This is a genomic window from Streptomyces diversicolor (assembly GCF_057537855.1).
Genome location: NZ_BAAJXA010000018.1, coordinates 1 through 55,727, shown reverse-complemented (window position 1 = coordinate 55,727; position 55,727 = coordinate 1). Strand labels below are relative to the sequence as shown.

The 55,727-nt window shown below is 69.8% G+C and carries 52 protein-coding genes and 7 pseudogenes (1 of these 59 running past the window's edge); 30 read left to right on the top strand and 29 right to left on the bottom strand.

Features of this window, described 5'->3' with window-relative positions; genetic code table 11:
* Nucleotides 1-271, bottom strand: partial view of an SMP-30/gluconolactonase/LRE family protein gene (locus AC27LF_RS22205; protein ID WP_479662968.1) — the 5' portion only. Its footprint begins 743 nt before the window's first position; 271 of the gene's 1,014 nt are visible here — the first part of the coding sequence; it begins with the start codon at nt 269-271; its stop codon lies beyond the left edge, outside the window.
* A gap of 173 nt (nt 272-444) precedes the next feature.
* On the opposite strand from AC27LF_RS22205, the gene AC27LF_RS22200 reads away from it, so the two are divergent.
* From AC27LF_RS22200 to AC27LF_RS22190, 3 genes are all read left to right on the top strand, one after another.
* Nucleotides 445-2,274, top strand: a complete 1,830-nt coding sequence (locus AC27LF_RS22200; protein WP_479662849.1) for a flavin-containing monooxygenase — start codon at nt 445-447, stop codon at nt 2,272-2,274.
* Nucleotides 2,275-2,796: 522 nt separating this feature from the next.
* Entirely contained in the window at nt 2,797-4,083 is a 1,287-nt protein-coding gene (locus AC27LF_RS22195) for an aromatic ring-hydroxylating oxygenase subunit alpha (RefSeq protein ID WP_479662848.1), read from the top strand.
* Nucleotides 4,084-4,102: 19 nt separating this feature from the next.
* The gene (locus AC27LF_RS22190) at nt 4,103-4,432 is read left to right on the top strand and encodes a hypothetical protein (RefSeq protein WP_479662847.1); all 330 of its coding nucleotides are present in this window, start codon (nt 4,103-4,105) and stop codon (nt 4,430-4,432) included.
* Nucleotides 4,433-4,508: 76 nt separating this feature from the next.
* On the opposite strand, the pseudogene AC27LF_RS22185 reads toward AC27LF_RS22190, so the two are convergent.
* The 3 genes and pseudogenes from AC27LF_RS22185 to AC27LF_RS22175 form a co-directional block, all read right to left on the bottom strand.
* Nucleotides 4,509-4,735, bottom strand: a pseudogene (locus AC27LF_RS22185) (TSUP family transporter); the annotation flags it as partial.
* A gap of 113 nt (nt 4,736-4,848) precedes the next feature.
* The gene (locus tag AC27LF_RS22180; RefSeq protein WP_479662846.1) at nt 4,849-6,135 is read right to left on the bottom strand and encodes a metal-dependent hydrolase family protein; all 1,287 of its coding nucleotides are present in this window, start codon (nt 6,133-6,135) and stop codon (nt 4,849-4,851) included.
* A gap of 31 nt (nt 6,136-6,166) precedes the next feature.
* Nucleotides 6,167-7,828, bottom strand: coding sequence for a bifunctional fumarylacetoacetate hydrolase/alpha/beta hydrolase family protein (locus AC27LF_RS22175; protein WP_479662845.1), 1,662 nt, complete (start codon nt 7,826-7,828; stop codon nt 6,167-6,169).
* Nucleotides 7,829-7,980: 152 nt separating this feature from the next.
* Between AC27LF_RS22175 and AC27LF_RS22170 the strand changes: the two genes are divergently transcribed.
* Nucleotides 7,981-8,652, top strand: a complete 672-nt coding sequence (locus tag AC27LF_RS22170) for a FadR/GntR family transcriptional regulator (protein ID WP_479662844.1) — start codon at nt 7,981-7,983, stop codon at nt 8,650-8,652.
* Nucleotides 8,653-8,710: 58 nt separating this feature from the next.
* Here AC27LF_RS22170 and AC27LF_RS22165 read toward each other — a convergent pair.
* Nucleotides 8,711-8,908 (bottom strand): annotated as a pseudogene (locus AC27LF_RS22165) (ATP-binding protein); the annotation flags it as partial.
* A gap of 292 nt (nt 8,909-9,200) precedes the next feature.
* On the opposite strand from AC27LF_RS22165, the gene AC27LF_RS22160 reads away from it, so the two are divergent.
* On the top strand, nt 9,201-10,004 hold the full coding sequence (locus AC27LF_RS22160) for an ArsR/SmtB family transcription factor (protein WP_479662843.1): 804 nt from the start codon (nt 9,201-9,203) through the stop codon (nt 10,002-10,004).
* Between the two features lie 149 nt (nt 10,005-10,153).
* Nucleotides 10,154-10,603, top strand: coding sequence for a thiamine pyrophosphate-dependent enzyme (locus AC27LF_RS22155; RefSeq protein WP_479662967.1), 450 nt, complete (start codon nt 10,154-10,156; stop codon nt 10,601-10,603).
* 189 nt (nt 10,604-10,792) lie between these two features.
* Here AC27LF_RS22155 and AC27LF_RS22150 read toward each other — a convergent pair whose 3' ends face one another.
* Nucleotides 10,793-12,043 carry an acyl-CoA dehydrogenase family protein gene (locus AC27LF_RS22150; RefSeq protein ID WP_479662842.1) on the bottom strand — a complete coding sequence of 417 codons (1,251 nt, stop codon included), beginning with the start codon at nt 12,041-12,043 and terminating at the stop codon, nt 10,793-10,795.
* A 232-nt stretch (nt 12,044-12,275) separates the two neighbouring features.
* Between AC27LF_RS22150 and AC27LF_RS22145 the strand changes: the two genes are divergently transcribed.
* Nucleotides 12,276-12,758 carry a VOC family protein gene (locus tag AC27LF_RS22145; RefSeq protein WP_479662841.1) on the top strand — a complete coding sequence of 161 codons (483 nt, stop codon included), beginning with the start codon at nt 12,276-12,278 and terminating at the stop codon, nt 12,756-12,758.
* Between the two features lie 140 nt (nt 12,759-12,898).
* Entirely contained in the window at nt 12,899-14,194 is a 1,296-nt protein-coding gene (locus AC27LF_RS22140; protein ID WP_479662840.1) for a PucR family transcriptional regulator, read from the top strand.
* A gap of 106 nt (nt 14,195-14,300) precedes the next feature.
* Here the strand turns inward: AC27LF_RS22140 and AC27LF_RS22135 are convergent, their stop codons facing one another.
* Complete coding sequence (locus tag AC27LF_RS22135; RefSeq protein ID WP_479662839.1) at nt 14,301-15,332, bottom strand: AraC family transcriptional regulator; 1,032 nt, start codon at nt 15,330-15,332, stop codon at nt 14,301-14,303.
* A 268-nt stretch (nt 15,333-15,600) separates the two neighbouring features.
* Here AC27LF_RS22135 and AC27LF_RS22130 point away from each other — a divergent pair, with 268 nt between their 5' ends.
* The 6 genes and pseudogenes from AC27LF_RS22130 to AC27LF_RS22105 all read left to right on the top strand — a co-directional run bounded on the left by AC27LF_RS22130 (nt 15,601) and on the right by AC27LF_RS22105 (nt 20,051).
* A complete protein-coding gene (locus tag AC27LF_RS22130) occupies nt 15,601-16,482 on the top strand; it encodes a dioxygenase family protein (protein WP_479662838.1) in 882 nt (293 codons plus the stop codon).
* Nucleotides 16,479-17,552: a maleylacetate reductase gene (locus AC27LF_RS22125; RefSeq protein WP_479662837.1), complete on the top strand. Its 1,074-nt coding sequence runs from the start codon at nt 16,479-16,481 to the stop codon at nt 17,550-17,552. The genes AC27LF_RS22130 and AC27LF_RS22125 overlap by 4 nt, the downstream gene beginning before the upstream one ends.
* A 74-nt stretch (nt 17,553-17,626) precedes the next feature.
* Nucleotides 17,627-17,751: pseudogene (locus AC27LF_RS22120) on the top strand (3-oxoadipyl-CoA thiolase); the annotation flags it as partial.
* 354 nt (nt 17,752-18,105) lie between these two features.
* Complete coding sequence (locus AC27LF_RS22115) at nt 18,106-18,705, top strand: flavin reductase family protein (protein ID WP_479662836.1); 600 nt, start codon at nt 18,106-18,108, stop codon at nt 18,703-18,705.
* Nucleotides 18,706-18,774: 69 nt separating this feature from the next.
* Nucleotides 18,775-19,422, top strand: coding sequence for an acyl-CoA dehydrogenase family protein (locus tag AC27LF_RS22110; protein ID WP_479662835.1), 648 nt, complete (start codon nt 18,775-18,777; stop codon nt 19,420-19,422).
* Between the two features lie 50 nt (nt 19,423-19,472).
* Nucleotides 19,473-20,051: an NADPH-dependent FMN reductase gene (locus AC27LF_RS22105; protein WP_479662834.1), complete on the top strand. Its 579-nt coding sequence runs from the start codon at nt 19,473-19,475 to the stop codon at nt 20,049-20,051.
* Here AC27LF_RS22105 and AC27LF_RS22100 read toward each other — a convergent pair whose 3' ends face one another.
* Both AC27LF_RS22100 and AC27LF_RS22095 read right to left on the bottom strand, forming a co-directional pair.
* Nucleotides 20,052-20,204 carry a hypothetical protein gene (locus AC27LF_RS22100; protein WP_479662833.1) on the bottom strand — a complete coding sequence of 51 codons (153 nt, stop codon included), beginning with the start codon at nt 20,202-20,204 and terminating at the stop codon, nt 20,052-20,054.
* A gap of 56 nt (nt 20,205-20,260) precedes the next feature.
* Nucleotides 20,261-21,142, bottom strand: coding sequence for a LysR substrate-binding domain-containing protein (locus AC27LF_RS22095; protein ID WP_479662832.1), 882 nt, complete (start codon nt 21,140-21,142; stop codon nt 20,261-20,263).
* A gap of 71 nt (nt 21,143-21,213) precedes the next feature.
* Here AC27LF_RS22095 and AC27LF_RS22090 point away from each other — a divergent pair, with 71 nt between their 5' ends.
* From AC27LF_RS22090 to AC27LF_RS22080, 3 genes are read left to right on the top strand one after another with little or no spacing between them, the layout of a single operon-like run.
* Complete coding sequence (locus AC27LF_RS22090) at nt 21,214-22,419, top strand: thiolase family protein (RefSeq protein WP_479662831.1); 1,206 nt, start codon at nt 21,214-21,216, stop codon at nt 22,417-22,419.
* Complete coding sequence (locus AC27LF_RS22085; protein ID WP_479662830.1) at nt 22,416-23,111, top strand: 3-oxoacid CoA-transferase subunit A; 696 nt, start codon at nt 22,416-22,418, stop codon at nt 23,109-23,111. The genes AC27LF_RS22090 and AC27LF_RS22085 overlap by 4 nt, the downstream gene beginning before the upstream one ends.
* The gene (locus AC27LF_RS22080) at nt 23,108-23,785 is read left to right on the top strand and encodes a 3-oxoacid CoA-transferase subunit B (protein ID WP_479662829.1); all 678 of its coding nucleotides are present in this window, start codon (nt 23,108-23,110) and stop codon (nt 23,783-23,785) included. The genes AC27LF_RS22085 and AC27LF_RS22080 overlap by 4 nt, the downstream gene beginning before the upstream one ends.
* A gap of 338 nt (nt 23,786-24,123) precedes the next feature.
* Here the strand turns inward: AC27LF_RS22080 and AC27LF_RS22075 are convergent, their stop codons facing one another.
* Together AC27LF_RS22075 and AC27LF_RS22070 are read right to left on the bottom strand one after the other, a co-directional pair.
* Nucleotides 24,124-25,476 (bottom strand): FAD-binding oxidoreductase, encoded by a 1,353-nt coding sequence (locus tag AC27LF_RS22075; protein WP_479662828.1) that lies wholly within the window; start codon nt 25,474-25,476, stop codon nt 24,124-24,126.
* The gene (locus AC27LF_RS22070; RefSeq protein ID WP_479662827.1) at nt 25,473-26,375 is read right to left on the bottom strand and encodes an LLM class flavin-dependent oxidoreductase; all 903 of its coding nucleotides are present in this window, start codon (nt 26,373-26,375) and stop codon (nt 25,473-25,475) included. The genes AC27LF_RS22075 and AC27LF_RS22070 overlap by 4 nt, the downstream gene beginning before the upstream one ends.
* A 91-nt stretch (nt 26,376-26,466) precedes the next feature.
* Here AC27LF_RS22070 and AC27LF_RS22065 point away from each other — a divergent pair, with 91 nt between their 5' ends.
* Nucleotides 26,467-26,838 (top strand): winged helix-turn-helix transcriptional regulator, encoded by a 372-nt coding sequence (locus AC27LF_RS22065; protein ID WP_479662826.1) that lies wholly within the window; start codon nt 26,467-26,469, stop codon nt 26,836-26,838.
* A gap of 804 nt (nt 26,839-27,642) precedes the next feature.
* Nucleotides 27,643-28,296, top strand: coding sequence for an FMN-dependent NADH-azoreductase (locus AC27LF_RS22060; RefSeq protein ID WP_479662825.1), 654 nt, complete (start codon nt 27,643-27,645; stop codon nt 28,294-28,296).
* 84 nt (nt 28,297-28,380) lie between these two features.
* Here AC27LF_RS22060 and AC27LF_RS22055 read toward each other — a convergent pair.
* From AC27LF_RS22055 to AC27LF_RS22040, 4 genes and pseudogenes are all read right to left on the bottom strand, one after another.
* Nucleotides 28,381-28,824 (bottom strand): annotated as a pseudogene (locus tag AC27LF_RS22055) (IS5 family transposase); the annotation flags it as partial.
* A gap of 2 nt (nt 28,825-28,826) precedes the next feature.
* Nucleotides 28,827-29,089 (bottom strand): annotated as a pseudogene (locus AC27LF_RS22050) (ISL3 family transposase); the annotation flags it as partial.
* 35 nt (nt 29,090-29,124) lie between these two features.
* Nucleotides 29,125-29,601 (bottom strand): nitroreductase/quinone reductase family protein, encoded by a 477-nt coding sequence (locus AC27LF_RS22045; RefSeq protein WP_479662824.1) that lies wholly within the window; start codon nt 29,599-29,601, stop codon nt 29,125-29,127.
* Nucleotides 29,598-30,377, bottom strand: a complete 780-nt coding sequence (locus tag AC27LF_RS22040) for a glucose 1-dehydrogenase (protein ID WP_479662823.1) — start codon at nt 30,375-30,377, stop codon at nt 29,598-29,600. Before AC27LF_RS22040 ends, AC27LF_RS22045 begins: the two co-directional genes overlap by 4 nt.
* A 145-nt stretch (nt 30,378-30,522) precedes the next feature.
* Here AC27LF_RS22040 and AC27LF_RS22035 point away from each other — a divergent pair, with 145 nt between their 5' ends.
* The 5 genes from AC27LF_RS22035 (at nt 30,523) to AC27LF_RS22015 (ending at nt 35,964) form a co-directional block, all read left to right on the top strand.
* Nucleotides 30,523-31,167, top strand: a complete 645-nt coding sequence (locus AC27LF_RS22035; protein WP_479662822.1) for a TetR/AcrR family transcriptional regulator — start codon at nt 30,523-30,525, stop codon at nt 31,165-31,167.
* On the top strand, nt 31,062-31,412 hold the full coding sequence (locus tag AC27LF_RS22030; protein WP_479662966.1) for an HNH endonuclease: 351 nt from the start codon (nt 31,062-31,064) through the stop codon (nt 31,410-31,412). Before AC27LF_RS22035 ends, AC27LF_RS22030 begins: the two co-directional genes overlap by 106 nt.
* Before the next feature lie 397 nt (nt 31,413-31,809).
* Entirely contained in the window at nt 31,810-32,925 is a 1,116-nt protein-coding gene (locus tag AC27LF_RS22025) for an FAD-dependent monooxygenase (RefSeq protein WP_479662821.1), read from the top strand.
* Between the two features lie 10 nt (nt 32,926-32,935).
* Nucleotides 32,936-33,559, top strand: coding sequence for a TetR/AcrR family transcriptional regulator (locus AC27LF_RS22020; RefSeq protein WP_479662820.1), 624 nt, complete (start codon nt 32,936-32,938; stop codon nt 33,557-33,559).
* Between the two features lie 680 nt (nt 33,560-34,239).
* Entirely contained in the window at nt 34,240-35,964 is a 1,725-nt protein-coding gene (locus tag AC27LF_RS22015; protein WP_479662819.1) for a lamin tail domain-containing protein, read from the top strand.
* 922 nt (nt 35,965-36,886) lie between these two features.
* On the opposite strand, the gene AC27LF_RS22010 is transcribed toward AC27LF_RS22015, so the two are convergent.
* Both AC27LF_RS22010 and AC27LF_RS22005 read right to left on the bottom strand, forming a co-directional pair.
* Nucleotides 36,887-37,666 (bottom strand): SDR family NAD(P)-dependent oxidoreductase, encoded by a 780-nt coding sequence (locus AC27LF_RS22010; RefSeq protein ID WP_479662818.1) that lies wholly within the window; start codon nt 37,664-37,666, stop codon nt 36,887-36,889.
* 81 nt (nt 37,667-37,747) lie between these two features.
* On the bottom strand, nt 37,748-38,452 hold the full coding sequence (locus tag AC27LF_RS22005) for an NAD(P)-dependent oxidoreductase (RefSeq protein WP_479662817.1): 705 nt from the start codon (nt 38,450-38,452) through the stop codon (nt 37,748-37,750).
* A 317-nt stretch (nt 38,453-38,769) separates the two neighbouring features.
* On the opposite strand from AC27LF_RS22005, the gene AC27LF_RS22000 reads away from it, so the two are divergent.
* On the top strand, nt 38,770-39,600 hold the full coding sequence (locus AC27LF_RS22000) for a helix-turn-helix transcriptional regulator (protein WP_479662816.1): 831 nt from the start codon (nt 38,770-38,772) through the stop codon (nt 39,598-39,600).
* Between the two features lie 464 nt (nt 39,601-40,064).
* On the opposite strand, the gene AC27LF_RS21995 is transcribed toward AC27LF_RS22000, so the two are convergent.
* Genes AC27LF_RS21995 through AC27LF_RS21975 form a run of 5 tightly spaced genes read right to left on the bottom strand, consistent with a single transcriptional unit; the run spans nt 40,065 to nt 44,188 of the window.
* Complete coding sequence (locus AC27LF_RS21995) at nt 40,065-40,640, bottom strand: hypothetical protein (RefSeq protein WP_479662815.1); 576 nt, start codon at nt 40,638-40,640, stop codon at nt 40,065-40,067.
* The gene (locus AC27LF_RS21990) at nt 40,637-42,031 is read right to left on the bottom strand and encodes a hypothetical protein (protein ID WP_479662814.1); all 1,395 of its coding nucleotides are present in this window, start codon (nt 42,029-42,031) and stop codon (nt 40,637-40,639) included. Before AC27LF_RS21990 ends, AC27LF_RS21995 begins: the two co-directional genes overlap by 4 nt.
* Nucleotides 42,028-42,837, bottom strand: coding sequence for an ABC transporter ATP-binding protein (locus AC27LF_RS21985; RefSeq protein ID WP_479662813.1), 810 nt, complete (start codon nt 42,835-42,837; stop codon nt 42,028-42,030). Before AC27LF_RS21985 ends, AC27LF_RS21990 begins: the two co-directional genes overlap by 4 nt.
* A 32-nt stretch (nt 42,838-42,869) precedes the next feature.
* Nucleotides 42,870-43,688: a zf-HC2 domain-containing protein gene (locus tag AC27LF_RS21980; protein WP_479662812.1), complete on the bottom strand. Its 819-nt coding sequence runs from the start codon at nt 43,686-43,688 to the stop codon at nt 42,870-42,872.
* Nucleotides 43,685-44,188 (bottom strand): RNA polymerase sigma factor, encoded by a 504-nt coding sequence (locus AC27LF_RS21975; protein WP_479662965.1) that lies wholly within the window; start codon nt 44,186-44,188, stop codon nt 43,685-43,687. The genes AC27LF_RS21980 and AC27LF_RS21975 overlap by 4 nt, the downstream gene beginning before the upstream one ends.
* A gap of 164 nt (nt 44,189-44,352) precedes the next feature.
* Between AC27LF_RS21975 and AC27LF_RS21970 the strand changes: the two are divergent.
* A pseudogene (locus tag AC27LF_RS21970) lies at nt 44,353-45,321 on the top strand (IS1380 family transposase); the annotation flags it as partial.
* On the opposite strand, the gene AC27LF_RS21965 reads toward AC27LF_RS21970, so the two are convergent.
* The 4 genes from AC27LF_RS21965 to AC27LF_RS21950 all read right to left on the bottom strand — a co-directional run bounded on the left by AC27LF_RS21965 (nt 45,314) and on the right by AC27LF_RS21950 (nt 49,870).
* Nucleotides 45,314-45,634: a hypothetical protein gene (locus AC27LF_RS21965; protein WP_479662811.1), complete on the bottom strand. Its 321-nt coding sequence runs from the start codon at nt 45,632-45,634 to the stop codon at nt 45,314-45,316. The pseudogene AC27LF_RS21970 and the gene AC27LF_RS21965 overlap by 8 nt on opposite strands.
* Nucleotides 45,635-46,159: 525 nt before the next feature.
* A complete protein-coding gene (locus tag AC27LF_RS21960) occupies nt 46,160-47,275 on the bottom strand; it encodes a DUF418 domain-containing protein (protein WP_479662810.1) in 1,116 nt (371 codons plus the stop codon).
* A 157-nt stretch (nt 47,276-47,432) separates the two neighbouring features.
* Nucleotides 47,433-48,986 carry an ABC transporter permease gene (locus tag AC27LF_RS21955; RefSeq protein ID WP_479662809.1) on the bottom strand — a complete coding sequence of 518 codons (1,554 nt, stop codon included), beginning with the start codon at nt 48,984-48,986 and terminating at the stop codon, nt 47,433-47,435.
* The gene (locus tag AC27LF_RS21950) at nt 48,983-49,870 is read right to left on the bottom strand and encodes an ABC transporter ATP-binding protein (RefSeq protein WP_479662808.1); all 888 of its coding nucleotides are present in this window, start codon (nt 49,868-49,870) and stop codon (nt 48,983-48,985) included. The genes AC27LF_RS21955 and AC27LF_RS21950 overlap by 4 nt, the downstream gene beginning before the upstream one ends.
* 169 nt (nt 49,871-50,039) lie before the next feature.
* Here AC27LF_RS21950 and AC27LF_RS21945 point away from each other — a divergent pair, with 169 nt between their 5' ends.
* Together AC27LF_RS21945 and AC27LF_RS21940 are read left to right on the top strand one after the other, a co-directional pair.
* Nucleotides 50,040-51,374, top strand: a complete 1,335-nt coding sequence (locus AC27LF_RS21945; protein WP_479662807.1) for a sensor histidine kinase — start codon at nt 50,040-50,042, stop codon at nt 51,372-51,374.
* Entirely contained in the window at nt 51,359-52,042 is a 684-nt protein-coding gene (locus AC27LF_RS21940) for a response regulator transcription factor (RefSeq protein WP_479662806.1), read from the top strand. The genes AC27LF_RS21945 and AC27LF_RS21940 overlap by 16 nt, the downstream gene beginning before the upstream one ends.
* 136 nt (nt 52,043-52,178) lie before the next feature.
* On the opposite strand, the gene AC27LF_RS21935 is transcribed toward AC27LF_RS21940, so the two are convergent.
* From AC27LF_RS21935 to AC27LF_RS21925, 3 genes and pseudogenes are all read right to left on the bottom strand, one after another.
* The gene (locus AC27LF_RS21935) at nt 52,179-52,352 is read right to left on the bottom strand and encodes a hypothetical protein (protein ID WP_479662970.1); all 174 of its coding nucleotides are present in this window, start codon (nt 52,350-52,352) and stop codon (nt 52,179-52,181) included.
* 46 nt (nt 52,353-52,398) lie between these two features.
* Nucleotides 52,399-52,509 (bottom strand): annotated as a pseudogene (locus AC27LF_RS21930) (hypothetical protein); the annotation flags it as partial.
* Between the two features lie 251 nt (nt 52,510-52,760).
* Nucleotides 52,761-53,603 (bottom strand): oxidoreductase, encoded by an 843-nt coding sequence (locus tag AC27LF_RS21925; RefSeq protein WP_479662805.1) that lies wholly within the window; start codon nt 53,601-53,603, stop codon nt 52,761-52,763.
* A gap of 266 nt (nt 53,604-53,869) precedes the next feature.
* On the opposite strand from AC27LF_RS21925, the gene AC27LF_RS21920 reads away from it, so the two are divergent.
* Together AC27LF_RS21920 and AC27LF_RS21915 are read left to right on the top strand one after the other, a co-directional pair.
* Nucleotides 53,870-54,790, top strand: coding sequence for a helix-turn-helix transcriptional regulator (locus AC27LF_RS21920; RefSeq protein ID WP_479662804.1), 921 nt, complete (start codon nt 53,870-53,872; stop codon nt 54,788-54,790).
* Nucleotides 54,787-55,587: an SDR family NAD(P)-dependent oxidoreductase gene (locus AC27LF_RS21915; RefSeq protein WP_479662803.1), complete on the top strand. Its 801-nt coding sequence runs from the start codon at nt 54,787-54,789 to the stop codon at nt 55,585-55,587. The genes AC27LF_RS21920 and AC27LF_RS21915 overlap by 4 nt, the downstream gene beginning before the upstream one ends.
* The last annotated feature ends 140 nt before the right edge of the window (nt 55,588-55,727 follow it).

Here is a 55,727-nt window from a genome sequence, read left to right as displayed (position 1 = left end):
GGAGGTCCACGCGCAGCACCTTCGGTTCGCCGGCGGGCGCGGTGACGTCGACGACGAGCAGCTTGCCGTCCTTGTCGAAGGTCGGACCCTCCAGCAGGGTCATCCCGGTCTGCTCGTGCACTTCGGTCAGCTGCATCACCTTCTGCGCACGGAGCGCGGCGGCGCCGGCCGCCGTGTCCGCGGCGGGACCCGTCTGCGTACCGCACCCCGTGAGGGCCAGCACACCGGCCGCGGTGAGCCCGGCGAGGGGGCGGATCGTCAGTCGTCGCATGTCCATCACACTTCCTGTCGGAGCTATGCGGAAGCAATCTCCACACCAACCGGACAGCTCTGTCCGGTGCTTGTTACCGTAGTGCATGGCTGCTCAAGTCCTGTGCTTTCTCGCTCACTTCATGGGCGAGAAGGCTTCATCGCGGCGAACCGGAAGGAACGAGGACCCCCCACATGGCGAATTCACGAGAGATCACGACCAAGGCGCTCGCCGACCTGCGCGAGCGCTACCGGATCGAACGGGAGCGACGGGTACGGCCCGACGGCGCCCGGCAGTACCTCGGCGCCGACGCCGAGTTCGGTTACTACGCCACCGACCCGTACGCGGGGGAGGTGGCCGGGCGCGAGCCGGTGCGCGACACGGTGGACGTCGCCGTCGTCGGTGGCGGATTCGGCGGCATCCTCGCGGGAGCGCGGCTGCGCCAGCGGGGCGTCGGGCGCGTCCGCGTCATCGAGACGGGCGGGGACTTCGGGGGAACCTGGTACTGGAACCGGTATCCCGGCATCCACTGCGACGTCGAGTCGCACGTGTACCTGCCCCTGCTCGACGAGACCGGATACGTCCCGGAGTGGAAGTACGCGCCCGGCGAGGAGATCCGCCGGCACGCGGTGCGGATCGCGGAGAAGTTCGACCTCTACGCGGACGCCCTGTTCTCCACGTCCGTCACATCCCTGACGTGGGACGACACCTCAGAGGCATGGATCGTCACGACCGACCGGGGCGACAAGTTCCGGGCCACGTACGTCATCACGGCCACCGGCACCCTGTCCGAGCTGAAGCTCCCCGGCATCCCCGGCATCGCGGACTTCAAGGGGCACACCTTCCACACCTCACGCTGGGACTACGGCTACACGGGCGGCACCCCGGACGGCGGCCTCACGGGCCTCGCGGACAAGCGCGTGGGCGTGGTCGGCACCGGTGCCACCGGCATCCAGGTCGTCCCGAAGCTGGCCGAGGACGCGGGACACCTCTACGTCTTCCAGCGCACCCCCTCCACCGTGGACGTGCGCGCCAACCGCCGTACCACCGCGCAGGACGTCGGCGCCGAGCGTCCGGGCTGGGCGAGCGAACGGCGCGAGAACTTCCTGCGGATCGTCTCGGGCGAGAGGGCCGACGAGGACCTTGTGGCGGACCAGTGGACCGCGTCGGCGGGCCTGCTGGAGAAGCTCCTGCCGAGCTTTCGCCGCCAGGGCGACCGAGCGGCCTTCGAGGCGGCCTTCGAGGCGGCCTACGAGGCCGCGGACGCCGCCAAGATGAACGAGATCCGCGCCCGTGTCGACGAGATCGTCACGGACCCGGAAACCGCGGAAAAGCTCAAACCCTGGTACCGGTACGCCTGCAAGCGCCCGACCTTCTCCGACCTGTACCTCCAGGCGTTCAACCGCGACAACGTCACCCTGGTCGACACCGCGGACACCCACGGCATCGAGCGGATGACCGAACGCGGAGTCGTCGTCGGTGACACCGAGTACGCACTCGACTGCCTGATCTTCGCCACCGGCTTCTCCGTCGGCGTCTCCGGCGTCCACTCGGGCCGGCTGCCCGTCCGAGGCCGGCAGGGTGTCCATTTGCAGGACGCGTGGCGGGAGCAGGGACCGCGCACGCTGCACGGTTTCACCAGCAACGGCTTCCCGAACCTCATCCAGCTGGGCGTGACGCAAAGCGCCAGCAGCGTCAACTACACGCATGTGCTGGACGAGCACGCCGTGCACGCCGCGGCACTCGTCGCCGCCGCCGAGGCCGAGAACGCCCTGATCGAGCCCTCCCGCGAGGCCGAGGACGCGTGGATCGCCGTCCTGGCCGACGGCGCCCCCGACCACGAGTGGTTCCACGCCGAATGCACCCCCGGCTACTACAACGCCGAAGGCCGCGGCCGGCCGAACGGTCCGAACGCCTATCCGCACGGCGCGGTCGCCTTCCACGACCTGCTCAGGCGGTGGCGCAAGGAGTCCATGACCGAGGCACTCCGCGCCAGGACCGTTTTCCGCAGGCAGGGCATGTAGGCGGACACACCTTCATGGGAGGCGGGCCATTGCTCCGCCGTGCCCGGTCCACGCAGTCCGGAGCGGCCTGCTGAGGCGCCGGCCTTCGTCCCGCCGCTGATCAGCCGCCTCGTGAACCTGGAGGTCTGCTGGTCGGCCGTACTGCGCGAGCCCGCTCTTTGAGGCCCTGTGGCCGCCCCGGTCAACGAACTGCCCCGGACCCGGGCGCTGCCTCACCGCGTGCCCTCCCGTGCCGCGGCCCGCACGGGCGGCTCGCGCCGGGAGCGGGTTTCCCCTCATCGAGGCGAACATGCCGATGACGGTGCGATCGCCGTGCCACTCGCCCGCAACGACCACGGAGCGTGGATCGACACCCGAACGCGGGCACCGCGGCCATGTGCCCGCTCACAGAGCCCGGTGTCCGTGGTGCGCTTCAGATCGGCCGCCGCCCTTGACGGTTGCGCAAAAACGAGAATACCGTTCTCATCAATAGAGACCAGTGTTATCGAACGCGTGGTGTCGTCAACTGGAGGAACCGACCCCATGGCCCATTTCAAGAAACCCGAAGAGGGCAGCTGGACCGAGCACCTCAAGGTCGGCACGGAGCCGGTCTCCTACGCGGACTCCATCTCGCCCGAGCACTACGAGCTGGAGCGTGAGGCCATCTTCAAGCGCACGTGGCTCAACGTCGGCCGCGTCGAGCAGGTGCCGAGGAAGGGCAGCTACTTCACCATGGAGCTGGACGCCGCACGTACCTCCGTCATCGTGGTGCGCGGCACCGACGGTGAGGTGCGCGCCTTCCACAACGTGTGCCGACACCGCGGCAACAAGCTCGTGTGGAACGACTTCCCGCGCGAGGAGACCAGCGGCGTCTGCCGCCAGTTCACCTGCAAATACCACGCCTGGCGCTACGACCTGGACGGCAAGCTCTCCTTCGTCCAGCAGGAGGGCGAGTTCTTCCACCTCGACAAGTCGGACTACGGACTCAGGCAGGTCCAGGCCGAGGTCTGGGAGGGGTTCGTCTTCGTGAACCTCGACACCGAGAACGCCACGCCGCTGCGGGAGTACCTGGGCGAACTGGCCAAGGGCATCGAGGGCTACCCGTTCCACAAGCTGACCCAGGTCCACAAGTTCCGCGCGGAGATCGGCAGCAACTGGAAGCTGTTCATCGACGCGTTCGCCGAGTTCTACCACGCGCCGATCCTGCACTCCGGCCAGTACATGCCCGACCAGGCCCGCCGGATCGCCCAGTACGGGTACGAGGCGCTGCACTACGACATCGACGGCCCGCACAGCATGGTCTCGTCCTGGGGCGGCATCGCCCCTCCGCACGACCGCGAGATGGTCAAGCCCATCGAGGCGGCCCTGCGCAGCGGCCTGTTCGGACCGTGGGACGCGCCGGACATCGGCATGACCACCGAGGAGCTGCCGCCGGCCGTCAACCCGACCCGGGACCCACGCTGGGGCATGGACTCCTTCGTCTTCTTCCCCAACTTCATGCTGCTCATCTGGCGGCCGAACTGGGTCCTCACCTACCACTACTGGCCGACCTCGTACCGCACGCACATCTTCGAGGGGACCTGCTACTTCGTCCCGCCGAAGAACGCCTTCGAACGGCTCCAGCAGGAGTTGGCCGCCGTCTCGTTCAAGGAATACGGCCTCCAGGACGGCAACACCCTGGAGGCGACCCAGACGATGCTGGAGTCGGGCGCGGTCGACCGGTTCCCGCTCAACGACCAGGAGGTGCTGCTGCGCCACCTGCACCGCTCCGCCGAGGAGTACGTCCGCGCACACCAGCGGCGCACGTCCGGCGCCCCGGCGGCGTCCTGACCCGGAGGAGGACCCCATCATGGCCAGCGCATTCCCTGAGGGCTTCGAGGCCCTGGACCCGTTCGCCGACTGGGCGATCCCCACGGAGAAGGCCCGCTACGCCAAGCGGATCAGCAGCACGATGGACGAGCTGGACGCGTTCTACGACATCGCCTTCCCCTTGCTGAAGTCCGGCACGGCCCACCTGGAGAACGTCTCCATGGAGGACATCTCCGAACCGGACAAGCGCCTGCTGTGGCTGTTCTGCTCGCTGGTGACCGTCGCCTTCTCCGTGGAGGCATGGCGCCAGCCCAGGGTGCCCGATTCCGGAGCCTCCAGCATCGACGCGATCCGCGAACCGGCCGTCTGACCGGCCACCACGGCCCCAACGCGCCGGGCCCCGCCGACCTCGCCCGACCGGCGGCTGTCCCTGGTGTCGCCGACCGGCGGACCGGGCGGCGCTGTCGGCCCTCAAGTTCGCGGCGGTAGCCGTAGGCGGCACTCAGGACGCCTGGGATGAGGCCGAGGTGTTCGACACGTTGGCCAGGACGGGTGGATATCCGAAGGCGAGCAGGGTGGAGAAGGTGATGAGCCTTCCCGAGCCGACCACGGCGTTGAGGGCTCCGGCCGCCGTCCCGGCTGCCGTGACCGCGACGGCCTGCCAGATGTCCACGCCTCAGCTCTCCTCAGGTGGTGCCGGGGATTCGCCATCCCCCATGCGTGCTGTTGCGGACGTGCCGGTGCCCCCGGGCGGGACGGGAACCGGGGCACCAGGTTCTTCCGGGGTCAGGCCGTGACGACGACGGGCTGATCGGCCGGGGCGGCAATGTTCCCGGGCGCGCCGTGGCCGGGGTCCTTGTGGAAGGAGCCGCCCTTCATGATTCCGACGATTCTGTCGCGGTTCTGCAGGACGGTGATGTCCTTGAGCGGGTCGCCGTCGACGAGGATGAGGTCGGCGTAGAAGCCGGGCTTGATCTGGCCGAGTTCGTCGGGCATCCGCATGATCTCCCCGCCGAGCTTGGTCGCGGCCAGCAGCGTCTGCATCGGGGTGTAGCCGAGGAGTTCGACGAAGTGCTGCAGGTCGCGGGCGTAGGTGCCGTGCGGGGTCCAGGCGAAGCCGTAGTCGCCGCCGGGCAGGACGCGGATTCCGCGCCGCCGCATCTCCTGCAGGCCGGCGATGGCGCACTCCAGTTCGCGCTTGTAGCCTGCCGCTTCGGCGGCCTCGGGCGGGTAGCCGAAGCCGGCGGCGTCGTTGAGGGTGGCCACCAGCCAGTTCAGGCCGGGGGCGACGAAGACCTCGTCCTTCTTGGCTTCGAGGATGTCGAGGCCCTCTTCGTCGATGAAGCTGGCGTGGTAGATGATGTCGACGTTGTTGCGCAGGGACATCTTCACGCTCTCCGCGGAACGGGCGTGCGTACACACGCGCAGGCCGCGGCGGTGGGCCTCGGTGGTGACCGCGAGGACTTCCTCGTCGGAGAAGTAGTTGTCCTCGGCGTGCTGGTTGCCGGTGATCTCCTCGCCGGACATGCTCAGCTTCACCAGGTCGGCACCGTGGGCGACGTTGCGGCGGACCTGCTTGCGCATCTCCTCCGGGCCGTCGGCGAAGGCGGTGATGCCGTCCACGAGTGCGCCGCCGGTGACGGCGATCTCCTGGCAGTTGGCAAGGTAGCGCGGACCGGAAAGGAGTCCGTCGTTGATCGCGTTGCGGATGACGACGTCCAGACGGGCCTTGGCGGAGGCGGCGCCGACGCACATGGTGTACCCGGAGTTGAGGTAGGTCAGCGCGGACCGGGCGGACAGCAGGGTGTGCTCCTCCACGCCCAGGGTTCCCAGGCCGGGCAGGTCCGCGGAGTTGATCCAGCTGAAGTGGGTGTGCGCGTCGCACAGGCCGGACATGAGGAACTGTCCACGGCCGTCGACGACGCGGACGCCATCGCGGGGCAGGTCGCCGCTGCCGGGCCGGACCTCGGCGATGCGTTCTCCGGTGACCAGGACCTCACCCGGGTACGGCTCGCTGCCGCTGGAGTCGAAGACGCGGACGTTGGTGAACAGGGTGGAGGTGTTCGGTGACATCGTCGTCACCGTCCTTTCGTGCGGAGCGGGGTCAGGGCTGGGCGAGGAATTCCTTGAGCTGGCGGGTGACGTCTTCGGGTGCTTCCAGGGTGTGCCAGTGGCCGATGCCCTCGATGATGTGCAGTCGGGCCTTGGGCAGCAGGGCGAAGATGTCGTCGTTGACGGCCGGCGGGCTGGTCTTGTCGTCGCTGCCGGTGAGCAGCAGAACGGGTGCCTTGATGCCGGCGAAGTCCGGCTCCTCGGCCACGGCGAGGGCCTCGCAGGCGGCGGCGTAGCCGTCCGGGTCCTGCCCGAGCAGCAGTTCACGGACGAGGGCAGCGGCCAGGGGGCGCTCGGTGCGGGTCTCCTCGGAGGTGGCAACCGAGACGATGGTGTCGGCCACCGCGGACATACCGCCCTCGCGCACGGTACGGGCGCGGGCGCGGGTGGCGTCCTTGGCCTGCGGGGCCTGGGCGCGGACCGGCCCCAGCAGCGCGAGTCTGCTGACCCGGCCGGGATGGGCGGCGGCGAAGGCGGAGGCGATCAGGGTGCCCATGGAGTGGGCGACGACGGCGGTCTCCTCGATGCCTTCCGCGTCGAGCAGGGCGGTGAGTTCCTCGACCCAGCCGGTGATGCTGGGAGTGCCGTTGCCGGGTGAGCGGCCGTGGCCGGACAGGTCGTAGCGCAGGACAGTGTGGTGCTCGGCCAGGGCGGCGACCTGCGGATCGTAGACAGTGGTGGCGCCCCCGAGGCCGTGGATGAGGACCACGGGCGAGCCCTGCCCGGTCTTCTCCACGAACAGCTCGGCGCCGGCGGCCGCCCGCAGGCGGTCACGGCCGGCCGCGGGGCCGATGGTGTTGGTCAGCTCGCCCAGTCCCGGGGCGGAGACGACGACCTGGTCCGCGGTGGTCAGGTATTTGGGCGGGTCGAAGCCGATGCCGACGCCGACGGGGGTTCCGGTGGCGATGACGTCACCGGGTTCCAGCGTGATGCCGGCCGAAAGGGCCTCGATGATGGTCGCCACGTCGAAGATCAGCTGCGAGGTGTTGGCGTCCTGGCGTAGCTCGCCGTTGACGCGGGTCTGCAGCCGCAGGTCCTGGATGTCGATCTCGTCGGCGGTCACGGCCCACGGCCCCATCGGGCAGAAGGTGTCCAGGGACTTGCCGATGAACCACTGCTTGTGGTCGCGCTGCAGGTCGCGGGCGGTGACATCGTTGATGAGGGTGTAGCCCCACACATGGTCCATCGCCTCGTCCCGGCTCACCTTCGAGGCGCGCCGCCCGATGATGACGCCGATCTCGCCCTCGTAGTCGAGCGCGGAGGTGATGTCGGTGTGCGGATCGACCACGTCACCCGAGGCGATCACGGACGCCGCCGGCTTGGTGAAGACGACGGGGTACTCCGGCATGTGCCGGCCGTCCGGGGAGCCCGTCGCGTCGAAACCGCTCTTGGCGAACTCCGCCGCGTGCTCGGAGTAGTTGCGTCCCACGCAGAAGATGTTGCGTGCCGGGATGTGGGGGGCCAGCAGCCGGCCCTCGACGGCCGTGCCGCCGATCTCCAGGCGCCCTGCTGCTCCCGGGCCCGCGTCGATGATCTGCTGCAGGTCGCCGACAGGAACGCCGGTGTCGGTGAAGCGCACCTCGCGGCCCGTTCCCTGTTCGTCGACCGCGCACAGCCGCACGCCGTCCCTGGTGTGAATCCTTGCGAAGCGCACCGCACCTCCAAAACCAATAGGAACCAATACCGGACATCGGTTCGTATCGGTGAGACTAGGTTCGCGTTTCCACGAGGTCAATACTCGGTTTCTCGCGCATTGATCGCTCGCGGTGCTAGCATTGGTTCTCATTGGTTCAGGGAGGGATGAAGATGGACGCTGTCGGCCCCGCCGCCACCGTGCTCAAGCACATGGAGGAGATCCTCGCCACCGGCGGCCTCAAGCCCGGCGACCGCCTGCCCACCGAACGAGACCTGGCGGCAGCCACCGGCGTCGGCCGCGCCGCGGTCCGTGCCGCCCTGCGGGACCTCGAATCCCGCGGCATCGTGCTGCGTCACGTCGGCCGCGGCACGTTCCTCGCTCCGGACGAGACCACCCTCGCCGACGGCTCCGCCCACCAGCCCAGCCCAGCGGAGATCATGGCCTCACGCCTGGTCCTGGAACCGGAACTGATGCCGCTCGCCGTCACCTCCGCCACCGGGGCGGACCTCGCGGAAATGGAGCGCTGCCTGCGCGGCGGCGAGCAGGCATCCAGTTCGGAAGAGTTCGAACGCTGGGACACCGCCCTGCACCACAGCTTCGCCGTGGCCACCCACAACGCGGTCCTGATCAGCGTCAGCTCCCTGCTCGTCAGCGCCCGCCGCCAGCCCATTTGGGGCGGACTCAAGCGCCGCAGCTTCAACCCCGAACGCCACCGCTGCTACTGCACCGAGCACGAGCAGATCGTCGCCGCCGTCCGGGAACGAGACCCACAGGCCGCCCGCGACGCCATGCGCGACCACCTCCACCACGTACGCCGCGTCCTGCTCGGCGACCACCTCTGACGCCCCGCAGCCGGCACCACGCTCTACAGCGCCCGGCAGTCACTGTCCGTATGCCTTGCCGGCAGCTGTCACCCTGGGGGACAACGATGTGAGCGTGGTGCATGAGCCGGTCGACCGTCGCGGTGGCCGGCGTCTTCGGCATGATCTCGTCGAATCCGGAGGGGTGGAGGTTGCTGCTGACGGTGACCGAGCATCGTTCGTAGGCGGCATCGGCCAGGCGGTAGAAGCCCTCGGCGGCGTCCGGTGAGACCGGCACCGAGTCCTACCGCTTCCAGGCCGCGCAGGACACCCTCCTCCCCGCCCAGAAGTGAGCCCGCCCCAGGCACGGGGAGCCGGCTCTCACCCCGCTGAAGTAGCTCGCCCGGGCGGCGCGCGAGCGGCGCCGACGCGGTCGTCGCGGCCCAGAAACGAGCAGCCCAGCGCGGCTGAAGGTCACCTGGGTACACACCCGGCGCCCGCCGCTGGATGAAGTCCCGGTTGACATGCAGCCCACAGCCTGCCTATTTTCCTTAACGCACCCGAGAGGCTGCATATCGGGGAGGTCGGAGATGGATGAGGTCTTCAAGGCACTGGCCGACGCCACCCGCCGTCGATTGCTGGACAGCCTGAACGTCCGCAATGGGCAGACCTTGCGCGAGCTGTGCTCCGGGCTGGACATGGCCCGGCAGTCGGTCAGTAAGCACCTGGCCCTGCTGGAGGCGGCCAACCTGGTCACCACCGCCTGGCAGGGCCGGGAGAAACTGCACTACCTCAACGCCGAGCCGATCAACGCCATCGCCGAACGCTGGATCAGCCAATACGACCGCGAGCGGGTGCACGCCCTCGCCGATCTGAAACACGCACTGGAGAACACCGCCATGGGCAACGCGTTCGTCTACACCACCTACATCAAGACCACGCCGGAACAGCTCTGGCAGGGCCTGACCGACCCGACGTTCACCCGCCGCTACTGGGGGGTGGAGTTCACCACGGACTGGAAGACCGGGTCAGCGATGACCTGGGAGGAGCAGGGCCGCACGACCGCCCACCCCGAGCAGGTCGTCCTCGAATCCGACCCCTACCGGCGCCTGTCCTACACCTGGCACACCTTCACCCCGGAGTGGGCCAAGGCCGCCGGCGTGGACGACGAAACCCTCGCCAAGCTCACCACCGAGCCCCGGTCGAAGGTGACGTTCGATATCGAACCGCTCGGCGAGACGGTCAAACTGACCGTCATTCACGACGGCTTCGAACCAGGCAGCACTCTCCAAGAGATGATCCAGCGCGGCTGGCCCGCCATCCTGTCCGGCCTCAAGACCCTTCTGGAGACCGGCGACACGCTGCCCGCTCCCGAAGCCGACCAGGAGGCCTGAACAGCTCGTCGCAGAGCACAGCCCCCGGAAGACGTCAAAACCGATGAGGCCGTGCAGAACCCCTGACAGCCGCAGGCCGCCCCGAGCGACATCGAGCCCCCCGCTCTCAGCACCCATGACATTCGCGCACGGAAGCCGGTACAGACCACCTGGATGTCGACGCGACGGCCATCGACCGACACGGCGAGGAGGGGCAGGGCCCGGACAAGGCGACGATCCTCGTCACCGGCGACGGCGCCGTCGGTGACAGCCTCGCCGAGTTCGACTCCCTCGTCCGGGCGGGACCCCCGGTCGTCGTCATCGTCCTGAACAACCAGGCATGGGGCGCCACCCTGCACACCCAGCAGTTCTTCTTCGGACCGGACCGCGTCACCGACAACCGTCTGGAGAACGGCTCCTACAGCGGCGTGGCACGTGCTCTCGGTGCCGACGGCGTCGACGTCATGGAACTGGACCAGTTCGCCCCGGCGATCGAGGCAGCCCTCGCGGCCGGCCGGCCGACGTGCATCGACGTGCGCGTGAGCCTCGGGCCGACTCCTCCGAAGGAGCGTGTCCTGAACGGCGGAGCACCGTTCGGCGGCATCGAGAGCGACGCATGAGGCGCTTCCGGCAGCACAGGGATCGCGCTCGGCTGGGCCGTCGCGCCGCAGGTGTCTCCAGCCGACGAGCCCTGCCCCACAGACCCCGCGGGCTCGGTGGGACAGGGCTCGTGTGCCGTTGCGTGACGCTCGGCGGGAGCAGTGCGGAATCGAGACAACGCCCCGGACGCACCGCCGCCCGCAGCGCCCCTAAGCGGTGTGCAGGTCCAGCCCGAAGTGGGCCCTCGCCGTCGTCGCCGTGATGACGGGCACGTGCTCCGCGATCTGCGCCTTCGACATCTGCGTCACCAGGAAGTAGTCCTGAAGCGGCAGACCCTTGCGCGCCACCGAGGAGCCCACCGAGCGGAACAGCAGTTCGGTGGCCTCGTGCGACAGCCGGCACGACGTGTACAGCACATTGCCGAGGGCGACCCAGTCCTCGAAGGAGGGGATGTCGCCGCTCGCCCAACGCTCGCCGAGACGCTCGTAGTCGCGGGCCGCGGTGAGAAGGACCGCCTGCGCGGCGTCGATCGTCGCCCGCGCCTGGCCCCAGATCCGCTGGGCCTCCTCGTGCTTGTACCGTTCGACCAGCGGCGGGTACAGGCGCTTCTTGGTCAGGATGGTCTCTTCGTAGGCGTCGAGTGCCGCCCACGCCGCCCCGGCCTGGACTGCCGCGAGCGAGGCCGGATACAGCGGCTGGATCTGCCCCAGGTACAAGGGGTTACCCGTGGAACGGGTGCCGTGCGTGCCTTCGGGGAGGTTTGAGTAGCCCCATTCGAACAGCGAAGACACGTGCTCGGCGGGGATGAAGACGTCTTCCGCGATCACCGTGTTGGACCCGCTCGCGCCGAGGGCCATCGTGGCGTGTGCCCCCCAGTCGTCCCGCACGGTGTAGTCGCCGCGGGGGAGGAGAGCCACCACCGGGACGGGATCGGTGCCCTCGGCCGGGATGACCGTGCTCACCATCGCGTGGGTCGAGTACGGGACACCGGACGAGTACGGCCACGCACCGGTGAGGCGGTATCCGCCCTCCGTGGGGACGAGCGAGCCTCGGGGGGTGGCGGAGTGCGGCGCGATGAAGACACCGTCCTCGCCGAAGGCATCCCGCACGACCTCCTCCGGGAAGTGTGCGACCAAGGGAATCGTGTGACCGGTCCCCAGGGTCAGACACCAGCCGATGCCGGGGTCCCCGCGCGAGATCTCGATCATCGTCCGGTAGTACGTCTCCAGGCCGAACTCGTACCCCCCGTACTTCCGCGGCTGCACGAGGCGGTAGAAGCCGGCATCTGAGAACGCCTTGTGGATCTCGGGGGAGTACGTGCCCTCATCCGCCGCTCGCACGCGGTTCTCACGGAGGGTCGGGCGCATCGCCGCCGCACGGGCGATGACCTCCTCCGCGGTGAGGTCCGGTTCCGGTATCCGAAGATCGCCGATCACGGCGGTCGTGTCGTGCGACGACATCGTCGCTCCCTTCGTCCGCTCCGCCTCACCCGGCCTCGATGCCGTGAGACGAGGAGTGGACCGAGTCAACGCCCGGCTCACCGCGCGCCGCTTGCCCCGATCCGCCAAATCCGGCACAGCGGATTGACCCGCGGAGGCAAGCGAAATCAGCGCACACCGAACGAGCATGAGAGCCGACTGCTCGATGAACGCGCAGTGGCACGACGAAGGAAACAACGAAGGGGTTGTTGACATGGCGAGTGTTCAGCACCTGGCCGTACGCGTCTCGGACCTTGAGCGCTCCACGAGGTTCTACGTCGAGACCTTCGGCGGCAAGGAAGTCCTCAACCCCTACCACACCGGCAAGCAGATGACGGAGATCATCTTCGGTCTGAAGGACACCGACTACCGCATCGGATTCGTCGAACTGCCCGATGGCTTCGGCCTCGAACTGTTCCAGTTCCTCCCCGATCGCAACCCCACGATCGGGGTGCCGCAGCCGGAAGCCTCGTTCATGCACTTCGCCATCGCAGTCGACGACGTCGAGGCCACGCTGGCGCGTGCGGTGGCGAACGGCGGGGAGAGCTTCGGCGATCCGGCCGGGTGGGCTCCGGGCGACCCCGCGAAGTACGCCTACATCAAAGACCCGGACGGGAACGTCCTCGAAGTGAACGACACGACCTGGGAGCGCATCCTGCACTCCGCGATCGAGTTGTATCCCGAGGCCAAGCGGTAACGACGGGCGGATCGGAGCGAGGGCCGGAGCGCCCCGGCTCTCCCTCCAGCCCGCTGCCCTTCAACGGGCGCACCCGTATATCGTGATGCCATCAAGCCCGGCCCCATCGGGCGCTCGCGACGATGCGAGAGGGGACGCGGATGCCCGCCACCAGATCCTGGGTGTGTCAGCTACGCCCCACCGCCCTCCCCGACGACCTCGAACCGGCCTGCCTTCCGGAGACCTGGAACCGGACCGTCGCCGACATCGGCATCGGGGCGTCAGCGTGGGCCGTCGAGTTCTGTCACGAACTCGCGGGGCTCGCGGTCGACCCCGACATCCTCGCCATCCGTCGCGCCGAAGCCGCCGAGGAACTGCGCCCCACCGCCGAGGCGGTCGTCATGGAGGCCCTGGCAGCTCTCTGCCACGGCCGACCGGTCCCCACGACCGTCCCCCCGGAGACGACCCGACAGATCACCCGCGCGGTCAGACAACGGATTCCGATCGAGCGTGTGCTCGCGTTTCAGCGAGCCTCCCATGCCCGCTTCAGCGACGCTCTCGTCTCCGAGTTCCGGCGCCTCGTGCCGGCCGATCAGCAGTCGGAAGGCCTCTTCGACCTGTCCCGGTTTCTCGTCGACCTCGTGAGTACCTTCTCGCTCGCGTGCAGCGCCGCCTACGCGGCCGAGGAGCAGGCGTGGCTCGCGAGCACCGACGGCTCGCGAGGGGAACTGGTCAGGGCTCTGCTGCGGGGCGACCACATGGATGTGAACCCCACGAAGGCACTGCGGTACGAGCTCGCGCACCGGACCCATGTCGGCCTGATACTGCGGCACAACGCGCACGACGACGACGCGGCGTCAAGCAGCCTCGATCGAGTGGCCGCCACGCTCCTGACACAGATCGGCGCGATCGGGCACCTGGTGATCCCGTCGGACGAACGCGAGGTGTGGGCATGGGGCGGGTTCGCCGACCCGCGGAGCGTGGCGGTGCGCTCGCTCCCCGTGGTGCCGGGCACCCTGGTCGCGGTCGGGCGCCCGGCGCGCGGCCTCGACGGCTTCCGGGCCACCCACGAAGAGGCGACCGCGGCGGCCCGCGTCACGCTGTACTCGGCCGCCCGCCCACACGATCGCACGGTCTTCTTCGACGACGTCCGACTCGCGGCGCTGCTCACCTCGGACCCGGAGCGGGCGCGGAACTTCGTCCGGGACGAGCTCGGGGCCCTGGGGCATCCGCGAGAGGCGGTGCTCCAGAAGACCGTGCGCGTCTACCTCGAATGCAACTGCAGCCCCGCGACCACCGCGGCGCGGCTCGACGTGGTGAAGAACACCGTCGTATACCGCATTCGACGTGCCGAGGACATTCTGGGACGAAGCGTCAAGGAGCAGCAGGGGATTCTGTGGGCGGCGCTCCATCTCGTCGACGTCGTCGATCCCGTGGAGTCGCAGTATTCGTCCTGATGACGGAACGCCGGACGGGGCGAGGTGTCTCGGGGCCGGGTTGGATGCCCGTGTGTCCTCGCGCGGTCGAAGCACCGATGCGCGCCGGACACCACCGCTCTACCGGCTATACCAGGACAGGCCCGCCGTCGTACCCGAAATCCTTCCGTTCACCGCGGTGCCGGCCGCCGGACCTGGCCAGGGTCTCGGAGGGCGCGGTGCCGAAGCGTCGGCGGTAGGCGGCGGAGAACCGGCTCAGGTGGGTGAAGCCCCACCGCCCGGCCGCTTCGGTGACTCCCGTGGCGCCCGTCAGCAGTTCGGCGTGGACACGGTCCAGACGGACGTTGCGCAGGTACGTCATCGGGGTCACACCGAGGTACTCCCTGAACCCCTCCTGGAGGCGCCGGGCGCTGACGCCTGCCGCCCGGGCCAGGTCCCCGACAGTGAAGGCAGTCTCGGGGCGGGCGTCGATCAGCTCGACGGCCTTGCGTACCGTCCGAGGGTAGGCCGGCGGCTGCGGACGCAGCAGCGCTTCGGTGTAGGTGTGCGGCTGGGCCAGCAGCAGGCCGCTCGCGAGGAGGCGCTCGAAGTGCTGCTGGATCGGCCGCTCGCGGATGAGTCCGCCGGTGCTGTCGGACTCGGCCACCAGCAGGTCGAGAGCGTTACGCCAACTGCGGCCGGGCGCGGACGTCAGGTCGAAGTCGAACGCGAATTCCAGCGGAGCCTGCAGCGGACGGCCCAGGAGGGCCCGCAGTTCGGTCTCGACAAGCCCCCGGTCGATCTTGATCCCCAGATGTTGCTCGCCGTTGTCGCAGCTCAGCAGCCGGTGCTGCTGTGTCGGTGAGAAGACCATGGCGTCGCCGGCGGTCGCCACCATCTCCTGGCGCCCCGTGGCTGCCTCAAGGAAGCCGCGCAGGACGACATTGATGTGGTAGTGCGACGGTGTCCGCCCGGGATCGACGCGTGTGCGCTGGCCGAAGGTCATCAGGCCGACGGTGACGTGCTCGGTGCGCGTGCCACGGAGTTCCCCGCCGGGGCCGTCGGTGCCCGACAGCGGGGTGACGTCCGCCGGATAGAACAGATCGTTGAGGCGTTCGCGGAATTCCTCGAAGCCCGATGCGCGGCACAGCACGTGGCTCGCCAGGAGTGAGCGGCCCATGCGTCATTGTTATCCGCTCCGTGTCCGCACAACAAGGAGCGAGCCACCGGTTTTTGCGCATACTGCCAGGTCATCGGCTTGGTGAGAGGAGTCTCACAGAGCAGCTGGACCCGAGCCCGGTGGCCCCGGGCCGTCCCAAAATCGATCGCGGGATTCGGCTGCCAGTCGCGCTTCGCGGATGTCGCTTTCCGCCCCGCCTTCATAGCGTGTTCTCAGTGTGTTCGTCCAGCACCTTCCGGCGAATGCCCGCCACGACTGGAGGTACGTCATGCCCGGCACGGACCAAGCGGCGAAGGCCATCACCGCCGCGGCCGTCGAGAGTTTCCGCGACACCCCGGACCCGCGGCTGCGTGAACTGCTCCAAGGTCTCGTCCGCCATCTGCACGGTTACGTCCGTGAGCTGCGCCCCACGATCCAGGAGTGGGAGTACGCCGTGGAATACCTCACCGCCGTAGGACAGAAATGTGACCCCACTCGCCAGGAGTTCATCCTGCTCTCCGACGTGCTGGGCGTCTCCATGCTGGTCGAGACCGTGAACGAGCAGGGCGGCGGAACCGAGAGCACGGTCCTTGGCCCCTTCCACGTCGTGGAGTCCCCGAAGCGCGAAAGCGGGGACAGCATCGACCTGATGAGCGTCGGAGAGCCCTGTGTCGTGTCGCTCCGCGTCACGTCGGCGGACGGCAGCCCGTTGGCCCGCGCGAGCGTCGACGTCTGGCAGTGCAGCGCGGACGGGTTCTACGACGTGCAGCAGCCCGACATCCAGCCGCCGGGCAACGGACGCGGTCTCTTCCGGACCGACCACGAGGGCCGCGTGTGGTTCCGCACCGTCGTCCCGAGCCACTACCCCATTCCGACCGACGGCCCGGTGGGAGTGCTGCTCGACGCCGCCGAGCGGCACCCCTACCGTCCGGCCCACATTCACTTCATCGTCGAGGCCGACGGCCACCGACCACTGACGACGCACATCTTCGTCGCCGACGGTCCCTACCTGGCCTCCGACGCCGTCTTCGCCGTCAAGGAGAGTCTGGTCGCCGACTTCGCGCAGGTCGACGAAGCGGAGAGGGCCCGCGCGTACCAGGTCACCGCTCCGTTCCGGCTGGCCGAGTTCGACATCGCCGTCGAGCCCGAGACGGCCGAGGACGCCGGATGAACCCCCCGCTCGCCTTCGCCTACCAGGCACTCCCGATGCGGGTGGTGCTGGGCACCGGCGCCCTCGACCGGCTCGCCGGCGAGATCGACCACGTCGGCCTCGAACGGGTCATGGTGCTGTGCTCGCCCGGCCAGCGGGAGCTGGCCGAGACCGTCGCGGGGCGCATCGGCCCGCGCGCGGTGGACATCCATCCGCACGCCCGGATGCACGTGCCCGCCGAGTCGGCGGCTCATGCCCGACGACGAGCGGAAGAGGTGAACGCGGACGGCTGCGTCGCCGTCGGCGGCGGCTCGGCGATCGGGCTCGGGAAGATCATCGCCCTCCACGACCGTCTGCCGGTCATCGCCGTACCGACGACGTACGCCGGGTCCGAGATGACACCGGTGTGGGGGCTGACGGACAACGGCGTCAAGCGCACCGGCAGGGACCCCCGCGTGCTGCCGGTCTCGGTGCTGTACGACCCCGCGCTCACCGTGACCCTGCCCGCGGCCGTCTCCGTGACCAGCGGCATGAACGCCGTCGCGCACGCGGTGGAGGCCCTCTACGCGCCGGACGCCTCACCGGTCATCGACCTGATGGCCGAGGAAGGCGTGCGCGCACTGGCAACCGCACTCCCGGACGTCGTCGCCGACGGCACCGACCTGGACGCCCGCGCCCGTGCCCAGTACGGCGCCTGGCTGTGCGGCGCCTGCCTCGGGGCCACCACCATGTCCCTGCACCACAAGCTCTGCCACGCCCTCGGCGGCACCCTCGACCTGCCGCACGCCCCCACCCACACCGTGGTCCTCCCGCACGTCCTCGCCTACAACCAGGACGCGGCACCCAAGGCGGTGGCGGCGCTGGGCCGCGCTCTCGGTACCGCCGCCGACCCGGCCACGTATCTGTGGGACCTCGCCGGCCGGCTCGGCGCTCCGCGCTCGCTGCGGGAGCTGGGCATGGCCGAGAGCGACATCGACCGGATCGTCCGGCTCGCGCTGGCCAATCCCTACGGCAACCCCCGCGAGGTGACCGCGGAAGGCCTCGGCCGCCTGCTGCGCACTGCCTGGTCCGGACAGTCCCCGACCTCCTGAGAACGGCGAGGCTCCAGCCGGGCCGCGGCGGGGCGTTCGCCGCCAGGCGCTCGGCCGCGCGCCGAGGGGCCGCGTTCGAACCGGCAGTGCTGAACCTGCTCGGTATGCGATCGCCCTCGGCCACCCGCCCGTCGCCTCCGGTGCCCGGCCGGCCGGCACGGTTGCCCACCAACTTGCTGGGGGATGCGGGCCAGGGCTGTTCCCCCAACCGGTCCAGCGCCAGGTGCCCGGCAGACCGGCAGGCCGTAAGAGGCGGCTCGCGCCTTGGTCGTGGCGAAGAACCCGGTCATCTCCCGCGTCAAGCGTGCCGTGGAACCGCTCGCCATGACATCAGGGTCGGACAGCTCGAACTGGCCGTCGCCTTGCGGCTCGCGACCGTCATCGACCCGGACGCGGGCCCTCTTCGGCTCACCCTGTAGCCGGTCGCCCGCAAGGCGTTGGTCATCCGGCGCAATCAGCGACGAACGGTTTGGTGAGATCGGGCAAGAGGCCGGGCCGACAGGTCGGGTTCCATGAGCACATCGTTTCGTCGAGGTGAACTGGAGACGTGCCGATGTCCAAAACCGCCGGCCGCGAGCAGACGCGGAGGCATGTGGCCTTGATCGACGACGGCTCTCTGGAACCGGGGTTGTCGGCCGACGGCTTCCGCGAGGCGTTTCGCAACCATCCGGGTGGGGTCGCGGTCGTGACCGCTGAGGCCGGCCCAGGCCCGGTCGCATTGACCGCGACATCGGTGATATCGGTGAGCGCCACGCCACCGCTCCTGGTGTTCTCGGTGTCGGCCCTCTCATCGGCGACGCCGACGATCCTGGAGTCGTCGTCGGTGGTCGTGCACCTGCTGGGGGCGGGTCAGGTCGACCTCGCGCGTCTTTGTGCGACGAGCGGAGCGGATCGCTTCGCGGACACAGGGGCCTGGGCCCGGCTGGCCACCGGCGAGCCGTACTTCGTCGCGGCTCCGGTGTGCATCCGGGGCACCATCGCCGCCACCTTCGCGGCGGGCGCATCGACGCTCGTCGTCGTCAACGCCACCCACGCGCACTACAGGCCGGCTGACGCCACCGCTCAGAGCGAAGCGCCGCGTCCGCTGGTCTACCACAACCGGACCTGGCATCAGCTCAACGAGCTGTCCCAGCTTGTGTCGGGCGCGCAGTAGCGCGATCGCAGCCCCATCGCTTCCGGAGCCGATGTCAGGCAGATCCCCGCCCGGGAAGGAGCCCTCATCATGCCCATCCAAGCGGTCAGCGCTATGGAGGCGGCGGCCGACGGAGCAGCCGTACGGGAGAAACAGGTGCACACCACACCCGAGCTGATTCCCCTTCTGCGGGCGAACGCGGAACGCACAGAGCGCGATCGACGCCTCACGTACGCGGTGACCGACGCGGTGCGATCCGCGGGTCTCGTCCATGCCTGCACGCCGCGTGCGTCCGGAGGATCCGGCTACGGTGTCCGTACGCTCGTCCAGGTCAGCGCGGAGTTCGCCCGTGACGACGGCTCCGCGGTACGGGCCGAGTCCATCGCGAACAGCACCGCCTTCGGCCTGGGGCTGCTCCGCGGTGAAGCGCGGGCCGCCGTCCACACGTATCCCCACAACGAGGCGGTCGGCCAGTTCGGACCGCAGGCGGTGGCGACCAAGGCGGACGGCGGATACCGGCTCACCGGCAGGTGGCCGTTCGCGTCGGGCAGCCACCAGGCGCAGCGGACGCTGAGCGGCTTCAGGGCGCTGGACGACGCCGGCCAGGTGCGGGAGCCCGGCTACGCCCTCATGTACGCGGCCGACCTCACGATCGAGGACACCTGGTCGCGTCGCCGGGACGGCCGGGACCGGCAGCGACACCTTTGTCGAGGACCGCCGTCCTCGGCTGGCACCTGACCAACTGCGCGATGCCTCACACCCCATACCGAAGGAGCGAAGAAATTCCCATGGCCAAGCTTGAGATCATCATCGCGAGCACGCGACCGGGCCGGATCGGACCGGCCCTGGGCGAGTGGTTCGAGACCCAGGCAAAGGAGCACGCAGGCTTCGACGAGATCGAGCTGGTGGACCTGGCCGAGGTGAACCTGCCGTTCATGAACGAGCCGCACCACCCGCGCCTGGGCAAGTACACCCACCAGCACACCCGTGACTGGAGCGCCAAGGTCGCGGAGGCGGATGCCTTCGTGTTCGTGATGCCGGAGTACAACTTCGGCTACAACGCCGAACTGAAGAACGCCATCGACTACCTGCACCGCGAGTGGCAGTACAAACCGGTCGGCCTGGTCAGCTATGGCGGCGTCTCGGCGGGCACGCGGGCGGCACAGATGATCAAGCAGGTGGTGACCACCCTGAAGATGACGCCGGTCGTCGAGTCGGTGTCCATTCCCTTCGTCCACCAGCTCCTCGACGAGGAAGAGGGCCTGGTGCCGAACGACATCATGACCGGCTCCGCGACGGGGATGCTCGACGAACTCGTCCGAGTGACCGACGCCCTGCGCCCCCTGCGCAGGACAGCGACGCAGTGATCAGGAGTGACCCGTCGTACGCGACCGGCCTTCGCGCTCTGGGTCGTTCATGCGGATGGAGAAGAAGAGCCGGTGGCTGGTGTCGTCGGAGGGGACGACCCACGGCAGCTGGTCCGGGCGTGCGTCGGGGGTGACCTTCACGTAGTCCGACATTCCGAAGCCGGGGCGCGTGCACCCAACGAACCGAGAGAGAACGGACTCAACGCCTCTCAGAACATCGCCTGGATGATCCCCACGGTGCGTGCCAGGTGCGGCTCGGAGCGGTCCGTGCGGTGGGCGACGGCCAGCTCCACACGTGCGTCGGGTCCGGCCAGTGGTAGGTAGGCGACGCCGTCGAGCGTCAACGCGGTCACCGGCTCGGGTACGACAGCGACGCCGAGGCCGCCGGCCACGAGCGTGACCAGCGTCGACGTCTCGCCGACCTCGTGGCGGATGTGCGGGTCGGCACCGGCGTCGCGCAGCAGGCCCAGCACGACGTCGTACATCACCGAGCGGCGGTCGGCGGAGTGCACGATCAGGTCGGCATCCGCCAGGTCCGCTGCCCGCAACCGCTTCCGGCGGGCAAGGGGGTGGTCGACCGGTACGGCCACGACCAGCCGGTCCCGTCGCACAGTACGGACAGTGAGGGAGAGGTCGGCCACGGGAGGTCGCAGCAGGGCGACGTCGATCGCGCCGCTGCGCAGCGCCTCGACCTGGTCGGGCGCGAGCATCTCGCCACGGAAGGAGAAGTCGACGCCGGGCAGCTCCTCCGAGAGCCGCCGTGAGAGCGCGGGCAGGATGCTGTACGTCGCCGAGCCCACGCACCCGATCGCGAGGTGGCCCACCGAGCCGGCGGCCACCCGCCGCGCGTGATGGGTGGCCTCGTCCACGTCGGCGAGGATCGCGCGCGCCCGCTCCAGGTAGGCACGGCCGGCCTCGGTGAGGTCGACGCGGCGTGTGGTGCGATGGAGGAGTTCGACGCCGAGTTCGGTCTCAAGCTGGCGGATCTGCTGGGAGAGCGGCGGCTGGGCCATGTGGAGCCGCTCGGCGGCGCGGCCGAAGTGGCGCTCCTCGGCCACCGCCACGAAGTACCTAAGATGCCGCAGATCCATATGTCATCCATATCAATTGGCGCGAATATGCGTACTTCAGGATATCGTTGGCCGGGACTACCGTCGCCGTCATGAGTGCTTTCCTCTACGCCGCGACGCGCACGCCGTTCGGTCGCTTCAACGGCGCGCTGGCCGGCGTCCGTCCCGACGACCTCGCCGCCGCCGCGATCACCTCGACGCTCGCCCGGGTGCCGGGCCTCGACCACGCCGCGATCGGCGACGTGGTGTGGGGCAACGCCAACGGTGCCGGCGAGGAGAACCGCAACGTCGGCCGCATGGCGGCGCTGCTCGCGGGGCTTCCGGTGAGCGTGCCCGGCACGACGGTCAACCGGCTGTGCGGATCGAGTCTCGACGCGGCGATGACGGCCAGCCGGGTGATCGAGTCCGGCGATGCCGAGGTGGTGCTGACCGGTGGTGTGGAGTCGATGACGCGTGCGCCGTGGGTGCTGCCCAAGTCGGCGAAGCCGTTCCCGGCCGGCGACGTCACCGCCGTCTCGACCACGCTCGGCTGGCGACTGGTCAACTCGCGGATGCCGCAGGAGTGGACGGTCAGCCTCGGCGAGGCCAACGAACAACTCCGGGAACGCTTCGGGATCTCCCGCGAGCGCCAGGACGAGTTAGCCGCCCGTTCCCACCAACTCGCCCACGCCGCCTGGGAGTCGGGCTTCTACGACGACCTGGTGGTGCCGGTCGACGGCGTCGACCTGACCCGCGACGAGGGCATCAGGGCCGGATCCACACCTGAGGTGCTGGCCGGACTCAAGCCGGTCTTCCGGACCCCGGAACAGGGCGGCACCATCACCGCGGGCAACGCCAGCCCGCTCAACGACGGCGCCTCCGCGGTCCTGCTGGGCAGTGAGAAGGCCGCGGCCACGATCGGGGCCGACCCGATCGCCCGCGTCGCCGGCCGCGGCGTGACGGCGCTGGAGCCGCAGGCCTTCGGCTACGCCCCGGTCGAGGCCGCGAATCGCGCGCTGGCCCGGGCCGGGATCGGCTGGGACCAGGTGGGCGCGGTCGAACTCAACGAGGCATTCGCCGTGCAGTCCCTCGCCTGCCTCGACGCATGGAAGGTCGACCCCGCCATCGTGAACCAGAAGGGCGGCGCCATAGCCATCGGGCACCCGCTGGGCGCCTCGGGCGGCCGCATCCTCGCCACACTGGCCAAGGTGCTGCGCGAGACGAGGCAGCGTTACGGCGTCGCCGCGATCTGCATCGGGGTCGGCCAGGGCCTGGCCGTCGTACTGGAGAACTGCGCCGCCACGGAGGTGACCCGGTGAGCCGCGCGGAGATCATGGAGAGCACCGACGCCGCGGTCGCCGGGATCGAGGACGGCTCCACCGTCCTGGTCGGCGGGTTCGGCCTGGCCGGGATGCCGTTCGACCTGATCGACGCACTCATCCGGCAGGGCGCCAAGGACCTCACCATCGTGTCCAACAACGCGGGAAACGGCGACGTCGGACTGGCCGCGCTGCTCGCCGCCGGCCGGGTGCGCAAGGTGCTCTGCTCCTTCCCGCGCCAGGCCGACTCCTGGGTCTTCGACGACCTCTACCGCGCGGGAAAGATCGAACTTGAGGTCGTGCCCCAGGGCAACCTCGCCGAGCGGATGCGCGCGGCCGGCGCCGGCATCGGCGCCTTCTACAGCCCGACCGCCGTCGGCACACCCCTGGCGGAGGGCAAGGAGGAGCGGGAGATCGACGGCCGCACGTACCTGCTGGAATACCCGATCAAGGGCGACTACGCCCTCATCGGCGCCCATGTCGCGGACACGCTGGGCAACCTCGTCTACCGCAAGACCGCCCGCAACTTCGGACCGGTCATGGCCACGGCCGCGACGGCGACCATCGTCCAGGTCGATCAGGTCGTGGAGCCCGGCGAGCTCGACCCCGAGGCCGTCGTCACCCCGTCCATCTATGTCGACCGGGTCGTCCAGGTGACGGCCCGTCACTACACCGTGCAGGGGGCACGATGACCACCGCCTCCGCCGACCACCGTCTCTCGATGGACGAGCTGGCCGCCGTCATCGCACGTGACATCCCGGCCGGCGCCTTCGTCAACCTCGGCATAGGGCAGCCCACCAAGATCGCCGACCATCTGCCGTCCGGCTCCGCAGTGGTGCTGCACACCGAGAACGGCATGCTCAACATGGGCCCGAAGGCCGAGGGCGACGCGGTCGACCCCGACCTGACCAACGCGGGCAAGGTCCCGGTGACCGAGTTGCCGGGGGCGGCGTACTTCCACCACGCCGACTCCTTCGCGATGATGCGCGGCGGGCACCTCGACGTCTGCGTCCTCGGGGCCTACCAGGTCGCCTTCGACGGCGACCTCGCCAACTGGACGACCGGCAAACCCGATGACATCCCCGCCGTCGGCGGCGCCATGGACCTGGCCATCGGCGCCAAGGACGTCTACGTGATGATGACGCTCTTCACTCGCTCCGGCGAGCCGAAACTGGTACCGCGGTGCACCTACCCACTCACCGGTGTCGGCTGCGTCAGCCGCGTCTACACCGACCACGGCGTCTTCGACGTCGGCGCCGACGGCGTACGGATCCGGGAGACATACGGCGTCGACGCTCACGAACTCGCGCGGCGACTGGGCATCCCGCCCGCTCAGGGCACCGGTGGGACTCACCAACAGCCTTAAGAAGCAGGCCGCCCGCTCCCGTCACCACTGGTCGCGTGGCCGCACAAGCGGTCCGCGAACCCTCTCTGCCCGACGAGTCGGCGGAAGCGGCCGCACCGGCCCGGGGTCCCGGTCCGGGCCGGTGCGGTTTCAGGGGATCGCGTCCGCTGCGTCGGCCAGCGGCGCCGGGCCGCACGTCATGGACGGTGGCGGGGGTCGAGTGGTTCAACAACCAGCGCCTCCACACAGCGATCGGAGACATCCCGCCCCACGAGCACGAGACCAACCACTACGCTCAACACCAGCCCCAACCGGTGGCTGGAGTCAACGCATAGAGCCTCCACCGATCCCGGAGCGGTTCATTCGTGTTCATTCGTTGGGCTTGCGGACAGGGGTGTCTCAGACGTGCTTGGACGCTGGCGCAGGACACTGTCGGGGTCGTAGCGCTTCCATAGTTCGCTGACGCGGGCGCCGGTCGGTCCGGGGTAGGCGCGGGTGAAGGACATGTGGTCGGGGGTGCTTTCGAAGTTCACGTACGCTCCGTCCGTGTGCGGAGCCAGGGTGTCCCAGACCGTGGAGAGGGCGGGCCGCTCGTGGGGTGGGAACATCGAGGCGATGACCAGTGTCTTCTGGTGGCGGTGGGCGAAGGCGGTGGCGGCCGGGTCCTGGTCGCCTGCCGCGCCGCCGAGTGAGTGCAGCTGGATGAGGACCGGGTCCGGGCCCGTCGCCGCTGTCACCAGGGCTCGGGCCGCGTCGGGGGAGATGTCTGTGAGCAGCCCGTTGGTCGTGGTCGACGGCATCTGCCCGGTGTTGGGGTGCAGGTGGGCGGGGGAGACCAGTTCCGTGTACGGCACGATGTGGGCTTGCTGAACCGTGACTTCGCCGATGCCGAGCAGCGGTTGGAGGGCGTGTTGGATGGTGGCGGGGTTGTCCGAGGCCACTACCGCTGTGATGACGGCGAGCGGTGTCCTCCCGTGGGAGGCGAGTATGGCTTTCGTCGACAGCTCGCGTGGCGCCTGGGCCATGACCTCGCTCCAGCGCCGCAGGCTCTCGCCGGCCGGGTCCACGCGTGCGACGAGTTGGGCGAATCCGATGTCGTGCAGTTCGGCGGCTTCGATCTCGAAGGCCACCGCGATGCCGGAGCCGGCTCCCGCGCCGCGCATCACCCACAGCAGGTCCGGGTCGTTGACGGGATCGGCGCGGACCTGGGTGCAGTCGGGCAGTACCACCTCGACCGCGCGGACGTGGTCGACGGTGAGTCCGTAGTGTCGTACGAGCCACCCGATACCGCCGGCGGTGGCCAGTCCGCCGACCCCGACGTTGCCGTGATCGCCGGAGCTGATGGCCAGGCCGTGCGGGGCCAGCGTCTGGGCGACCTGGGCCCAGCGCGCGCCGGCCTCCACCCGTACCAGGCGCGCGTCGCGGTCGAGGACGTCGACGCGGTGCAGGGCGCTCAGGTCGATGACGAGTCCGCCGTTGTTGGTGGCGCTGCCGGACAGGCCGTGCCCGCCACTGCGGACTGCGATGGGGAGGTTCCGCTCGCGGGCCAGCCGCAGCGCCGCGGTGACGTCGTCGGCGGATTCGGCGAGGACGACCGCTGCCGGCCGGCCCGTTGTGGTGTAGGTGGAGCGGAGCAGGGGGTAGCGGCGGTCGTCTGGGGTGACGATCTTGCTGGCGAGGCCGGCCGGCGCTGTGCCGAGGGTTGTCGTCATCGTCCGTTCCTCATGGCTTCGACGTGTTCACGGACAGCGGGGGCGACCTCGGAGGCGAAGAGCGCGAGCTGCTGCTCGGGGTTCACCATGGGCCAGAGGACGAAGGTGTCGAAACCGAGGACGACGGCCCATTCGGTGAGCGTGTCCACCCAGCGGCGCACGTCGCCGACGAGGCCCTGGCCACCTGGGCCGCCCGCGCCGATGACGCCGATGACGTTGTAGATGCGGCGGATCGATTCCGGGGTGCGTCCTGCGGCCGTGGCTGCCGCGTCGATGATCTCCTGGCGGGAGGGGACCTCCTGCGGTGTGACGTAGATGTTCAGCGGGGAGACCCAGCCGTCGGCCGAACGGCCCGTGACGGTCAGCATTTTGCGCTTCTGGGCGCCGAGCCAGAGCTCGACGGGCTTGGGCGGCAGCGGACCGGCGCGGTAGCCGGTCACCGAGTGATGGGGGCTCTGGAGCCGTACGGTGGCTCCGGCGAGGGCCTGGCGCATGAGCTTGAGCGACTCCTCGGTGAAGGCGACCATCTGATCGCCGCGCCGGGGTGTGCCGCCCATCGAGGCGATGGCCTCGGCGAAGGCACCGCCGCCGACGCCGAGTTGGATCCGTCCTTCGGTGAGCACGCTCAGTGAGGCGGCGGCCTTGGCGAGCATCGTCGGCGGACGCAGTTGCAGGTCCGCGACGTCGGTGAAGAACGAGATGCGATCGGTGGCTGCGGCGAGGTTGCTGATCAGCGTCCAGGTGTCGAGGTATCCCGGTTGGTAGGGGTGGTCCTGGACGGCGAGGTGGTCCAGGCCGCTGTTCTCGGCCTGGCGCGTGAGGCGCCGGGTCAGGTCCAGTGACCCGGCCGCCGGGTCCAGGCTGAGCCCGAAGGAGAGGGGGCGTCCGTAGTCGGTCATGGGTCCACGGTGCGGCGGACGGTTCCACCCGGCAAAGCTTGGGTTAGGTGCTAATATTTGGTTAGTGGCTTGAATTCAGGAAGGCAGAGAAGTGATCAACGCCCAGTCCCAGTCCCAGATCCTGCACCTGGAGCGCAGCTCGATCCACGACGACTCCTGCCCGAGCTTCCAGGCGGCCCTGGAGCTGGTCGGGCGCCGCTGGACGGGATCGATCCTGGCGGCCGCCGCCCAGGGAGCCCACCGGTTCGGCGAGTTCCGGGCCTTGATCGACGGCATCTCGGACCGGCTGCTCGCCCAGCGCCTGAAGGAACTTGAGGCCGAGGGACTCATCGTGCGGACCGTGATCCCCAGCACGCCGGTGCAGGTCCGTTACGGCCTGACCGCGGAAGCCCAAGCCCTGTTGGCCGCCCTGCAGCCGCTGGTGCAGTGGAGCGCAGGGCGTGCCGCCCGGCGGGCACGGTAGCAGGGCGCCGCAGTCGAACGCGTACCGCTCCCGTGGTCTGTTCGGAGACTCGACCGCTGCTGCGAGTAGTCGGTGAACAGCGCGGCGCTCAGACTGTTCCACGCCAGGATGTCCATCAACACTCCAGCCGACCGTGACGAGAGGTGCCACTCTCAGCAGGATGCTTCGTGACCCTGCTCCCAACCGCGGCACCCGGGGGCGCCAGGACCGCATCTGTTGCTGCTCCGGCGGCCAGGCGGGGATGGCCCGCACCAGCACGAGTCCGCAGACCGACAGCACGGTCAGTACGACGAACGGGGTGACCAGCGGCGCCGGACCGAACTGCGCGGCGAGGCCGGAGAACACCGCGCCCAGCGCGACACCGGTCGAGGCGGACGGCGAGGTGTGCGCGCTCCTCGGGCTTGGGGCGGCCGGTTTGCCGGCGTTCATGAGTCCTGACATCTCCCATGGAATCGGGGGGCGGTCGCCGACGGTCTGGCGCCTTGTGAGATCCGGTCGTGGCGGAAAGCCGCGGCAGACAGGGAGACCTTTTCCTGGGCAAACGTGCCTGGGAAAGCCCCCGCCGTGCGGTGAATTCGCATGCCCTCGTTCCTGCCCAGCATGTGCGAACGCGGGTGACGTGCCCGTCTCGGCGCACGACCAGCATCGGAGCTGTATCGGCAGCCGTCCAGCCAAGAGCTACTTACTTATAGTTAGTAGATTATGGGTGCTTTGGGAGGACGGTGTCTGTGGCAGCACAGTGAACACGTGCCGCCACTGCCGGCGGCCACGAATGACCACGGCCCAACACACCTGGAACCTCCTATGGCAACCTTGCTGCACCTCGACTCATCCCTGCACCCCGGCTCCGACTCCAAGTCCCGTACCGTGGCCCGGGCGTTCCGCGACGCATGGCGGGAACAGCATCCCGGCGGCGAGGTCGTCTACCGCGACCTCGCCGCGGACCCGCTGCCACACCTGGATGTGCACGGCTTCTCGGCGGCCTTCGCGGACGACGACTCGCACACACCCGAGCAGGCGGCGGCGTTCGCCAGGCGCCTGGCGCTTATCGAGGAGCTTGAGCGGGCCGACGCCGTGCTGCTCGGCGCACCGATGTACAACTTCACGATCCCCTCGACCCTCAAGAGCTGGATCGACCACGTACTCCTGGTCGACCGCACCACAGGCGACAACTCCAGCGTCAAGGGCCTCCCGCTCACCGTTGTCGCCAGCCGCGGCGGCTCCTACGCGCCGGGCACGCCGCGGGAGTCGTCGGAGTACGTCCAGAACTACCTGCGATCCGTCCTCGGCGAGTACATGGGCTTCGACATCGACTTCATCGTCCCTGAGTTGACCGCCGCCGCCTCCAACCCGGCCATGGCTGAACTCATCCCCCTGGCAGAGGCATCCTGGAGCAGGGCCCTGGAGGACGCCGTCATCAAGGGCAAGGAAGTCGCACAGCGCGTCGCCGCGGCATGACCGCCCCAGGACGCCACCGGGCGGGCTCCGCTTGCACGTGCCCCCATCGGTGATCAAGGCTAAGAACTCCTGACAAAGTGACAGGTTCTTCAGTCGGCGCCAGCAGATGATGCCGCAGGCCAGGCTGAGGAACGCTTCGTGGATGTCGTCGCGGATTTCCCAGCGGATGCGTAACCGGCGGAACCAGTGCAGCAGCGCGAAGCTCTGCTCGACCGCCCACCGGTGTACGCCCAGGCCAGACTCGTGCTCGGTGCCGCGGCGGGCGATGACCGGGCTGATCCCGACGGCCCGGACCTGCTTACGGTACGTGTCGTGGTCGTAGCCACGGTCGGCGTACAGCGCGACCGGGCGCTGTCGGGGCCGCCCTCGCCGGCCGTGTACGGGCGGGACGGTCTGGACCAGCGGGACGAGCTGGGTGACGTCGTTGCGGTTGCCACCGGTCGGCGATACCGCCGGCGGGATGCCGTGCCCTTCGGTGATCAGATGGTGTTTCGAGCCTGTTCGGGCACGGTCGACCGGGCTCGGTCCTGTTCATCGACGCCGACGACCCGGACGCCGTCGAACCGTGCCGGGTCGTCGATCAGGACCCGCTTGCCCTCGGCGAGGACTGCGTCGTCGGCGGTGTTCCACGCGACGCCGGGACCTTCGGCGACCCGGGCGACGGTGAGGTGTCCGACCACAATCCGAGTGCCCACCGCAGCCCGCGCCGCGACAACTTCGACCGGGGCTCGGCCACCTGGGAGGTGTCCTGGCGCCAGACATGCCCGCAGCCACCGCATCGGTAGCGGCGGATCGTGGGGAGTAGGTCATCTGTCGAGGGATCAGCGGTCACGGCCGATGGCGGAAGCTGATGCGCATCAGCCGGCTGTCAGCCCAGTCTTCGAGCCGAGTCGGCCGGATGGTGCCGGGGTTGTGGGGCTGATTGAGATCCGCGACGATCTCCGCCAGCACGGCCTGACGTTCAGCTAGGTCGGTGACAGGCGTGGCCCGTGCAGGCAGATCTGCGCGGATCCCGTTCTTGAGGTGGAAGGTGAAGTCGGGATTGGCGAGAAGGTTCGCATGCCAGTCGGTCGCGGCACCGCCGGCGCCGCTACACAGGTAGGTGGTGCCCGCAGCTCGGTAGAAGAAGATCTCGATGCGGCGTGGTCGGCCGGTGCGGCGCCCCAGCGTCGTGATGTCGATGATCCGTTCGCTGGTGCCTGCGGCGGGTGTGATCTCGATGGCTCGCCGGATGTGATCGGGCAGGTGCGACAAAGACGCGTCACGTGCGGAGTCGTTCCATCCGGTCGTGTCTGGACTGCTCATGCGGTCTCGGTCTGAAGGGCGGGGCCGAGGAGGAGTCCACCGTCGATGACGTACTCCGACCCCGTGATGAACGACGCGTCTGATGACGTGAGGAACAGGAGAAGCCGGGTGACGTCGGTCGGCTCTCCAAGCCGGGGGATGGCGAAGGGCTCGGGTGAGTAGAAGTCCGCGATTGCCGCGGTGGCGCCGGCTGCTGGTTCTTGGATGAAAGGGGTCGCGATCACGCCGGGGTGGATGGTGTTCACGCGGATGTGGTCCCGGCCGAGCTCAAGCGCTGCCGTTCGGGTGATGCCTCGCACGGCCCACTTGCTGGCGACGTACGGCGCGTAGTGCGCCGTGCCGCCCAGGCCCATCGTCGAGGCGATGTTGACGATGGCTCCCCCTGTGGCGCGGCGCAGAGCGGGGGCGGCGATCTTGATGCCGAGGAAGGTCCCTGTGAGGTTGATGTCGAGGATGCGCGACCACGTGGCCTGGTCCGTGTTCTCAATCGGCGCCGGCGGGTTCTGGACGCCCGCGTTGTTGACAAGCACGTTCAGGGCACCGAAGGCGCTCTCGGCGGCTAGCACAGCGGCGGACCACGAACTCTCGTCGGTGACGTCGAGGCGGGTGAAGCGAGCGCGGGACCCGAGCTCGTCGGCGAGAGCGGCGCCGCGTTCGGCGTCGATGTCGCCGATCACCACGTTCGCTCCCTCCGCGTGGAAGGCGCGTACGTGGCTTGATCCCTGGCCACCGGTCCCACCGGTCACGAGCACGGTCTGGTTGTCGAAGCGGTTCATCAGATGTTCCTTCGGAACGTGGGTGACTGACCGGGATCATCGGCGATGAACGGCCGGCCGATGGCGAGCCGGGTGACTCACCACTGCCTTGACGCTAGGTTGGCGGCAGTGGCGAGTCAAGCCACTCACCTCGTACACTCGGTCCATGAGCAGGGTCGTATCGACGTACCACCAGCGCGTCGCCCAGGAAAAGCGCGCGCTGATCGTGACGGCCGCGACCGCACTGTTCCTTGAGCTGGGCTACGACCGGACGTCGCTGGCGCGGATCGCAGAGCGCTCCGGTGTCTCGCGGGCCACCTTGTTCAAGCAATTTCCGAGCAAGGCTGCCCTGTTCGACGCCATCGTCACCGAGTCCTGGCAAACTGCTGAGGAGGAGGATCCTCCGCCGGCAGGCAACGTCGTTGACGGGCTCAGCGCCATCGGTCGCCGTTACGCCGAGCTGTTGAGCCGGCCCCAGATGACCGACCTGTTCCGGATCGTCATCGCCGAGCTGCCCCGGTTCCCGGAGCTGGCCCATGCGCAGTTCTCGCACGGGAAGATGCCCTACTTCGAGTCCGTACGCAGCTACCTCCTGGCTGAGCACGAGGCGGGAACGGTGCGGGTCGAGGACGTGGACCTCGCAGCCACCCAGTTCCTGGGCATGATCTCCAACTACGTCTTCTGGCCAACACTCCTGGTGCCGGGCTGGGAAGTGAGCGCCGAACGCGTCGCTCAGGTAGTCGACGAGGCCGTCCGTACCATCGCCGCCCGGTACGCCGCGACTGGACCAGGGACGTCCACCAACCACTGAGTCCCGCCGCCACCAAAGGAGCTGATGCCCAAGCAATCGAGGCCGTCGGCACCAAGGGCGTTCGCGGGGCATCCCGGGGCGGACACCGAAGGGGGGAGTTCCTTGCGGGAAGTTGCGAGCTGTGTGAAGGCACGGACGGTGTAGAAGTCCATCACGTCCGGAAGCTCTTCGAGCTCGAAACGAGCGAACCGGCCCTCTGGGCAACAGCCATGGCCAAGAAGCGCCGCAAAACCCTTGTGATGTGAGCTGATTGCCACGGCCTTATCCCCCGGAGGGCGACCACCGCAACACTCACAAAATGATCACTGGAGAGCCGGATGCCAGGAAATCTGGCCTGTCCGGTTCGGAGGGAGGCCGCACGGGCTCAGATCGGTTCTGTGTGATCGATCCGGGGGTTGGGCGGTGGATGTCGGAAGGCTGGGGCGGGCCGCGTTCGAGGTGGGGTACGTCGATGCGGGCCACCGCCGCGACGACGGTTGTCGGCGAACCGATGGCGAGGACCGTCGAGGGCGTCGCTGTCGGCTAGGGAGGACGTCACGAGGTCCCGCCTCGACGGCCGTTGAGGCGATAAGAAGGTCTCAGTTAAAGCAACAGAAAGTTGCTATAGTGGGTGGACGTGCTGCGGCGTCGAAGGAGCGGACCATGCGGATCCTGATCAGTGGGGCAGGGGCAGCGGGCCTGTGCGCAGGCATCGACCTGGCGCGTGCCGGGCATGAGGTGGAGATGGTCGAGCGGGCGGACCACCTGCGCGTCAACGGCTCCCCGATCGACGTGCGCGGCGAGGCCATCGAGACCGCGCGCGGCATGGGCATCCTCGACGCGGTGCGCGAGCACCGGATCACGATGACCGAGCAGACGAAGTTCGTTGACCAATCCGGCGCGGCCGTCGCGCCCTTGGTGATGCAGGAGATCAACGAGACCCCGGATGACATCGAGCTCCCCCGCGAGGACCTCATGACCATCCTGCGGCAGACCCTGCCCGAGCAGGTCAACCTGCGCTTCAAGGAGTCGATCGCGTCGCTGGTCGACGACGGGGACCGGGTCGCGGTCACCTTCGCCTCCGGCCGGGAGGGTGCCTACGACATCGTGGTGGGCGCGGACGGGGTGCACTCGGTGGTGCGCCGGTTGGTCTTCGGCCCGGAAAAGGAGTTCGCCGAGCACCTCGGGGTGTACGTCGCGATCGCGGACGCGCCCGGCCAGGTGGCACCCGGCGACACCCGCGTGACGGAGATCCTGAACCTGCCCGGGCGCTTCGCGGGCGTGGCCCGCTACCGCGACAAGGCGCTGGCACTCTTCGAGTTCCGGTCCGACCCGATCGACTACGACTACCGCGACCTGGGCGCGCAGAAGCGCCTCCTGGCCGATGCCTTCGCCGGGGTCGAGGACTGGATGGTCCCCGATCTGATCGAGACCGCCCTCCGCGATCCCGAGCTCTACTTCGACGGGCTCGCCCTGGTCCAGATGTCGACCTGGCACCGGGGGCGGGTCGTGCTGATCGGGGACGCCGCGCACTGCGCGACTCCGATGGCCGGGCGCGGCACCTCTCTGGCCCTGCTCGGGGCGTGGACGCTCACCGAGGAGTTGACCCGGCACGGCGACGACCTCACCGCGGCGTTCAGCGCCTACGAGCGGCGCCGGCGCCCCCATGCGACGGCGGCCCAGGAGTTCGCGCGGGGCGGGGCCGACCTTGTCGTCCCCGCCACCTGGGAGGCCATCGAGGCGCGCAACGCCCGGCTGCGCGCGGCCCAGTCGCTGTAGGGTCCCGGCCGTGATCGAGGACGAACCCACGCGAGAGCCCGCCCGCCGTCCGGGCGGGCGCAACGCCCGGGTGCGCAGTCGCATTCTTGAGGCTGCCGCCGAGCTGATCGCCCGCGACGGGATCGGCGGCCTGCGCTACGACCAGGTCGCAGAGCTCGCCGGGGTCAACAAGACCAGCGTCTACCGCAACTGGCCCGACCGTACGGCCCTGCTCGCCGACGCACTGACGTCCTTCAGTGCCGAGGCGACACCCTTGCACGACTCCGGCGACATCGACGCCGACCTCGTCGACTTCCTCGAAGCCCTCGCCGCCGCCCTGTCCAGCCCGCAAGGGCGGGCACTGCTCAACGTTGTGGGCGCGGCGCACGACAACCCCGGCCTACGGGCCGTCGTCGACAAGGCGTTCGCTCAGCGCCTGGCGGCGGTGCACCAGCGGGTGGAGGCAGCGATCGAGAGCGGGCAGCTTCCAGCAGTCGATTGCCGTCTTCTCGTCGAGATGCTCAGCGGCCCGGTGCACGGACTGGTCAGCCGGGGCGCACGCGAGTTCACGCGAGCCGACGCGCAACGGATCACTGCGATCGTGCTCGCCGGCGTACGCGCCATCGCCGCCCGCGACGGCACCTCCGGCCGCTGACGGAAACAGCCGCTCAAGTCGCGCCCGGCGGGTGCGCAGGTGGTCCTCCAGCGCCTGCGGGTACGTGTCTCGCTCTGCCGGGCGTACGGTCCGCAGCGCGATGATGGACGGCGCCGTCCCAGCCCTCGCCGTACGCCGTTCCACGGGCGCGGGGTGTGGGCAGCCGGGCAGTTCCTCGACCCAGCAGTGGGCTCCGGCGACGGCGCCGGCCTCGACGGCGCGGACCAGTTCGTCCGCGTCCTCGGGCTGGAGTCCGGCGGCTGCGAGGACCGAGTAGATCTTCATCCGGGCACTGACCGCCCTCGCCTGGTAGTCGTTCATCCGCTGACGCGGCTCTGAACTGACTCCCTGCAACCATGATCTGCCGCTGCCGGGGAGGAAGATCGGCCGGCAACCCCTGCTGTCACGGATGCGATGTGAGTCAAGTCGTGGCTGGACACCGAGCATCGGCCGCGGGGAGCTCCGTTCAACAGATGCACCCTGTACGGGATATGGCGCCGCACCCGGTGCCCGGTGCACACTGCGCAACACGCGTAGAAGTGACATGCGCAGGACACCTTCCGGCCCCTCGCGTGCCACCCTGCCCGTCTAGAACTGCCCTGCCGCACAGCGTGTCCCCCTGCACATCCCCGGTGCGGTGCTCCGCGAACAGTCCGCAACCGCTCGCGAAAGGCACCCTCATGTCACCTCGTCACATACCTGCCAGACGCCCCCGCCGCACCGCTGCGCTCGGGGCCGCCTGCCTGGCCGCCGCCGTGACGCTGGCAACGCTCACCACCGCCCCCGCGGCGAGTGCCGCCGCGTCGGTTCCGTCGCAGGGATCGCCGACACAGCTCGACGTCGGCAATTGGAACGTCGAGTGGTTCGGTGCGCCGGACTTCGGCCCGACCAACGAGGCGCTTCAGCAGCAGAACGTCCGCGACGTCATGGCGGGCGCCGACATGGACGTGTGGGGCCTCTCCGAGGTCGTCAGTACCTCTGCGTTCAACCAACTCGTGGCGGGCATGCCCGGGTACACCGGGGTCGTGGCCAACGACCCGATCGTGACGAACGGTGCGCAGTACTACTCGGACTTCAGCAACACCGAGCAGAAGGTCGCCCTCGTATGGCGCTCCAGCATGGCCACCCTGGTGAGTGCGAAGGTCATCCTGACCGGACAGAACAGCAACTTCGCCGGCCGCCCGCCGGTGGAGTTCACGTTGCGCGGCACGTTCGACGGTGTCACCCGTGACCTCGTCTTCATCGTCCTGCACGCGAAGTCCGGTTCCACCCAGGATGCGTGGAACCTGCGCAACCCCGCGTCGCAGGCCCTGAAGTCCTACCTCGACACGACCTACCCCACGCAGAACGTCTTCGTCATCGGTGACTGGAACGACGACGTCGACACCTCCATCACACCCGAGAAGGCTTCCCCCTACGCCAACTTCGTGAACGATGCGGCGCGCTACACGTTCCCGACGCGGGCCCTGTCGCTGGCGGGCGTGTCGTCGACGGCGGGTTACCCGGACTTCATCGACCACCAGCTCATCACCAACGAGGTGCAGGCCAAGTACGTCGCCGGCTCGGCGACCGCCTTCCAGCCCCAGGCATATATCCCGAACTACGCGACGACGACCAGCGACCACTACCCGGTGCTGGCCCGCTACAACTTCGTCATCGGCGGTGCCGGCGGCGCGAACCGGCAGCCCACGGCGTCGTACACGCACTCCTGCACCGCTCTCAGCTGCACCTTCACCGATGGCAGCACCGACCCCGACGGCACCGTCGTGAGCCGCAGCTGGGACTTCGGCAACGGCCGGACCTCGACGGCGACGAACCCGACCGTGACCTACGCATCGGCCGGAACCTACGCGGTCTCGCTGACCGTGACGGACAACGGCGGGGCCACCCACACCACGACCCAGAACATCACCGCCACCGCCGGCGGTAGCGGCGGACCCGCCGACGTCATCATCAACGAGGTGCTGGCCAACGAACCGGGCAGCAACACCGCCGGCGAGGCCGTCGAGATCGTGAACACCGGTGGCACGGCAGCCGACATCGCCGGCTGGACCATCTGGGACGGGTCGGCCGTGCGGCACACGTTCGCGGCCGGTACGACGCTGCAGCCCGGCAAGGCGATCACCGTGTTCGGCGCCGGCTCCGCGATCCCCAGTGGCATCGTGGCGGTGGCGGCCAGCACCGGCGGCCTCAACCTGTCCAACAGCGGTGACCAGGTGATCCTGCGGGATTCGGCCGGAGCGACGATCCAGTCGATGAGCTACTCATCGAGCCAGGCGAACTCCGACGGAGTGTCCATCAACCGAAGCCCCGACGGCTCGGCGACCGGCGGCTGGGTCAAGCACAACACCATCAGCTCGCTCTCCAGCTCGCCCGGCCGGCGCGCCGACGGGACGGCGTACTGAGCCCCGATCCGCCAGCCTGACTTCGCAGTGATCGTTCAGCGGGGTGCGCGCTGGTCGGCTGATGAAGGGCGTGCAGTAGCCGTTGGCTGCCCAGCTCTTCAACCACAGGTCTCAGGCCCTCGCGGACTGGCCGGCCTGATGGCCGTCCACGCCTCCTTGCCGATCGTGGTGATCTGCCGTCCGCGCTGCCCAACGAGCCCGGCCCGGGGAAAGCCCGGGTGCCCCTTCCCCGGGCTGGCCGCCCGCAGCCCGATCGCCGCCGCCAACTCGGCGCGTCGGCTCTTCTGCGATCAGAAGCGATGTCCGAACCGAGGGATATGGCTACAGCTCGAACTTCCCCGCGCATCAGCCTCGTTCGGGTGATCGCTCCGCAGCCGGCGCATAGGAGAAGGGTAAGGGCCTCCCGCACAGTTCGGTGATGGCGAGTCAACGAACCATCAGAAGGCCCAGCTGTCACACTGTGGCGTGCTTGCTCCGTCCGCGTCTAGCTCCGAACGGCCCTCGGCGCCTCGGATACAGCGGCTTCATCGGCCAGGGTCTCGACGGTCTCCTCGCGAGCGATGACCGCGCGCCGCGCCGCCCCCTCCGCCTCCGCGACAGCGGCTTGAAGCCGTTCCAGCTCGGCCCTCAGCTCCTCCGCCCGAGCCAACGCCACCCGCTCACGCCGCTCCGGCACCCCCAGCACCGACGCCATCCGCCACCTCCCAGCACGCCCCGCACCGACACGACGGCCGAGCCTGCCTAACGAGCGACGGCCACACACCTCACCTGGGATGATGACGTGCCGCAGGGCCTCGGCCTGCGGGCCGGGCCGGTAATCCGGCCCTTGGCGGAGGTGTTCGAGTAGCCGACAGGCGGCAGTTCCCGTGTCGCCCGGCCCCGGTCGCATGGCCGGGGCCGGGGCCGGGGACGAGGGCCTGGTTCAGTCGGCCCGGTAGCGGGAGGCGAGAGCGGGGCTCTGGCCGTCGAACGCGGCGAGGTCGGCCTGGAAGACGGCGTCGAGCAAGCCGGCGTCCTCGACGCCGGGGGCGCAGACGACCTCGCCGAGTTCGAGGCCGCGCAGGCCGGCGGTGACGACGTCCTCGGCGCTCATGCGAGGCACGACGCTCATGTCGAGGCCCTGGCGGGTGTGGAACTCGGTGGCGACCACGCCCGGGCACAGCACCTGGACCTGGACGCCGGTGTCCTCCAGCTCGGCGCTGAGAGTCTGCGACATGGCGACGAGGTGGGCCAGGCTGCCGGCGTAGACGGCGCGGCGGGGCATGACGGACTTGTCGGCGGGACCGCTGAAGGCGATCATCCCGGCCACGTTGATGATCTGTCCCTCGCCGCGTTCCTGCATGCCGGCGACGGCGGCGCGGGTGAGCATGGTCGGTGCGACGACCTTGACGTGGACGAGTTCGCGGGCCTTGTCGGCGGGCAGCTGGGCCAGCGGCATGTAGTGGGCGACTCCGGCGTTGTTGACGAGCATGGTCAGCGGCTCGGTGGCGCAGATGTCGGCGACGGTGTCGACGCCGATGTCGGTGGACAGGTCCGCGGCGACGGTGCGGACGGTGACCTCGGGGTGGGCGGTGGCGAACTCCTCCAGGCGGTCCTTGTCGCGGCCGACGATGATCAGGCCGTAGCCGTCGGCGGCGAGGCGTTCGGCGAAGGCCCTGCCAATGCCGGAGGTGGCGCCGGTGACGAGGGCGAGCTTGCTCATGGGAGTGTTTCCTTTCAGAGGGTGGCCGAAGCCGCCGGGGTGGGGTCCTGGCGGAGCCAGGCGTGTTCGGCGCGGTACTGCTCAGCGACGGCCTCGGGCCGGTCGTCGCCGAGGTGCTGATCGCCGACGGTGTAGCCCTTGCGGTTCAGGTACCAGGCCAGGAACCGGTAGGAGGGCCTGTAGCGGGCCAGCTCGTCCGGGTCGACGGTGAGCCGGGCGCCCGGTAGAACCGGGGCGAGGGTGTCCTTCTCGTAGACCGAGGTGATCGCGCCACTCGATGATCAGCGGCAGTTCGGCCCGGTGGTCGACGTTGTCGGGCCGCACCATGGTGTTCAGCAGGGACAGGGCCGCGCTGGCGGCGCTGCCCAGCTTCAGGACTTCCACCAGCCGGGCGGGGGCCAGCTCCAGCCGGGTGGCCAGTTCGACGATCTCGGTGATCGCGGCCTGGTTCATCATCAGCGCGTTGTTGAACAGCTTCGCCGTCTGACCCGCCCCGGCGTCACCGAGGTGCACCATATGGCCGGAGAACGAGCGGAACACCGGCGTGCGGCGTTCGGCCGCGGACTGCGGACCGCCGACCATCACGGTCAGCCGGCGCTCCTGCGCGGCCGGGCGGCCGCCGCTGACCGGCGCGTCCAGCACCTCGACGCCGCCCTTCGCGCACAGCTCGGTCAGACGGACGGCGTTGCCGGGCAGGCCGGTGCCATGGTTGACGACGATGGCGCCGGGACGAAGGGTTTCGAGCAGCTGATCGGCAAGCTTCAGGACGTCGTCGTCGGTGCCCACGCACAAGCAGACGATGTCGCAGGCGGCGGCCAGCTCACTGAGCGTTCGTGCCGCTGGTGGGGGACCTCGGCGAGGCCGTCCAGGGAGGTGGGGCGCCGGGCCCAGGCGTGCAGGGGAAGCCGGCGTCGGAGATCGCGGTAGCCATGGGCAGGCCCTGCGTCACCCAGCCCGATGAACCCCACGACGGGTCGTTCAGGGAATCGTGCTCGTGTCATGCCTCCACGGTCGGCGAGGACCCTGCTACCAGCCAGTAGACCGGTTTTCCTGGGAATGGCAGTACCAGGCTGGTCATCGACTCATTTGCCACAATCGACGGTATGGCGACCACAGAACTCGGCGCGGCCCTGCGCCACTGGCGCGATCACGTCCCGCCCCAGGCCGTCGGCCTGCCCGGCGGGGGTCGCCGGCGTGCCGCCGGGCTGCGCCGCGAGGAACTGTCCCAGCTGGCCGGCATCTCCGCCGACTACATCATCCGGCTGGAACAGGGACGCGCCACCAGCCCCTCACTCCAGATCGTAGAAGCCCTGGCCCGCGCCCTGCGGCTCACCCAGGACGAACGCGCCCACCTGTTCCGCCTGGCCGGACTCGCGCCGCCCGGGCCCGGCATGGTCCCGCGGCACATCACCCCCGGTGTCCACCGCATGCTGGACCGCCTGGCCGGCACACCCGTCGCCGTCTTCGACGCCGCCTGGAACCAACTGCTCGCCAACCCCCTCTACACGGCTCTCATGGGCGAATGGCAGGGCGACGACCTCAACGGCGTCTGGCGCAACTTCCTCAACCCCAACCACCGCGTGCGCCAGACACCCGAATCCAGGGGCGCCCTGCAGGCATCCCTCGTCGCCGACCTGCGCCGCACCGCCGCCCGCTACCCCGACGACGCAAACCTCAAGGCCCTCATCGCCGAACTGCGCCGCGGCAGCGCCCACTTCGAGACGCTGTGGGAGTCGGGCGCGGTCGGCGAGCACCAGGCCGCCCACAAGACCGTCGACCACCCCATTGTTGGCGCTCTGACCCTGGACTGCGACATCCTCAGCGTCACCGGCAGCGACCTGCGGATCATGGTCTACTCCGCCCAGCCCGGCACCGAGGACGCCGACCGGCTGGCGCTCCTGAACGTCATCGGGACGCAGTCCCTCCTCGGGTAAGAAGCGATCTACAAACCGAGGGATACGGCTGCTGCTCGAACTTCCGCGCGCATCAGCCTCGTTCGGGTGATCGCTCCGCAGCCGGCGCGTAAGAGAAGGGCCTCCTGCACAGTTCGGTGATGTCGAGTCATCGAATCATCAGGAGGCCCTGGTGTCCCACTCTCGCCATGCCCCGCGCCCAAGCCGCTCGATCCCACGGCAGCAGCCATCTCACCAGCAGACTGCACGGAAACCGGCGCATTCACCGGACCCTCCCCGGCCAGCACCGACACGTGCTCCTCACGCCCCACCCGGGCCCGCTCGACTCGCTCCCGTGCGGCATCCACCTCCGCCCGAGCCTGCTCCAGGTCCTCCGTCCAGGACTCCAGATCCCGCCTAGCCCGCGCCTCACGCTGTTACAAGAAACGCAACGCCATCGAGCGGCCCCTCAACAAGATGAAGACTTGGCGTGGCATCGTCGCCCACTACCGCCTCGGTCCGGCGACGGCGTAGGCCGCGCTGCCGACGACCGTGAGCACCAGGGCCGTCCAGGTGCCCGCTGCCGTGCCGGGAGGCAGCAGCATCCACATCGCCACCTCCATCGGCGCACTGGTCGGGGGCGGGGCGAAGAACGAGAACGAGAGCCAGGCGAACGGCAGCGTCCATGCGTACTGGCCGCCCGAGATCGCCGCGCCCAGGGCGACCAGTCCCATCAGGCCCGCGCTGTCCCGGATGACGAACGCGGTGGTGGCCATGGACGCGCCCATGGTCTGCACTGTCAGCAGCGCCGCGGCGACGACCGCGCCGGCGAGCAGCACGTGCGCCGTTCTGCGGGGTACCCAGCGGATCGCGGCCGTCCGGTCCAGCGCGAGGTCCTGCCCGCCGAGCCCGATCGAGAAGGCCATCGCCCCCGTGGCGAGGACGAGCACGGGCAGCCGTGGATCACCGGGGCCCGCGCCCTCGTCCCGGGCGAGTGCCCACACCGCTACCATGCCGATCACCACCGCGGCGAGCGACGCGGGTACCTGACGCGAGCGTGCGTACAGCGTCAGCCATCTCACCGGGACGCACCGCCGGACAGCACCTCGAACGGGTCGCCCTCGCAGGAGAGCGCGGCGGCGCGCATCGCGTTGATCCGCGAGAGCTGCTCGGACCGGGGAAGCGCCTTGAGTTTCTTCCACACCGGGCGGGTCTCGGATTCGACCTTGCTGCGCATACTTGCCGGCGTGCCGCGGAGCGGCTTGAGGTCCCCGAGGACCCAGCCCACCGCGATGGTCTGCGCGTATTCATCTCCCCCGAAGCCGCTCCAGCCGACAGGGGTGCACCCTTGCACCATGCCTTTGGCGATCAGGGCCCGGGTGAGCTCCTTGCCCTTCGCGGCGGCGACGATGTCGTCGTCGAAGTCGAGGAGCACGGTCTTGCGGGACCACTGCGGCGTGGAGCCCTGCGGCAGTACGGCGGTGTTCTCCCGGACCGAGACCGGCGCCTGATCACCCAGGGCACCGTGCAGCAGCCGCAGCGCCTCCTTACCGGGACCCGCGAGGTCCGCGAGTCGTGCCTGCTGCGTCTTCGTCACGCACACGGGGCCGTCGCACACCAGCTCCGCAGCGGCCTCGTCGACGACGTACATCCGGCGCGCGTCGGCGGGGAGGACGGGCAGGGCGATCGCCGCACCCGCCAGGACGGGCGTCAAGGCGGTCAGCCGGGCGCGCGGGGTCGCGGCGACGAGCAGCGCGAAGCCGGTCCCGGCCATGCCGAGCAGCCAGATCGTCTGCCCGACGTGCACGGAGGCGGAGAGTGTGACGAACGCCTCGCGCACCTCGTCCACCGTTGGTGACAGCAGCGAGACCCGGTTCGGCTCCGTGCTCGTGAACCCGTCCGCCGTGTCCGTCTCCGTCCGGCCCAGCGACATGTGCATGAGGGCTGTGAACACGAAGGCGCCCATGGCCAGCGCGGGCGGGGTGAGCGGGGACGGCAGGGCCCTCCCGGCGCCCATGCCCAGCACAGCCCCCGCGACGAGGAAGAGTGCCCCCACCAGCGAGATCGGCAGCCACCCGAAGTGCGTGTACTCGGTGTGGGCGAGCACCTGGACCCCACCCACGAGGACGAGGAGCGCGAAGGCCGAGGCCAGCGTGATCGCCGTCGCGCCCGCCAGGACGGCCGCGCGGTGCCGGGCAGGCCGCGGCGTGCTCGTCAGTAGCTCGGACATCTTCGAGCGGTGATCGCGCAGTCCCTGCAGCGCCCCGAGCCCCACGGCGAGCGGCCACAGGTAGAACAGCAGGGAGCGGGTCCACAGGGCCAGTGGTGTCCACTGGGCCGTCCACGCCGTGGTGCCACTCCACCAGGCGCCGTTCAGCAGGTACAGGAACGCCAGCGCCGGTACCAGGACCACGACGCCGGCCCACGGGGCGACCGAACGCCTCAACTCGATACGCAGGACGCGGACGTTCACCAAGTGCCCCTTTCTTGCTCGGGGTTGAGCAGCAGGGCCGAGTAGCCGCGCTCCAGCGGGCTGTCACCCACGTGTTCGGGGCCGCCCGCCGAGGCCAGCTCGTCCGGAGGGCCCTGGAAGACCAGCCGGCCCTCGGCGAAGAGCACCACGTCGGTGCAGGCGGCGGCGACGTCCTCCACCAGATGAGTCGAGACGAGCACGCAGGCGTCCGTACCCAGCTCCTGCAGCAGCTCGCGGAAGCGCAGCCGCTGTGCCGGGTCCAGGCCGACCGTCGGCTCGTCGAGCAGCAGGATCGCCGGGTCGTTGACGATGGCCTGGGCGATACCGACCCTGCGCACCATGCCGCCGGACAGGGCCTTCATCTTCTCGTCGGCGCGGTCCGCCAGACCCACCCGCTCCACTGCGCGCTGCACCGCGGTGGGGATGTCCGCTTTGGGCACCTCCTTCAGCCACGCCATGTACTCGACGAACTCGCGCACCGTGAAGCGCTTGTAGTAGCCGAACTCCTGCGGCAGATAGCCGATCCGGCGGCGTACCGCACGGTGCTCGCCCATGCCGCCCACGGACTCGCCGAGCAGCTCCAGGCTGCCCTCGGTGGGGCGCAGTACGGTGGCCAGCGTCCGGATGAGGGTGGTCTTGCCCGCCCCGTTCGGGCCGAGGAGTCCGTGGACGCCGGTGCCCAGCGACAGGTCGAGGCCGTCGACGGCCATCCGTTTCCTGCCGACCCTGACCTTCAGCCCGGTTGCCTGGATCTCCCAGGCGTAGGCCGTCGGTGCGATGTCGGCCGCGCTCACGGCGGACGTCATGTGGTGTTCCTTTCCCATGTTCTTTCCGATGGTCATCGATGAGCTCCCAGCACGGTGTACGCGCCTCTGCGGGCGATCACGACACCGATACCGATCGCGAGGATCAGCCCCCACGCGGGCAAACCGCCCGTCTGCAGAGCGAAGGTCGTACGGCTGGTGGCCAGGGTCGGCGCCACGACCACGGCGGCCCAGACAGTGGCCAGCACGACGGCTGCGCGGGTCACACCGACGACACCGCCGAGCGCCAGGGTCGTCGAGGTGAAGGCCAGACAGGGCAACAGCCACTGGGCCACCATCACCCCCGTCGCCCAACCGCCCAGCAGCAGCACGGGGACGACCACGGCAAGCACGGACGCGGTGCGTCGCAGCACCAGATAGAGCCCGGCCCTGGGCACCGAGGCCGTCAGTTCGTACGCAGGGTCCAGACCACGCGACCAGGACGCCGCGACGCCGAGCACGGGCAGGACCGGCGCGAACAACAGCACCAACGACACCTCGCCGGAGCCCGTGTCGGACAGATCGAGCAGCAGGGCCAGCAGCGTCACGCCCACGACCATGGCCAGCCACGGCACCATCGTCGGCGTCATCCACCTCGACAGCGGCGCCGGCCAGCGCCGTCGGCGCGCCATCGTTGCAGTGACCGCGAGTTGGGGTTCCAGGCCGGACCACACGGTGTCGACCAGCGACGCCACGGCGGGCACCCCGGCACCGACAGCGGCAGACAACCGGTCACGGCACACCCGGCACATCTCCAGATGCGCCTCCACGGCCCACACCTCGTCGGCGGAGAGGCCCGCGCCGCCGCGCACATACCCCTCGATGATCCGCTTCGATGCGTGTTCGATACTCATGCCAGCGCCCTCCGCATCTCGATACGGGCCCGGCGGGCACGGGTCTTGACCGTGCCTTCGGGCAGCCCGAGCAGCACCGCGGTCTCACGGACGGACAGCCCGTCGAGCACCATGGCCTGCAGTACCTGTCTCAACTCCGGCGCGAGGCACCTCAGTACGTCCCCGACATCACCGTCGACGGTTCCTGCGAGCGCCAACTCCTCGGCGGCGGGCGCCGCCTCGGGCACAGCCGCGGCCGGCGGCGGCTCCGCGTGGTGCGCCCTGCGCCGGAACGCGTCGACGAGGCGGCGCGCCGCGATCGTCCACAGCCAACCGGTGGCCGTCCCCCCGACCGCGGTCCCGGCGAACGCACCCGCCGCGCGCCAGACCGCCAAGTAGGTCTCCTGCATGACCTCCGCGACGATCTGCTCGTCCACACACCGGCGGCGCAGCCGCACCGCCATCCACGGCGACGTACGCCGGTACAACTCCTCGAACGCGGCACGGTCGCCCTTTGCCACCAGCCGGACGAGACGCTCCTCGTCCACCTCGTGCAGCGCTGCTCTGACTGATCTCACACCTGCTAGACGCCCGGCCCGGGCGACAGGTTTTCCCATTGCTATGATCCACGTCACACAGAGAGCCTTGCCGTCTCGGCCTTCGGGCGAGCTTGGTGGAACTGCCCGGCCTGGTCCTGGACATCGACGCCACCCTCGTCACCTGCCACTCCGAGAAAGAGCACGCCGCACCCACCTACAAACACGGCTTCGGCTATCACCCGCTGCTGTGCTTCCTGGACAACACCGGCGAGGCCCTGGCCGGCCTGCTGCGGCCAGGCAACGCCGCGGCCAACACCGCCGAAGACCACATCACCGTCCTGGATGCCGCGCTCGCCCAACTTCCCAACGCCCACCGTCATGGCACTGACATCCTCATCCGCGCCGACGGCGCCGGATCCGCCAAGACGTTCCTGGCCCACATCCGCGCCCCGCGCTCACGCGGGATACACGCCTCCTTCTCCGTCGGATGGTCCATCACCGAACCCGTCCGCCAAGCCATACGTCACCTGCCCGAGCGGGTCTGGCACCCCGCCCTCGAACAGGCCGCCTCCCTGCGGGACGGCGCCCAAGTCGCCGAACTGACCGGCCTGGTCGACCTGCCGGGCCTGCCCGACGACATCCGGATCATCGTCCGCCGCGAGCGCCCCCACCCCGGCGCCCAGCTCTCCTTGCTCGACCTGGACGAGGGCATGCGCCACCAGGTCTTCCTCACGGACACTCCCCACGGCCAGGGCTCCCTGCAACTGCTGGAGGCCCGCCACCGCGCCCACGCCCGCTGCGAGGACCGCGTCCGCTGCGGCAAGACCACCGGCTTCGGCCGCTTCCCCTCCCGCCACTTCGCCCTCAACGCCGCATGGCTGGAGCTGTCCCTCGTCGCCATCGACCTGCTCGCGTCGACCCAAACTCTCCTGCTTGAGGGCGAGTTGGCCACCGCCGAGCCGAAGAAGCTGCGCCACCGGCTACTACACGCAGCAGCCCGCATCACCCGCGGCGCACGCCGCTTGCACCTGCGGATCGCCGCCACCTGGCCATGGCGCCACGACCTGGCGAAGGCTTTCGCACGTCTCGCCACCCTGCCAAGACCAGTCACCTGACGTGCTGCTTTGTCCCTGACCGCCCGCTACCTGAGGAACCCTGGAGCACCCGACCCGAGCGTCGGGCTCCCACCGTCGCCCGCATCTCCTCGCGCAGCAGACTCGCCGCTCCCTTGCCGGAGCCTGCCGAGCCCTTGCGCAGCCTCATTGCCACGATCACCGGTGCGCAGGTGCCCGTCTTGACCGTGACGATCTGAAAGTGCAGGCCGCGCTGTTCGGTGTAGCCGAACGAGGCGCCCTGCTTGGCCGGGCCGTATACCTGCTTGACCTTGGAGTCGATGTCCACGAACACCAACTCGTCGGTCGTTGGCACGAACCCGGTGTGCAAGGCCAGGTTGCAGGTGAACTACCGTATGGGGGCTCCAGTTGGCGTACGTGTCCCCAGGTGAAGGCGCGCAGGAACGACCCCAGCGTGGACGGGGCGCGCACGCCGCCGAACAGCCGGGGCAGACCGCCGTGGCGCAGCACGTCCAGGTCGTCGATGCTGTCCGCCCCGGCCACCATGCCGCCCACGATCGACAGCGCCTTCGCGTCGGCGGCCGTCCCGGCGCCGTTGGCCGCGCCGGCGAGATTCACCTTCTGGGCCACCAGGGCTGGCAGACCGCACCGCTCGGCCAGTCGGATCGTGGGGACCGGCCCGGCATGCGCGATCAGATCGGGGTCGTCGAACGCGGCGAACAGCGTCGCCGGGCTGTGGGTGAACACCCGATCCCGACGTCCGTTCCGTTGCGTAGAACGGACGCTGCCGCCTGCCCCACTGAGGTTCCGTTTTCCGTTCAGCAGCCTGCTTGGTTTCGTCAGGGCCCGCCCGTGACTGGCCCACGCGGCAGCGGGATCTTCACGACTTCATGGTGCCGCGCGGCGAGGCAGCGGGCTTGGCGTCTTTGCCGTAGGTCAGGCGCCGCAGCAGGATCTCCGCGGGGCCGCGGTAGCGGGCTCGGCGCATCGCCTCGGCGAGGACGGCCGAGGACACCCACGTCGCCACGGCGACGGCAGCGGTCGCGATCAGGCTGAGGCGGGCGCCGAACCCGCCGGTGTACGGGGCGAAGACGGTCACGAAGACGACGGACTGGAGGAGATAGAAGGTCATCGAGCGCTGCCCCATGGCCTCGATCGCGGTCACGATCCGGCCCCGGCGCCGGCCGAACCGGATGGCGGCGAGCCCGATCAACGCGGCCCAGCCGAGCCCGCCCGCACAGCCCGTAGGAAGGTGCACGGCGCCGGCCAAGGAGGCGGCCCATGGCGGCGGATCGGTCCACATCCCTGCGGAGATCAGCCCCAGCGGCAGGCCGCCGAGGATGGAGACCCCGAGCCCGGCGGCCGTCACCTTGACCAACAACGCCCGATGCCGCAGCGGCTCGTCGAGGATCCGGTGCCGTGCCGCCCAGATCCCGAGCAGGACCGCGGGAAGGAAGGTGAGCACACCGCTGACCGTCTCTCCCGGCCACAGTTGCACGCGGGACAGGCTGACGAGCAGCGGGGTCAGTTCACCGGCGGGGGTGCCCAGGGTGTCGTACACACCGCCGGATCCCGCCGCGGTGTCCGCTGCCATCACGCCGCCCGCGATGGTGACCGGCACCGTGGACAGCCCCACGCCCCACAGCAGCGTTCGGTCACGTACGCGGAGCATCCCCACAAAGGTCAGGACGACCAGGCCGTAGACCGACATGATGTCGGCGACCCCTAGCAGTGCGACATGCAGGCCGCCGAGCACCACCAGCCAGAACGCCCGTCTGCGCAGCAAGGCGCGGCTCTCGCGCCAGTTGCCGCCTTCGGCCTGCCGCCGGTTGCACAGCTGGACCAGCCCGTAACCGAACAACAGGGCGAACAGCGGTCTGGCGCGGTTGTCCACAAACGTCCCCTGGAACAACGCGACGAGGTCGTCGAAGGGCGCGGGACCACCGGACGCATAGCGGAACAACGGGGCGTGGGCCAGCGCGATGAACAGCAGCATGAATCCGCGTGCGAGGTCGGGCGCGAGGGCGCGTTGCCCACCCGCGCGAAGCAGCCTGCCCTCCCCCGGGAGTGCGGACGAACCCCTCCCCGGCTCCGGAACGGGGGACGGCGGCGAGACAAGGTCCGGCATTGCGGAGGACTTCCGGGGGGTCGGATCAGCGGCGGGCATGACGCGCCTCCTGTACGGCGAGCGTGCCGCCGAGAAGGGCGGCGGCGAGGGATGCCCAGAGCACCGGCGAGGGGCCGGCGAGCGCATCGCCGTCCCGGAGGGCACCCATGAAGTCGACGGCCGGCAGGTTGTTGGCGATGAAGTACCAGACGCCGAGGTAGAGGACCTGGAACCAGCGGCCGCTGCGGGTCAGTGCGCCGAGGAAGAGGGCGAGTGCGGGCAGGAACAGCGCCCCGCCCAGCCAGGCCGCCACGCCAGCACCATCCCCGTCGAGCGCCATCCGGACGAGCGGCCCCGCGCCGGTCATGGCGGCGATCAGTACCCCGCCGAGCCACTCGGCCAGCAGCCGGCCGCGGAACGCCGGGGCGCTGCAGGTCAGTTCGTCCACGCCGTGCTCGCGGGCGTGTACGCCGAGCCGGGCCCAGAGCAGCACCGGCCAGAGCCAGGCGAACAACAGCACCATCGGTGTCGCGCCGGACGGCGCGGCGAGACCCGCGACGGTCAGCGCCGCCGCGCCCGTCCACCACCAGCGCGACTGCCCCTTGAGGTGCAGGCGCAGCCCGCCCAGCGCCAGCCGCACGAACGGCGGGCCGGCCGCCACCGGGGTCAGTGCCCGAGGGTTCCGGGTGAAGGTCCCGGCCGCTTCGGGGAGGCTTTCGGCCGGTTCGAGGCGATCGGCCGAGGGACGTTCCCGGGTCCGCTCCGGGGCGAGGCGCGCGAACCACAGGGCGGGCAGCAGTGTCAGCACCACCCCGGTCACGATGTAAATCAGCTGGTGAGCGGCGAGGGAAACGTCCGTGCCCAGGCCCGAGTAGGTGAAGGTGTGCAGCGCGTCCTGGGTGGTGAGCCCCACTGAGACGTCCCCTGCGGCTTCCGGGTGCTGGGCGGCCAGGTCGTGCTGCAGCCCTGCGGTGACGGCGTCGAAGCCGTACGAGGGCAGCGCGAAGTACAGCGCGGGGCAGACGAAGAACCAGGCGAGGTTGCCCAGGCCGCCGCGCAGCGCACGCACGCTGTCGAACAGCACCGCCGCCCCCGCCGCGATGCACAGCACCGGTGCGCACAGCACCAGGAACGGCCACCACCAGCCGAAGGGGTCCACGGCCTGCGACTCCCCGCGCAGGAACTGCATGGCCGGCACGGTGACCGCCAGCGCCCCCGTCATGGTCAGCAGCACGGCCAGGTTGCTCACGAACTTGCCCAGCAGATAGCCGCTGGTACGCAGCGGGGTGGCGGCCAGGAGCTGCCCGACGCCGCTGGACAGATCGCGCCCGATGCTCGTGTTGGTGACGTAGAAGCCGAAGAAAGGCAGCCACACGCTGCCCACGAGTGCCACCACGGCGCCGACATAGGCCGGGGTGTAGGTGCCGCGGAAGTCTCCGACCTTGACCATGCCGTACTCGGCTGCGCCGGGCGGTACGGCCAGATAGCCCAGGGCGACGGCGGCGAGCACCGTCACCAGGAACGCCGGGCGGCGGGCACGGTCACGGAAGTCTGCGAGCGCCACCGCGTGGACGGCGCCGCCCGGGACGGTCGTGCTCACTGCAGAGCTCCCTCGGTGCGTACGCCGTGGTGCACGGCATGCAGGAAGGCATCCTCCAGGTCCGGCTGGACCAGTTCGGCGTGCGGCGCCGGGCGGGTGGGGCTGACGATGCGGACGCGTACGCCCTGCGGGGTGCGGACGGTGCGGGTGACCGGGCCCCACTGCCGGGCGGCCGGCACGTCCTGGGCGCGGACGGTGGTCTCCCACACCACGCCTTCGGCGGCGGCCAGCAGCGCTTGCGGGGCGCCACGGGTGCCCAGCCGACCGCCGGCGAGGAGGACGATCTCGTCGGCCGCGGCCTCCACATCGGAGACGATGTGTGTGGACAGCAGCACGATCCGGTCCTGCGCCAGGTCCCCGAGAAGGTTGCGGAACCGCATCCGCTCCTCCGGGTCGAGACCCACCGTCGGCTCGTCCACGAGGAGCAGCCGCGGGTCGTTCAGCAGTGCCTGTGCGATGCCGACCCGCTGCCGCATGCCGCCGGAGAACGTGCCCAGCGGGCGGTTGCCGGCGTCGGCGAGATTCACCAGCTCCAGCAGTTCCTCGATGCGTGCCTTGGCCGACTTCACGCCGATGCCTTTCGCGGCCGCCAGATAGCGCAGAAATTCCGTGGCGCTGAGATTCGGGTAGACCCCGAAGTTCTGCGGCAGGTATCCGAGGACCTTTCGGAGCTCGTTCGGACGGGAGACAATGTCGGTTCCGTTCCACTTCACGGTGCCCGCAGTGGGCTTGGCGATCGTGGCGAGCACCCGCATCAGCGTCGACTTCCCGGCGCCGTTCGGGCCGAGTAGTCCCGTGACCCCCGGGCCGATGCGCAGGGTGACCTCGCGGAGTGCGTGTTTATCCCGGAAGCTCTTGCTCAACCGATCGATTTCCAGATGCACGGTGTTTTCTCCCGTTTTTCTGCTCCTGCTGCGGACCCTGCCCAGGGAAGCAGCCGGGTTCCTTCTCCCGCAGTGGGTGCAGGGTGAGACTTCGGGTAGGGCTGGCAATACCCCGTAACGGGGGCCGGCCATATCCCGGAGCGTGCCGCCGCGCTGTTACGTTTCCCCCGTGCCGCCGACCTCCCCGCCCACCGCGCTGTCCGCCCTGCTCACGCGCCGCTTTCTGCTCACCGTCTGGCCGTGGCGCTCTCTGGCGTACGCACTCACGTCCGCGATTGTCGCGCTCGGCACCGCGCTCGCGCTGGCCGTGGTCTTCTCCCCGCTGATCCTCCTGGTCGGCCGGATCGCCACCGGCACCGGAAGGATCCCGCTCTACCAGGTGCTGGTGCACGTGCTGCTGGGAGTGCTGCTGATCACCGGGGCCGCGCTGTGGCCGGCTCCGCCGCTGGCCGCCCTGGAGCGGCGCAGGCTCGCACTGATCGACGCCCGGCCGGTCCGCAGGGTGTCCCGCCGGCCCGACGGCCCGGGCCTGTGGCAGCACCTGCGCACGCGCGCCACCGATCCGGCCACATGGCGCTCCTTCGGCTACGCACTGCTGCTCGGCACCGTCGGCCCCCTGCTTTACGGGGCCGCCGCCCTGGCTGTCGTTCTGCTGCTGGTGATGCTTGCCTCCCCGTACCTGCTGGGGCAGGACGCCGGAGAGGTCTCGATGGGCTTCGTCCGCATCGCCACCCGCGGGCAGGCCGTGCCCTACGCAGTGACGGCGGCACTGCTGCTTCCGCTGGTGCCGTACGTGGTCACCGCCGTCGCCGGGCTCCACGGGGCGGTTGCCCGGGCCCTGCTGCACGAGGGGGAGCAGGAAGAGCTGCGCGGCCGGCTCACCGAGGTCGCGCAGTCCCGGGCCCGTCTCGTCGACGCCTTCGAGGCGGAGCGCCGCCGCATCGAGCGCGATCTGCACGACGGCGCCCAGGCCCAGCTCCTCAACCTCACCCTCAAGCTCGGCATGGCCCGGCTCGACCTGCCGCCCGGCTCGGCGGCCGCACGCAGCGTCGGCGAGGCCCACGAACAGGCCAAGGAGCTCATGGCCGAGCTCCGGCAGATCATCCGGGGCATCCACCCGAGGGTGCTGACCGACCGCGGTCTGACCGACGCGCTGTGGGCGCTGACCGACGAGTCCCCGGTAGCCGTCACCGTCCACGCCGACCTCCCCGAACGGCTTCCCCAGCACATCGAAGTCACCGCTTATTTCACCGCCATCGAGACCCTCAACAACATTGCCAAGCACGCCGAGGCCACCCGGGCGGACATCACCGTGGAACTCCGCGGCGGCGTCCTCTGCGTGGATATCGAGGACGACGGGAAAGGCGGTGCCCGGCCGTCCGAAGGCAGCGGGCTGACCGGCCTTGCCGACCGGGTGGCAGCGGTCGATGGCAAACTCCTGCTGTCCAGCCCGGCGGGCGGTCCAACCCGCATCCGAGTGGAGCTCCCGTGCCCGCAGAAGTGACCCCGGGGGCGCTCCCGGAGATCCGTGTTGTCATCGCCGAGGACGGCGCCCTGCTCAGGGAAGGGCTCGCGGCGGTGCTCGGCCGGTTCGGGTTCCGCGTGGCCGCCGCCGTCGGCACCGCCGAGGAGCTGCCTGCGGCGGTCGCCGAGCACGCTCCCGACCTCGTCCTGACCGATATCCGCATGCCTCCCGGATTCACCGACGAGGGCCTCCGCGCCGCCGTCGCCCTGCGCGACGAGCATCCCGGCCTCCCGGTCGTCGTGCTCAGCCAGTACGTGGAACTCAGCTACGCCGACGAACTGCTGGCCTCCGGCGGCGGCCGCAGCGTGGGCTATCTGCTGAAGGACCGCGTAGTCGACGTCGAGGAGTTCGCCGCCGGCCTGCGTACCGTCGTCAGTGGCGGCACCGTCGTCGACCCGACCGTGGTCCGCCAGATCCTGCGCCGCCACCGCGACCCGCTCAACCGGCTGTCCCCGCGCGAGCGCGAAGTCCTCGCCCACATCGCAGAAGGGCACTCCAATACCGCGATCGCCCACCGCCTGACCGTCAGCGAGGCCGCCGTCGGCAAGCACATCGGCAGCATCCTCGCCAAGCTCGACCTGTCGCCGGACGACGACACGAACCGCCGCGTGCTGGCGGTTCTGACGTACCTGCGCAGGACCGGGTGACCTGGCGGGCAGGAGCCGGCGCCACCGTCCGCTAACGGTGACGTCGTGGCACCGGAAGCAAAGGCTCGATCCGCGCCCACCGCACGTCAGTCAACGGCACACCCGGACAAACGAGCAGATGACGCGGAGGGAGCGACTACATGCGGCCGGTGCCATAGGCCCTGCCGGCAGCTGTCCACCAGGACACCAGCCGGGCAGCCATCGCTTCCTGCTGGTCGGGTTCGTTCTTGGTGTACTCCTCGGCGAGTTGCTCGATGAGGAGCTTGCTGAGGCCGTAGGTGTTGCGGCCGAGGCGCGGGGGAGTTCTCATCCAGGGGCAAGTAGGTGATGGCGTGGTCGAAGGGGACGCCGAGGACGGTCTCGCTGGAGGCGAGGACGATGTCGTGCAGTCCGAGGCGGCGGCAGGCTTCGAAGACGTCGTAGGCGGCCGTGACGTTGTTGGTGAAGGTCTCGGCGTTGCTGAACATGCGGGGGTGGGGGACGGCGGCGAGGTGGACGACGACGTCGAAGGCGTGGTCGGTGGTGTCGCCGAGGATGTCCCAGCCGATGGAGCCGAGGGCGTCGAAGGCCTGCCCGTAGTCGGTGAGGTCGGCGACGATCGATTGGCAGGGGCGGTGCCCCTGTGGTGGTCCCCGGTCAGTGTGTGTCGGCCGTGGTGGGACCGCATCTGTCCGGGGCCCGGCCGGGCCCCGGACAGATGCGGCCGGGTGGCGGACCGCTACTGCTGGGCGGGGAAGTCCGCGCTGCGGGTGAGGTCCTCCCACGCGGTGAACTCGGCGCGCAGCTCGTCGAGCTTTTCCAGTGCCATGTCGTAGGCGGGGCTGCCGAGCAGGAGCCGGCGGGGCGGATTGCCAGCGGTGACCGCCGTGTAGATCGCTACTGCGGCGCGGGCCGGGTCGCCGGGCTCGCCCCCGGTGTTCTCACGGAAGGAGGCGCGCGCGGCGCCCGCCGTGGCGGCGTAGTCGGCGATCACACGCTCGGGCAGGGTCTCGTTCGCGGAGCGCCCGGCCCAGTCGGTGCGGAACGGGCCGGGCTCGGCCAGCAGCACCCTGATACCGAGCGGCTCGACCTCCTGCCACAGGGCCTCGGAGAGCCCTTCGACGGCGAACTTGGTGGCGTTGTAGTAGCCGACGGCCGGGAAGGAACGCAGGCCGCCGATGGAGGAGAAGTTGACGATGGTGCCGCTGCGGCGGGCGCGCATCCCGGGCAGCACCGCCCGGGTCATCGCGGACAGGCCGAAGACGTTGATCTCGAACATGCGGCGGATCTCGTCGTCGGTGCTCTCCTCCACCGCGGCGAAGTAGCCGATGCCCGCGTTGTTGACCAGCACGTCGATACCGCCGAAACGGCCCTCGGCCGCAGTGACAGCGGCCTGGATCTGGGCGGGGTCGGTGACGTCCAGCGCCAGACCCAGAGCCCGGCCGGGCGCGACGTCGACCAGGTCCTCGACCTGCTCGGGACGACGGGCGGTGACGACGGCCCGGTCTCCGCGAGCCAGCACGGTAGCGGCCAGCTGGCGGCCGAAGCCCGTGGAGCAGCCGGTGATCAGCCAAGTGGTCATGAAACGAAGTCCTTGCATCGGAAACGATCTCGGAAGACGGCACCTGAACCGCCCCGGCGGGGCTGGGATCGCGACGGTCCGCTACAGGCCGCCACAGGGCCCGTGCTGTGCCCCGTCGACCGGGTGCCTCTTCCACCAGACCATTGCGGGCCCGGCTGCCGGCCTGCGATCGCTGGGCTGCTTCGACCCCGGGACGCCTCTTCCTAGGACGCAGCGACCCACCCACCGCGATCGCGACGCCCCCGCCGGGGCAGGAGGATGGAGTCATGGCCGGCAACGTGGACCTCACCCAGTTCCTGCGCCGCTGCCGGGACCGCATCGACCCCGAGTCGCTCGGTCTCCCGCACAGCGGCGCCTACCGCCGCGTGCCGGGCCTGCGCCGCGAGGAGGTCGCCCAGCTCGCCGGGGTGAGCACCGACTACTACACCCGCCTGGAACAGGGCCGCAGCATCACCCCGTCCGACAACGTCCTGGACGCCATCGCTGAGGCGCTACGCCTGGACGACGCCGAGCGGGCGCACCTGCACGACCTCGTCAAGGCCCGGCCCGGCCGCCCCGCCCGGCGTGCCGCGCCCGCCGTGCAGCGCGCCCGCCCCGGCATGCTGCGGTTCCTGGATTCCTTCCGCGACCACGCCGCCTTCATCTTGGGCAGGCGCGGCGACGTCCTGGCCACGAACCACCTGTGCCGCGCCCTGATCGCCGACTTCGACGCGATGCCCTACCGAGAGCGCAACCTCACCCGCTGGATCGTCCTGGCTCCCGAGGCCCGCGAGCTGTACGCGGACTGGGAACGGATCGCGGCGGAGATGACCGCGATCCTGCGTCTGGACGCCGGCCGGCATCCGGACGACGCCCGCACCGCCGAACTGGTCGGCGAGCTGACCATGAAGAGCGAGCACTTCCGCCGCTGGTGGGACGACCACCGTGTCCTCACCCGCACCCACGGCCAGAAACGCTTCAACCACCCCCTCGTCGGCGAGCTCACCATCGACTACCAGGCGCTGACCCCGCCCGGCGAGGACGACCAGACCCTCTTCCTCTACATGCCCGCCGGCGACCGCACCTCCCAGGAAGCCTGGCGCCTGCTCGCCGACTGGAACACCCCCGCGCCCGACCGCGGCCCCCGACCAGCCGACGACACTCCTTCCCCTTCCCCTTCCGCCTCCGACGACAGGAGCAGCCTGTGAGCACCCCCTCCACCCGCCCCCTGGCGCTGGTCACCGGAGCCTCCAACGGCATCGGCTACGAGATCGCCCGCCTGTGCGCCACCAACGGCTTCGACCTCGTCGCCACCGGCCGCAGCGCAAAGATCGACGAGGCCGCCGAGCAGTTCACCCGCGACGGCGCCCACGTCACAGCAGTCCGCGCCGACCTCGCCGATGCCGACGGAGTCGAGACCGTGTGGACGGCCGTGGAGAAGACCGGCCGCCCTCTGGCCGCCGCGGTGCTCAACGCCGGACGCAGCATCGGCGGAGCCTTCCTCGACACCGACCTGGACGACGAACTCTCCCTGATCTCCCTCAACGTCACCTCCGTCGTCCACCTCGCCAAGCGCGTGGCCCGGCACATGGCCGCCAACGGCGACGGGAAGATCCTCATCACGTCGTCGCTGTCCGCGACGCTGCCCACCCCGTACGAAACCGTCTACGGGCCCTCCCGCGCCTTCACCCGCATGTTCGCCCTGGGGCTGCGCGAAGAACTCAAAGAACACGGCGTCACCGTCACCACGCTCATGCCCGGCGCCACCGACAGCGACTTTCACGCCCGCGCGGGCATGAACAACACCGCCTTCGGCACCGGCGCGAAGAAGAACAGCCGCAAGGAAGTCGCCCGCCAGGGCTTCGTCGCCATGATGGAAGGCCGCGCCGAGATCGTCGGTGGCGACGCCGCCACCAAACGCACCGCCATCGAACACCGCTTCCTGCCCGAGACGTACAAGGCCGCCCGCCACGCCACCAAGGCCAAGCCTCGCCCGCAGCACTGAGCATCCTCAGTGCGTTGTGGCAAACCGGCTGTTGTCCGAGCGGCAGCGGGTGATCATCTGGATGAAGGTTCGGACGTGGTCGCCGGCATGAGCAAGAGGTCGTCTCATTTGGCGTGTTGGGTAGTCTGCGCTGTGTGGTG

Coding starts and splice junctions, on each gene's coding strand:
- AC27LF_RS22200 (WP_479662849.1), top strand. CDS start 445: ATGGCGAATTCACGAGAGATCACGACCAAGGCGCTCGCCGACCTGCGC.
- AC27LF_RS22195 (WP_479662848.1), top strand. CDS start 2,797: ATGGCCCATTTCAAGAAACCCGAAGAGGGCAGCTGGACCGAGCACCTC.
- AC27LF_RS22190 (WP_479662847.1), top strand. CDS start 4,103: ATGGCCAGCGCATTCCCTGAGGGCTTCGAGGCCCTGGACCCGTTCGCC.
- AC27LF_RS22180 (WP_479662846.1), bottom strand. CDS start 6,135: ATGTCACCGAACACCTCCACCCTGTTCACCAACGTCCGCGTCTTCGAC.
- AC27LF_RS22170 (WP_479662844.1), top strand. CDS start 7,981: ATGGACGCTGTCGGCCCCGCCGCCACCGTGCTCAAGCACATGGAGGAG.
- AC27LF_RS22160 (WP_479662843.1), top strand. CDS start 9,201: ATGGATGAGGTCTTCAAGGCACTGGCCGACGCCACCCGCCGTCGATTG.
- AC27LF_RS22150 (WP_479662842.1), bottom strand. CDS start 12,043: ATGTCGTCGCACGACACGACCGCCGTGATCGGCGATCTTCGGATACCG.
- AC27LF_RS22145 (WP_479662841.1), top strand. CDS start 12,276: ATGGCGAGTGTTCAGCACCTGGCCGTACGCGTCTCGGACCTTGAGCGC.
- AC27LF_RS22140 (WP_479662840.1), top strand. CDS start 12,899: ATGCCCGCCACCAGATCCTGGGTGTGTCAGCTACGCCCCACCGCCCTC.
- AC27LF_RS22135 (WP_479662839.1), bottom strand. CDS start 15,332: ATGGGCCGCTCACTCCTGGCGAGCCACGTGCTGTGCCGCGCATCGGGC.
- AC27LF_RS22130 (WP_479662838.1), top strand. CDS start 15,601: ATGCCCGGCACGGACCAAGCGGCGAAGGCCATCACCGCCGCGGCCGTC.
- AC27LF_RS22125 (WP_479662837.1), top strand. CDS start 16,479: ATGAACCCCCCGCTCGCCTTCGCCTACCAGGCACTCCCGATGCGGGTG.
- AC27LF_RS22115 (WP_479662836.1), top strand. CDS start 18,106: ATGTCCAAAACCGCCGGCCGCGAGCAGACGCGGAGGCATGTGGCCTTG.
- AC27LF_RS22110 (WP_479662835.1), top strand. CDS start 18,775: ATGCCCATCCAAGCGGTCAGCGCTATGGAGGCGGCGGCCGACGGAGCA.
- AC27LF_RS22105 (WP_479662834.1), top strand. CDS start 19,473: ATGGCCAAGCTTGAGATCATCATCGCGAGCACGCGACCGGGCCGGATC.
- AC27LF_RS22100 (WP_479662833.1), bottom strand. CDS start 20,204: ATGTCGGACTACGTGAAGGTCACCCCCGACGCACGCCCGGACCAGCTG.
- AC27LF_RS22095 (WP_479662832.1), bottom strand. CDS start 21,142: ATGGATCTGCGGCATCTTAGGTACTTCGTGGCGGTGGCCGAGGAGCGC.
- AC27LF_RS22090 (WP_479662831.1), top strand. CDS start 21,214: ATGAGTGCTTTCCTCTACGCCGCGACGCGCACGCCGTTCGGTCGCTTC.
- AC27LF_RS22080 (WP_479662829.1), top strand. CDS start 23,108: ATGACCACCGCCTCCGCCGACCACCGTCTCTCGATGGACGAGCTGGCC.
- AC27LF_RS22075 (WP_479662828.1), bottom strand. CDS start 25,476: ATGACGACAACCCTCGGCACAGCGCCGGCCGGCCTCGCCAGCAAGATC.
- AC27LF_RS22070 (WP_479662827.1), bottom strand. CDS start 26,375: ATGACCGACTACGGACGCCCCCTCTCCTTCGGGCTCAGCCTGGACCCG.
- AC27LF_RS22060 (WP_479662825.1), top strand. CDS start 27,643: ATGGCAACCTTGCTGCACCTCGACTCATCCCTGCACCCCGGCTCCGAC.
- AC27LF_RS22045 (WP_479662824.1), bottom strand. CDS start 29,601: ATGAGCAGTCCAGACACGACCGGATGGAACGACTCCGCACGTGACGCG.
- AC27LF_RS22040 (WP_479662823.1), bottom strand. CDS start 30,377: ATGAACCGCTTCGACAACCAGACCGTGCTCGTGACCGGTGGGACCGGT.
- AC27LF_RS22035 (WP_479662822.1), top strand. CDS start 30,523: ATGAGCAGGGTCGTATCGACGTACCACCAGCGCGTCGCCCAGGAAAAG.
- AC27LF_RS22025 (WP_479662821.1), top strand. CDS start 31,810: ATGCGGATCCTGATCAGTGGGGCAGGGGCAGCGGGCCTGTGCGCAGGC.
- AC27LF_RS22015 (WP_479662819.1), top strand. CDS start 34,240: ATGTCACCTCGTCACATACCTGCCAGACGCCCCCGCCGCACCGCTGCG.
- AC27LF_RS22010 (WP_479662818.1), bottom strand. CDS start 37,666: ATGAGCAAGCTCGCCCTCGTCACCGGCGCCACCTCCGGCATTGGCAGG.
- AC27LF_RS22000 (WP_479662816.1), top strand. CDS start 38,770: ATGGCGACCACAGAACTCGGCGCGGCCCTGCGCCACTGGCGCGATCAC.
- AC27LF_RS21985 (WP_479662813.1), bottom strand. CDS start 42,837: ATGACGTCCGCCGTGAGCGCGGCCGACATCGCACCGACGGCCTACGCC.
- AC27LF_RS21980 (WP_479662812.1), bottom strand. CDS start 43,688: ATGAGTATCGAACACGCATCGAAGCGGATCATCGAGGGGTATGTGCGC.
- AC27LF_RS21960 (WP_479662810.1), bottom strand. CDS start 47,275: ATGCTGCTGTTCATCGCGCTGGCCCACGCCCCGTTGTTCCGCTATGCG.
- AC27LF_RS21935 (WP_479662970.1), bottom strand. CDS start 52,352: ATGAGAACTCCCCCGCGCCTCGGCCGCAACACCTACGGCCTCAGCAAG.
- AC27LF_RS21925 (WP_479662805.1), bottom strand. CDS start 53,603: ATGACCACTTGGCTGATCACCGGCTGCTCCACGGGCTTCGGCCGCCAG.
- AC27LF_RS21920 (WP_479662804.1), top strand. CDS start 53,870: ATGGCCGGCAACGTGGACCTCACCCAGTTCCTGCGCCGCTGCCGGGAC.